Here is a 57,671-nt window from a genome sequence, read left to right on the forward strand (position 1 = left end):
GCACCGAGTGGTGCCGCGCCCCTTCTGCAAGGCCGGGGAGTCCGGGGTCCGGGACCGCGTCAGGAAGCGGCCGGCGGCGTCGGCCCGCCGGGCGCGTCCTTGTGCGCGATCTTGCCCAGAGCGTCCTTCGCCTTGTCCGCGCCGCTAGAGATCTGGCCGCTGTACTTGCCCTTGGTCTTGGAGTCGACGGCCTTGGCCACCTTCTCCAGATTCTGGGAGATCTTGCCCTCGTGCTGTGCAGCGAGGTCGCCGACCTTGTCCTTGGCGGGCGCGAGCTTGGCCTTCAGATTGTCCAGCAGGCCCATGGGTCACCTTCCAATAGCGAGGCTACGTACGGGCACCCTCTGCGGCCTCGGTGTCCGCGGTGGTCTCCGCCGACTGCTGCTTCGGGATCTCGACGGCTTCCACCGCCGCGCTCTCCTCCGCCACAGCCTGCTCGGTCCCGGCCTCGTCGGCCGTCGCGGACTCCACCGTCAGATCCGCGGAAACGGCCTCTTCGGTCGTCGCCTGGGTCTTGCGGCCGAGAAGCCGGTCCAAAATGCCCATGTCTACTCCTATAACGTTACTCGTGTGAGTGAAGTTCCGCCGTGGGCGGGCCGCCGTACGGCAGGCGCGCGCCCGCCGGAACCCCGCCAGGGCAACGACCCCGAAGCAGCCACGTCACGTAGCTCGATCGGGTACATGGCAGCGCCTTGACGAGGGGCTGCGAGACTGGTGCGGTGAGGAAAGCAGCCCCCGCCCCGCGGGTCATCGCCGTCGTAGGACCCACCGCGGCCGGAAAGTCCGATCTGGGCGTAGCCCTGGCCCGTCATTTCGACGGCGAAGTCGTCAACGCCGACTCGATGCAGCTGTACCGGGGGATGGACATCGGTACCGCCAAACTGACGACCGAGGAGCGCGGAGGGGTTCCGCACCACCTCCTCGACATCTGGGACGTCACCGAGACGGCGAGCGTCGCCGAGTACCAGCGCCTCGCCCGCGCCGAGATCGACAAGCTGCTCGCCCAGGGCCGTACGCCGGTCCTCGTCGGCGGTTCCGGGCTCTACGTGCGCGGCGCGCTCGACGCCATGGAGTTCCCCGGCACCGACCCCGAGGTCCGGGCCCGGCTGGAGGCCGAGGTCACCCTGCGCGGCCCCGGCGCCCTGCACGCCCGCCTCGCCGCCGCCGACCCGGCCGCCGCGCAGGCCATCCTGCCCAGCAACGGCCGCCGCATCGTGCGCGCGCTGGAGGTCATCGAGATCACCGGGCGCCCGTTCACCGCGAACCTGCCCGGCCACGAGTCCGTCTACGACACGGTCCAGATCGGCGTGGACGTGGCCCGGCCCGAGCTCGACGAGCGGATCGCGCTGCGCGTGGACCGGATGTGGGAGGACGGGCTGGTGGACGAGGTCCGCACGCTGGAGGCCGCGGGCCTGCGGGGCGGAATCACCGCCTCCAGAGCGCTCGGCTACCAGCAGGTGCTGGCCGCCCTCGCCGGGGAGTGCACGGAGGAGGAGGCACGCGCCGAGACGGTCCGCGCCACCAAGCGGTTCGCCCGCCGCCAGGACTCCTGGTTCCGCCGCGACCCGAGGGTGCACTGGCTCAGCGGGGCGGCCGAGGACCGCGGGGAACTCGCCGGACTCGCGCAGTCGTTGGTCGAACGAGCGGTCACAGCCTGATCACGTGATGGCATCGGGACGCCCCGCACGCCCGTCCGGGGCCTGACGGCGTGCCATCATCAAACTTCCGCCGGTGCCGTCACCGGCGGTGAACGGCGGCGTACGAAGTCCAAGTGGGGAGGGCGCGTGGCGATGGAGGCCGGCCCTCGTGACACCGGTCGGGACGACACCCGACGGGAAACGGACCCGACGCTTCACCAGGCCCTCGCGGACGGCGACGGCCTGCCCGGCGGAGCGATGCCGACCGCCGACGTACTCGCCGAGGCCCTCGCCCTGCCCGCGGACGCAGACGGCCTCGGACTGCCCGCGGATCCCGCGCGGCTGAGCCCCGACGGCCCGGACGCGCCGGACTCCGCCGAGGCGGAGGCCGCCGCCGCCCCCGCGTTCGAGGTGGAACTGCGCCCGCAGCGCCGCCTCAGGCTGTGGCAGATCGCCCCCATCGTCATGCTGGCCGCGGCCGGATCCCTGATGTTCGCCTTCCCGCTCGCCTTCGAGTTCGGCGACGGCGGAGCGGTCGTCGCCATGCTCGGATTCCTCATCAGCTGCTGCGCGGGCGGCTGGGGCATGATGGCCGCCCGCCGCGTGGGCTACGCCCTGCCGGGGCTCCCGGCCCGCGGCTCGGGGCAGCGCCCCGACTGGCGCCTCGCCCTGCTGTACGCGCTGGTCGCCCTGGGTGTCGTGGCGCTCGCGGTGTACCGGGTGGCCCGGCTCCGCTAACGGAGCGGCCCGGCTCCGTCCGTCCGCGGCTCGGTACCATGGCCGGGTGACGCAGACCAGCCTTTCCTTCCTCAAGGGCCACGGCACCGAGAACGACTTCGTGATCGTCCCGGACCCCGACAACGCCATCGAGCTGCCGGCCTCCGCCGTCGCCCGGCTGTGCGACCGGCGGGCCGGGATCGGCGCGGACGGCGTGCTGCACGTCGTGCGCTCCGCCGCGCACCCCGAGGCGGCGCACCTGGCCGGCGAGGCCGAGTGGTTCATGGACTACCGCAACAGCGACGGCTCCATCGCCGAGATGTGCGGCAACGGCGTCCGCGTCTTCGCCCGCTACCTCCAGCACGCCGGGCACGTGGAGCCGGGCGACCTGGCCGTCGCCACGCGCGGCGGAGTCAAGCGGGTGCACCTCGACAAGACCGGCGACGTGACCGTCTCCATGGGCCGCGCCGAACTGCCCGAGGGCGAGGTCACCGTCTCCGTCGGCGACCGCTCCTGGCCCGCGCGCAACGTCAACATGGGCAATCCGCACGCGGTGGCCTTCGTCGACAGCCTGGACGACGCCGGGAACCTGCTGGACGCGCCCCCCTACAGCCCGGCCTCCGCCTACCCGACGGGCGTCAACGTCGAGTTCGTCGTCGACCGCGGCCCCCGGCACGTCGCCATGCGCGTCCACGAGCGCGGCTCCGGCGAGACCCGCTCCTGCGGCACCGGCGCCTGCGCGGTCGCCGTGGCGGCCATCCGCCGCGACGGCGCGGACCCGGCCGTCACCGGCGAGAGCGTCGCGTACACCGTCGATCTGCCCGGCGGCACCCTGGTCATCGCCGAGCACCCCGACGGGCGGATCGAGATGACCGGACCCGCCGTGATCGTGGCCGAGGGCGAGTTCGATCCCGCCTGGCTCACCGAAACGGCTTTCGTCTGAAGCTTCCCTCTAATGGGTGATCCGTTTCACGCTGAGCGAGAGGTGGACTGCGCCACGTGGTGGGGTCGGTAGCATCAGGCACCGGCCCTGCGGGCGCACCCCATGCCCACCACCGCCGGTCGAAGCCGTCGGAGGTGCCCATGAGTGCAGAGGCCACGAACCCCGAAGCACGTCCCGAAGCGCTGCCCGAACTTCGCAGACGCGGCCGGACCAGGCTTGACCTGCGACGACTCGGACGCGCTGCGCTGCTCGGGCCCACGCCCCGGGACCGGCTGCCGGACGCCATCGGTCATGTCGCCGAAGCGCACCGCGCCCATCACCCCGACGCGGACCTGTCGATCCTGCGCCGTGCGTACCTGCTCGCGGAGACCTCGCACCGCGGCCAGATGCGCAAGAGCGGTGAGCCGTACATCACACATCCGCTCGCGGTGACGCTCATCCTGGCCGAACTGGGGGCCGAAACCACGACCCTGACGGCCTCCCTCCTCCACGACACGGTCGAGGACACGGACGTGACCCTCGATCAGGTCCGCGAGGAGTTCGGCGCCGAGGTCTGCTTCATCGTCGACGGGGTCACCAAGGTCGAGAAGATCGACTACGGCGCCGCCGCCGAGCCCGAGACCTTCCGCAAGATGCTCGTCGCCACCGGCAACGACGTCCGCGTCATGTCCATCAAACTCGCCGACCGGCTGCACAACATGCGCACCCTCGGGGTGATGCGCCCCGAGAAACAGGCACGCATCGCCAAGGTCACCCGCGACGTGCTCATCCCGCTCGCCGAACGGCTCGGCGTGCAGGCACTGAAGACCGAGCTGGAAGACCTCGTCTTCGCGATCCTGCACCCCGAGGAGTACGAGCACACCCGCGCCCTCATCGCGGCCCACGCGGGCGAGCGCGACCCGCTGCCCGCCATCGCCGACTCGGTACGGGCCGTCCTGCGCGAAGCGGGCATCTCCGCCGAGGTGGTGGTGCGGCCCCGGCACTTCGTCTCCGTGCACCGGATCTCCCTCAAGCGCGGGGAGCTGCGCGGCTCCGACTTCGGCCGCCTGCTGGTCCTCGTGGGGGAGAACGCGGACTGTTATGCCGTCCTGGGGGAGCTGCACACCTGCTTCACCCCGGTCATCTCCGAGTTCAAGGACTTCATCGCCTCCCCGAAGTTCAACCTCTACCAGTCCCTGCACACCGCCTTCGCCACGCCCGAGGGGTACGTCGCCGAGGTCATCGTCCGGACCCGGCAGATGCACCGGGTCGCCGAGGCGGGCGTGGTGGCGCTGGGCAATCCGTACACGGGCCCGCCGGCGGCCGACCCGATCGCGGCGGCCGACTGCGAGGAGGAGCGGGTCGACCCGACCCGGCCCGGCTGGCTCTCGCGGCTGCTCGACTGGCAGCAGTCGGCGCCCGACCCCGACACCTTCTGGGACGTCCTGCGCTCGGAGCTGGCCCAGGACCGGGAGATCACCGTGTTCCGGGCCGACGGGGGTGCCCCCGGCACGATCAGCCTGCCGGCCGGCGCCAGCTGTATCGACGCCGCCTACGCGCAGTACGGCGAGGCGGCCCACGGCTGTATCGGCGCCCGGGTCAACGGGCGCCTGACCTCCCTGTCCTCCCGGCTCGCCGACGGGGACACCGTCCAGCTCCTGCTCGCGCAGGACGCCTCCTCGGGGCCCACCGCCGACTGGCTGGACCACGCCAAGACCCCGGCCGCCCGGATCGCCGTCAGCAGCTGGCTGGAGTCCCACCCCGACGGGGCCCGGCCCGCCGACGCCGCGCCCAGGGCGCCGCTGTCGGTGATCGGCCTCCGCAGCGGCGGGGGCAACGCCGTCGCCGACCTGCCCGACGCCACCGTGCGGCTCGCGGGATGCTGCACCCCGGTGCCGCCGGACGCCGTCGAGGGGTTCGTCGTACGCGGCGGGGCCGTCACCGTGCACCGGGTGCACTGCGCGACCGTGGCCCAGATGCGGGCGGTGGGGCGGACCCCCGTCGCCGTGCACTGGCGGGCGACCGCGGACTGCCGGGTCACCCTGCTCGCCGAATCGTTCGGCCGCCCCCACCTGCTGGCCGATCTGACCGAGGCCATCGCCCGCGAGGGGGTCGAAGTGGTCTCCGCGACCGTGGAGCCGCCGGTCGAACAGCGGGTCCGGCACAGCTACACCCTGCAACTGCCCGACGCGACGGGCCTGCCGGCCCTGATGCGGGCCATGCGGGACGTACCGGGGGTCTACGACGTCAGCCGGGCGTAGGACGGTCCCTGGGGAACCGGGGCCCGCCTCCGCGCCCCCGCTTCCCCAGGGAAACCGGCCCGCCCTACCCCTTTCGGGTGGCCCCGTCGCGCGCCGTTCGCGGGCGCGTGCCGGGCGCTGATAAGCGGTGGGGGATGCAGCTCACCTCCCCGCGCCTGCGCGCCGCCCTGCTGGCCGCGGCCTCCCTCACCCTCGTCGCCGCCGTCGTGCCCCCGCCCAGGGCGCTCGGCATCGGCGACGTACTGTTCCCCGAGCTCGGCAACCCCGGGTACGACGTGCTCTCGTACGACCTGTCCTTCGCCTACAAGGACAACAACAGCCCCCTCGACGCGGTCACCGTCATCGACGCCCGCAGCCTCACCCGGCTCGACACCGTCAATCTCGACTTCACCCACGGGAAAGTGGCCTCCGCCGAGGTCAACGGAGAGCCGGCCGGCTTCGCGAGCGTCGGCGAGGACCTCGTCCTGACCCCCGCCCGGCCCGTGGAGCCGGACCTGCCCCTCCACATCACCGTCCGGCACACGAGCGACCCGCGCGGCCGCGGCGACGGCGGCTGGGTGGTCACCGACGACGGGCTGGCCATGGCGAACCAGGCCGACGCCGCCCACCGGGTCTTCCCGTGCAACGACCACCCCGCCGACAAGGCGTACTTCACCTTCCGGGTGAGCACCCCGGCCGGACTGACGGCCGTGGCCAACGGGGTGCCGGGGGCGCTGCCCGCCCGCCGGGCCGGCGCCGCCACCACGTGGACGTACCGGACGCTGCACCCGATGGCCACCGAACTCGCCCAGGTCTCGATCGGCGACTCGGCCGTGATCCACCGCACCGGCCCGCACGGGCTGCCGCTGCGCGACGTGGTCCCCGCGGCGGACCGGGAGCGGCTGGAGCCCTGGCTGAAGAAGACCGCCGCGCACGTCGAGTGGATGGAGGCACGGGTCGGCCGCTACCCCTTCGAGAACTACGGCGTGCTGATCGCGAAGGCCCGTACCGGCTTCGAGCTGGAGACGCAGACCCTCTCGCTGTTCGAGAGCGCGCTGTTCGCGGGCGGCGGCGGATACCCCGAGTGGTACGTCGAGTCCGTCATGGTCCACGAGCTGGCCCACCAGTGGTTCGGCGACAGCGTGAGCCCGCGCACCTGGTCCGACCTGTGGCTCAACGAGGGCCACGCCACCTGGTACGAAGCCCTGTACGCGGACGGCCTCGGAAAGTACTCCCTGGAGCGGCGGATGCGCGAGGCGTACCAGCGCTCCGACCAGTGGAGGGCGGCCGGCGGCCCCCCGGCCGCGCCCAAGCCGGCCGCCCCGGGCGAGAAGATCGGGCTGTTCCGGCCGGCGGTCTACGACGGGGCCGCGCTGATCCTGTACGCGCTGCGCCAGGAGATCGGGGTCAAGGCCTTCGACCGGGTGGAGCGGCGCTGGGTGGGGGAGCACCGGGACGCGATCGCGGGTACGGCGGACTTCGTACGGCTGGCCTCGCAGGAGGCGGGCCGGGACCTGGGACCGTTCCTGGAGCCGTGGCTGTACGGGAAGAAGACCCCCGCCATGCCGGGGCACCCGGAGTGGAGCGCCCCGAAAAGCGTGTGACGCCCGTGGAACGGGCATGCCACCATCGACGAGGCCGCCGCGCCGGCGCCGGGCACCACCGGGGAACCTCCGCAGTCCGGGGGAATCCCGGGGGAGTGTCACACGTTGGACGTGACAGTGTTATGTCACGCGCGGGAGTAGCTTTGGCCTTGGCTCCGCTTCGCCTGACGCGGACGCATTCGAAAACGACGTAAGGATCCAATGACCTCCTCTTCTTCCCCTTCCCAGGACGCGCGGGACGACGCACAGGGTGCGCCGGATCCGCAGAGCTTCACCGAGAGCCTTCGGGCCGACGCCCTGATGGAAGAGGACGTCGCCTGGAGCCACAAGATCGACGGAGACAGGGACGGCGCCCAGTACGAGCGCTCGGAGCGCGCGGCCCTGCGCCGCGTGGCCGGCCTCTCCACCGAGCTCGAAGACGTCACCGAGGTCGAATACCGCCAGCTCCGCCTGGAGCGGGTCGTCCTCGTCGGCGTGTGGACCTCCGGCACGGTGCAGGACGCGGACAACTCCCTCGCGGAGCTCGCCGCCCTCGCCGAGACCGCGGGCGCGCTCGTACTCGACGGAGTGATCCAGCGCCGCGACAAGCCCGACCCGGCCACCTTCATCGGTTCCGGCAAGGCGCGCGAGCTGCGCGACATCGTGATGGAGAGCGGCGCCGACACCGTCGTCTGCGACGGTGAGCTCAGCCCCGGCCAGCTCATCGCCCTCGAAGACGTCGTCAAGGTGAAGGTGGTCGACCGGACCGCGCTCATCCTCGACATCTTCGCCCAGCACGCCAAGTCCCGAGAGGGTAAGGCGCAGGTCGCACTCGCGCAGATGCAGTACATGCTGCCGCGACTGCGCGGCTGGGGCGCCTCGCTCTCCCGGCAGATGGGTGGCGGCGGCGGTGGCGGCATGGCCACGCGCGGTCCCGGTGAGACCAAGATCGAGACCGACCGGCGCCGGATCCGCGAGAAGATGGCGAAGATGCGCCGGGAGATCGCGGAGATGAAGACCGGCCGCGACATCAAGCGGCAGGAACGGCGCCGCAACAAGGTGCCCTCGGTCGCCATCGCCGGATACACCAACGCCGGCAAGTCCTCGCTGCTCAACCGCCTCACGGGCGCGGGCGTCCTGGTGGAGAACTCCCTGTTCGCCACCCTCGACCCGACCGTGCGCCGGGCCGAGACCCCGTCCGGCCGCATCTACACCCTGGCCGACACGGTCGGCTTCGTCCGGCACCTGCCGCACCACCTCGTCGAGGCGTTCCGCTCCACGATGGAGGAGGTCGGCGACTCCGACCTCATCCTGCACATCGTGGACGGCTCGCACCCGGCGCCGGAGGAGCAGCTGGCGGCGGTCCGCGAGGTCATCCGCGAGGTCGGCGCCGTCAAGGTGCCCGAGATCGTGGTGATCAACAAGGCGGACGCGGCCGACCCGCTGGTGCTCCAGCGCCTGCTGCGCATCGAGAAGCGCTCCATCGCCGTCTCGGCGCGCACGGGACAGGGCATCGAGGAACTCCTCGCGCTCATCGACGCCGAGCTGCCGCGGCCGGCGATCGAGATCGAGGCCGTCGTGCCCTACACGCGCGGCGGGCTCGTCGCCCGGGCGCACGCCGAGGGCGAGGTGATCTCCGAGGAGCACATCGAGGAGGGCACCCTGCTCAAGGCGCGGGTACACGCCGAACTGGCGTCGGAGTTCGCTCCGTACGTGCTCGCGAAGCACTGACGCACGCGTACCGGATGAACGACCGAGGGCCCCCGCAGCAGCGGGGGCCCTCGGTCGTGTGGTGGTGCGCCGATACGGCTACTTGAACTTGCCGCTCACCGCGTCGAAGACGCCCTTCGCCTCCGGACCCAGCCGGGGCCCGGCCAGCCAGCCCGCCTTGGCGGGGCCGATGGAGGTGTTCGACACCAGCGCGGGCTTGCCGTCGGCGCCCGCGGCGACCCAGCCGCCGCCCGAGGAACCGCCGGTCATCGTGCAGCCGATGCGGTACATCGTCGGGTCGGTCGCGTTCAGCGACAGCCGGCCCGGCTTGTCGGCACACTGGAAGGTCTTCTGGCCGTCGAACGGAGCCGCCGCCGGATAGCCGGTGGCCGTCATCTTCGTGATCTTGGGCGCGGCCGGGGCGTTGAACTCCACCGGGAGCGCCGTACCGACCGTCTCCTCCAGCGACTTGCCGCCACCCTTCTCCGGGGTCACGTGCAGCACCGCGAAGTCGTACGGGGCACCCGCGCCGCCGGTCGGGCCGCCGGTCGCGATCCACTGGTCGGAGGTCTGCGCCCAGTCGCTCCACCACACGCCGTACGGGGCCACTTCCTCGCGCGGCGCACCCTTGAGCGCGGCCGCGGTCTTGCCGCTGTTGTTGTACGACGGGACGAAGGCGATGTTGCGGTACCAGCCGCCGGCCTTGCCCGCGTGCACGCAGTGGCCGGCCGTCCAGACCATGTTGGACTTGCCGGGGTGCGCCGGGTCCTTGACCACGGTCGCCGAGCAGACCATCGATCCCTCGGGCCCGTCGAAGAAGACCTTGCCGGAGGCGGGGACGCTCTGGTGGTAGGGAGGAGTCGCGGCCTTGGCGGCCACCGGAGCCGGGGTCGGGTCGGTGACGCCCTGGTCCTTGCCCGCATCGGGGTCGACGGCGGGGGGCTGCGGCGTCTTGGAGGCATCGCGCATCCGGTCCGGGTCCCAGAGGTCCTCGATGATCGGGTTGATGTAGTCGCCCGCCTCGCGGAGCCAGTCCTCCTTCTTCCAGTTCTTCCACTCACCCCCCTTCCACTTCTCCAGGTCTATGCCGTGCTCCTTGAGCTTGTCCTTGAGCCCGTCCGGGATCTTCACCCCGTCGAGGCTGGTGGGCAGGCTCGCCGCCACGGTCGGCTTGGCGTCGGTCTCACCGTCGCCGGGCCCGCACGCCGCGGCGGTCAGGGCGAGCGCGGCCGAGCACAGGATCGCGGTGACCGGTCGGATCGGTCGCATGTCGTGAATCCCCCTGGATGGTTCTTGGTTCGGGACGGTGCCCGGTTCGGGACGGCCCCTGGTTCGGGACGGTGCCTGGGTAGGCGGGCGCCTGGGTTGCAGCACCCCACTATGCCGCTGTCGTGGGGGACGGCACAGCCCGGGGCACCGGTTCCCCGCGGGCCGGAAAGGGTTCGCGGGACGCCGTAACGCGGGTGCGGGACGCCGTAACCCGCACGCGGGGCGTCGTACCTCGGGCGCGGGACGCCGCAACCCGGGCCGGACAAGGATCTTGGGCCCACCCGTGATCCGCCGCCGCCACCGTCGTTGGTACGTACGGGGGATGGGGGAGCAGCGTGGGTGTTCGAAGCGCACCCCGGAAGGGCAACCGTGCGGGAGGAGCGACACTCGTGCCTTTGACGGCTTGGACGGGCGAGCAGGCCACGGCAGGGGAGCAGGTCCCGGCGCAGGCGGACCGGGCCGCGGAGACAGGGCAGTTGGCGGGGGCGGGGGCATTGCTCGGCGCGGCCGCGGGCGAGGGGATCCTGCGCAGGCAGGCGCAACGGGAGTCCGCGGCACGGACGTACGCGCGCTCCCTGCCCATCGTGCCCGTGCGCGCAAGGGGGTTGACCATCGAGGGCGCGGACGGGCGCCGCTACCTCGACTGCCTCTCCGGTGCCGGAACCCTCGCGCTGGGCCACAACCACCCGGTGGTGCTCGAAGCCATCCGCGGAGTCCTCGACTCGGGGGCCCCGCTGCACGTGCTGGACCTCGCGACCCCGGTCAAGGACGCCTTCACCACCGAGCTGTTCGCCAACCTGCCGGCGGAACTGGCCGCGGACGCCCGCATCCAGTTCTGCGGACCGGCCGGAACGGACGCGGTGGAGGCCGCGCTCACCCTGGTCCGCACCGCGACCGGCCGGTCGGGGATGCTCGCCTTCACGGGCGCCTACCACGGCATGACGGCGGGAGCGCTGGCCGTCTCCGGCGGGGCCGCGGACGTACGGGTGACCCGGCTGCCGTATCCGCAGGACCGCAACTGCCCGTTCGGCGTCGGCGGGGCCGAGGGGGCGGAGCTGTCGGCCCGATGGACGCGGAGCCTCCTGGACGACCCCAAGAGCGGGGTGCCCGCGCCCGCCGGGATGATCGTCGAACCCGTCCAGGGAGAGGGCGGGGTCCACCCCGCCCCCGACGCCTGGCTGCGCAGGATGCGGGAGATCACGGCGGCGCGGGGGATCCCGCTGATCGCCGACGAGGTCCAGACGGGGGTCGGGCGCACCGGTGCCTTCTGGGGGGTCGACCACGCGGGGGTCGTCCCCGACGTCATGGTGCTCTCCAAAGCCATCGGGGGCAGCCTGCCGCTCGCGGTCATCGTGTACCGGGCGGAGCTGGACCAGTGGGCCCCCGGCGCCCACGCCGGCACCTTCCGCGGCAACCAGCTCGCCATGGCGGCGGGCACCGCGACGCTGGCCTACGTCCGGGAGAACGGCCTCGCGGAGCGCGCGCGGACCCTGGGCGCGCACATGCTGGCCGCCCTGCGCGGCCTGATCCCGTCGCACCCGTGCGTGGCGGACGTACGGGGCCGCGGGCTGATGATCGGCGTCGAACTGGCCGACCCCGAGACCGGGGAGGCCTCGCCCGCGGTGGCCGTGGCCGTCCGCCAGGCCTGTCTGGACCGCGGCCTGATCGTCGAACTCGGCGGCCGCCACTCCAGCGTCGTGCGCCTCCTCCCCCCTCTCACCCTGACCGACGAACAGGCCGCGGCCGTCCTCGACCGCCTCGCCGACGCCCTCACCGCCGCCACCCGCCGCTAAGGACCCCCATGCCCGACCCCCTCCACCCGACCTCCCCACCACCTGGCACCCCGGCCCCGGCCCAACCCCCCACCACCCCGACTTCCCCCCTCCCACCAACCGCCCCCACGCCACCACCCCCCGCCGGCCCGCCCCCCACGCGGACCTCGCCAGGCCCCCCGTCTTCGGCCCCGCCGACGGCCGCGCCCACGGCGCTACCGCCCGGCGGCCCGACGCCGACGTCGCCAGGCACCATGGCCTCGGCCCTTCCGACGGCCGTGTCCACGGCGCTGCCGCCCGTCGGCCCGACGCCGACGCCGACCTCGTCAGGCACCCCGGCTTCCCCCTTCTCAGCGACCGCCCCCACGGTGCTGCCGCCCGGCGGCCTGACGCCGACGTCGCCAGGCACCCCGGCTTCGGCCTTTCCGACGGCCGTGTCCACGGCGCTGCCGCCCGGCGGCCTGACGCCGACGTCGCCAGGCACCATGGCCTCGGCCCTTCCGACGGCTGCGCCCACGGCGCTGCCGTCCCGCGGGCCGGTCGCGGCCCACCCGACGGACCCGCCCCGGTCCGACACCTCGGTCGCTGCCCTCTCGCCTACCGCACCCTCGTCCGGTGCCTCGGACCCGGCTCTCCCGTCGCACGTGCCGACGGCGCTGCGACCCGGCACCCCGAGCGCGGCCCTCTCGACGCCGCCGCCCCCGCCCGGCACCTCGGACTCGACCCTCCCACCAGCCGTGTCCGCAGTGCTGCGGCCCGGCGCCCCGGGCTCGGCCCTCTCGACGCCCCCGCCACCGCCCGGCACCTCGAGCCCTTTCCTCCCGTCGGACTCGCCCACGGTGCTGCCGCCCGACGCCTCGGGTGCTGCCCTTCCGTCGGCGGGCCCCACGGTGTCGCGGCCCGGCACCTCGGGCTCGGCCCTTCCGGCGGCTCCGCCCCCGTCCGGCACCTCGGACGCGGCCCTCCCGCCGGACGTGTCGACGGTGCTGCCGTCCGGCGCCTCGGGGCCGGCTCTCCCGGCGGCGGTCCCTACGGTGTTGCGGCCCGGCGCCCCGACCGCGGGCTTCCCGCCTACCTCGCCCCCGGCCGGCACCTTGGGCTCGGCCCTTCCGTCGGACGTGCCGACGGTGCCGCCGTCCGGCGCCTCGGGGCCTGCCCTCCCGGCCGTGGTCCCCACGGTGCCGCCGTCCGGCGCCTTGGGGCCTGCCCTCCCGGCCGTGGTCCCCACGGTGCCGCCGTCCGGCGCCTTGGGCTCGGTCCTGACGGTGACTCCGCCCCTGTCCGGCACCTCGGACTCGGCCCTCCCGCCGGCCATGCCCACAGGGGTGCGGCCCGGCGCCCCGGGCTCAGCCCACTCGACGTCCCTGGCCCCGTTCGGCAACTCGACCCCTTCCCTCCCGTCGGACGTGCCCGCGGTGCTGCCGTCCGGCGCCCCGACCGCGGCCCTCCCGCCTACCCCGCCCCCGTCCGGAACCTCGGACTCGGCCCACCCGCCGGACATGCCGACGGTGCTGCCGTCCGGCGCCACAGGGCCTGCCGTCCCGGCGGTGGTCCCCACGGTGTTGCGGCCCGGTGCCCCGGGCTCGGCCCTTTCGCCGCCGCCCCTGTCCGGCACCTCGGGCTCGGCCCTCCCGCCGGCCGTGACTCTGCCCGGTGCCTCGGACTCCGCGCTCTCGTCGGACGTGCCGACGGTGCTGTCGTCCGGCGACCTGGGTGCTGCTCTCCCGGGGGCGGTCCCCACGGTGTTGCGGGCCGGCGCCCCGAGCACGGCCCTCCCATCGGACCCGCCGACGTCGATGCCGTCCGGCGCGGCGGGCCCCGCTCTCCCGCCGACGTCGCCACTCCCCGGCGCCTCGGGCCCGGGCCTCCCGCCGGCCACTCCCACGGTGCCGGCACCCGGCAGCCTGGGCCAAGCCCTCCTGGCAGCACCCCCCACGCTGCTGAGGCCCGGTGCCTCGGATCCCGGCGTTCCCCCGGTCCCGCCGCATTGCGCCCCGGACTCCGCGCTTCCGGCGGCGGCAGCCGCGGTGCCGCCGTCCGGCGGCTTGGACCCCACCCTCCTGTCGCAGACCCCGACGGTGCCGTCGCCCGGGGCCTTGGGCGCCACCCCTACTGCGGTCCCGCCGCCTGGTTTGGACTCCGCCCTCTCTTCTGCGGCCCCCAAGGCGCCGCCGCCGGGCGCTTCGGGCCTTACTCACGGGTCGGCCCCGTCCACGGTGCAGTCGGTCCTGCACCCCGATGCGCTGGACCCCGACCTCCCGTCGTTGACTCCGACGGCGCCGCCCCCAGGCGCCGTGGGTCCCACCGTCCCTGCGGTCCCGTCGCCCAGCGGCTTGGACTCCCCCCTCGCGGCGGGGCTCCCGGCGGTGCCGCCGCCCGGCGGCCCGGGTCTCACTCACTCATCGGCCCCGTCCCCGTCCGCCGTGTCGACGGTGCTGCCGCCCGCTGCGGGGGACCGCACCCTCCCGCCGGCGCCCCCCACTGTGCTGCCGCAGGGCACCTCGGGTGCTGACCTCCCGTCGGCGTCGTGCACGGTGTCGCAGCCCGGAGCTCTGGACACCAGCCTTCCTCCGACCACGCTCACGCTGCCGTCGGCCTCGCCCGTCGCCCCCACGGGGTCCACCCTCCCGCCGCCCGCCTCCGTGCAGCCACGTGTCAACCCCCCACAGCCGCCACAGAATCCAACCGCTGCCACCGCATCGCCCCCGGCTCCGCTCGGCTCCCCACACGCTCGGGCCACCGCTGAGACCGGGCCCCCTCCGCTCGACACTTCGCCGGGGTCCTCCAACCCGCCGTCGGTACTCGCCAGTCCGCTACGGTCCCCGCTTGCTCCGACCGAGTCCGCGCCGCCCGTGCCGATGCCCGTCGAACCATGGGTGTTTCCCGCCCTCCGGGTTCCCCCCGCGTCGGGAGCCTCCGGTCCGCTGTGGCCCCCATGCACTCCGGCCGACCTCACACCGCCGCCTATGCCGGCTGGTCCGATCGCGTCAGCGGACTCTCCGACTGCCCCCGCCCCTCCGCACACGGAGGCTTCTGATCGGCTGGGCGCACCGCTCCCCGCGCCCGCCGCCGCGGCCAATCCGACACGGTCGCCGCTTGCTTCCGTTGAGTCCGTCCCCCCGCCGCCGGATGGGTCGCCTGCCTCCGCGCCGACGCGGTCGACAGCTGCTGGTCGGCTGGGTTCGCCGCTGCCGTCGGAAGCTTCCGTGCGGTCGGCTTCGGCGGCCAGCGATCCGCCACGGCCTGTGCGCGCTCCGGCCGAACCCGCGCCCGTGTCACCGATGCCGATGCCGATGCCGGTGCATGCTGGTCCGCTCGCGTCATCGGATTCCTCGCCCGCCGCCGCGCTGCGGCAGCCGACGCCCGCCGTTCCATCGGCGATGCCGGCAGCGGCCCCGGTCACGCCACACGGCGCGGGGGGCGGTTCCGTGCCCTCTTCGGACGCCCCGGGCTCGCCCTCCGCCCCCGGGTACGGGCACACGCCCTCCACGCCCCTCCCCGTCGACTCCTCACCATGGCCCTCTCCGGAGGCGGCCGGGCCCCGCTCAGCGGGGTCAGCCGCTTCTCCCGCAGGGCCGCCCACGGTCGGGGCGCCCCCAGGGGCTGAGAAGGGTTCGGCTGCTGCGATCGGGCACTGGCCTTCGCTGCTAGCTACCGCCCCCACAGGGCTCCTACAGCCATCCCCGGCCCCCGCCCCCGGGGCCCCGTCCGTCGCCGAGAGCGTGCCGGCGCCGGCTCCAGTAGACCCAGCCGGGCCTACACCACCATCGGCCCCGACCCTAGGATCCGCGCCCATGCCGCCGTCGACCCCGACCCTGGGATCCACCCCTACGCCGCCGTCCGGCCCGACCCCCGGAGCCGGCCCGACCCCCGGAGCCGGCCCGACCCCCGGAGCCGGACTGACGCCGCCTCCGGATGGCCGCCCCTCACCGTCCCCGACGGCCTCCGCCGGGAGCCCGCAGCAGCCCCGGCTGGCGGGCCCTTCCGGTACCGAGCCCACTGCTCCCAGTCCGAGCCCGGCCCAGACCTCCCCAGCGGCCCCAACCTCGTCGGCCCAGGCCCCGGCCCCGGCCCAGGCCCCGGCCCCAGCCGCAGCCCCGGCCCCAGCCTCGACGGCCCCGGCCCCGGACCCGGCCCCGGCCCCGGTCCCGGTCCAGGCCTCCCCGGGGGCCCCGCCTGCCGGGCAGCCCCCAGTCGGCACCGCCTCGGCTGCCTCGGGACGCCCTACCCCCTCCCTCTCCTCGGACGGCAAGCCGGCCCCGTCACCTTCGGCTGCTACGACTCGACTTGAGTCGCCCGCCGCGCCCGCGGCCCCGGTCAGCGAGCCTCTGCCCGCCGCCCTCGCATGGCAGCCGCCGCCTGCTTCAGCGGAACGTTCTTCCCCGCCCGCCACGGATCTGGCTGTACCCGCTGGATCCTCGCCCGCCCCCACCGCGTGGCCGCCTCTGCCCTCTGCGGCGGACCTTTCCCCTCAGCCTTCCGCCGATCCGGCCGTGGCCAGTGTGGCGACGCGTCCTCCTACTGCGTGGCCGCCGTTGCTCGGCGCTGTGGACAGCTCCCCTCAGCCTTCCGCCGATCCGGCCGTGGCCGATGGGCCGATGCGTCCTCCTGCTGCGTGGCCGCCGTTGCTCGGTGCTGCGGACGGCTCCCCTCAGCCTTCCGTCGATCCGGCCGTGGCCGATGGGTCGACGCGTCCTCCTGCTGCGTGGCCGCCGTTGCTCGGTGCTGCGGACGGCTCCCCCCGGCCTTGCGCCGACCCGGCCGTGGCCGATGGGTCGACGCCTCCTCCTACTGCGTGGCCGCCGTTGCCCGCTGCGGCAGACGAATCCCCCCGGCCTTCCGGCGATCCGGCCGTGGCCGGTGAACCGAAGGTTCCTCCTGGCGCGTGGCCGCCTCTGCCCTCTGTGGCGGACCTTTCCCCTCAGCCCTCCGGCGATCCGGCCGTGGCCGGTGTGGCGATGCCCCTTCCTGCTGCGTGGTCGCCGTTGCTTGCTGCGGCGGACGGTTCTCTCCGGGTTTCCGCCGACGCCGTCGTGGCCGGTGGGTCTTCGGCGCACGCGGCCGCTACCGCGTGGCCGCCGTTGGCTGGTGCTCTGGCGCGGTCCGGCGAAGCGGTGGTCACCGGGGTCTTGGGCGGTGTGCCTTCGGCTGTGGCTGCGCAGCCGGATTCCGGGGCCGCGGTCGATGGTGGTCCGGCGGGGGTGGGTGAGGGGCTGCCGGGCGGGGGCTCCGTGGGGGCCCTCGTCGGGTGGCCCGGGGTGGAGGTCAGGGGAGCCGCGGCCGGACCCGGTTCTTCGTCGGACCCGGCGCCGTCGGGCCCGGGGCGTTCGGGTGAGCTGCCCTCCGGAGGGCAGGGCGAGGCTGTGCTGAAGGGGCCTTCTGAGGGGGCGCCTTCCGGCTCGGGTTCCGTGGGTACGCCACTCGCTGCCCAGGACGCGGTGGCCCCACGGCGCGGCGCGGCCGAAGCGGGGGAGTGGGCGACGGCGCCGGCGCCGCCGGGGGACGGCTCCGCCAGTCCTGCCGGTGGACTTCCGGGCATGCCGGCGGCGGGCATGCCCTGGCCGCCGGCCGAGCCGCAGTCACCTGCCGCCGTGCCACGGCAGAAGGACGGCACCGTCCGGCCCCGGGCGGGAGCGGCCGACCCGCTGGACCATCCCGACCCCAGGGTCGCCGCCGAGGCCGCCTCGGTGGAGAACCTGCTCCGCTGCTGGGTCCGCGAGACCGGACTCGAACAGCCCGCCGGTTCCGTCCTGCGCATCCCCCTCCCCGCATCGGGCACCGCCCTGCTCGTCGCCGTCCGCTACTGGTCGCCCGCAGGCTGGCACCGCTTCGGCCCGGCCCGCATCCAAGGCGTGCCCGCCGACTCCCCCGCCGTGGACGCGGTCACCCTCGCGGCGCTCATCTCCCGCGAAGGCGAGGGTCCCCACGGAAACGCCGCCCCTGGCGACAGTGCTCCCGGTGGCGCCGACCTCGTCGGGCGGGTCGCCGACTCGGTGGGCCGGACCGCCGAGTTCATCACCGACCGCCGCCAACGCCCGGCCGCACCCGACCCCGTCGCCACGGACCTGTTCCTCACCGCCGAACAGTCCCTCCTCCTCGGTCACCCGCTGCACCCGACGCCGAAGAGCCGCGAAGGGCTGTCCGAAGCCGAAGTGCGCCGCTACTCACCCGAACTGCACGGCTCCTTCCCCCTGCACTGGGTGGCGGTCGCCCCCGCCGTCCTCGCCACCGACTCGGCCTGGACCGAACGCGGCCGCCCCGTCCCCGCCGCCCGGCTCCTGGGCCGCCTGGCCCCCGGGCTCCCGGTGCCCGACGGCGCCACCCCCCTTCCCCTTCACCCCTGGCAGGCCCGTGACCTGCTCCAGCGCCCCGCGATCGCCGCCCTCCGCGACGCGGGACTCCTGCACGACCTGGGCCCGTACGGCGCCCCCTGGTATCCGACCTCCTCCATCCGCACCGTCCACCGGCCCGGCGCCCCCGCGATGCTCAAGCTCTCCCTCGGCCTGCGCATCACCAACTCCCGGCGCGAGAACCTCCGCAAGGAACTCCACCGCGGCATCGAGGTGCACCGGCTGCTCCGCACCGGACTCGCCGAGCGGTGGCAGTCCGCCCACCCCGGCTTCGACATCGTCCGCGATCCCGCATGGGCCGCCGTCGACACCCCGGACGGCGTACCCGTCCCCGGACTCGACGTCCTGCTCCGTCACAACCCCTTCCTGCCGGGCGACGACGCCCTCTGCATCGCCGCACTCACCGCACCCCGCCCGTGGCCCGGGCGGACCACCATGAGCTCCCGGCTCGCCGAGACCGTCTCGCGGCTCGCCGCCACCACCGGGCGGACGATCTCCGCCGTCGCCGCCGAGTGGTTCCTGCGCTACCTCGAACACGTCGTCCTGCCGGTCCTCGCCTTCGACTCGCTCGCCGGCATCGCCCTCGAAGCGCACCAGCAGAACACGCTGGTCCTCCTCGACCCGGCCGGCTGGCCGGTCGGCGGCCGCTACCGCGACAACCAGGGCTACTACTTCCGCGCATCCCGCCGCGCGGAACTGGAGCGCCGGCTCCCCGGAATCGGCGCCACGAGCGACACCTTCGTCTCCGACGCCGTCACCGACGAACGCTTCGCCTACTACCTCGGCATCAACAACGTGCTCGGTCTCATCGGGGCCTTCGGATCCCAGCGGCTCGCCGACGAACGCGTCCTGCTGGCCGCCTTCCGCCGCTTCCTCGGCAAGGCCAGGGGCCTCGGCCCGCTCCCCGAGAGGCTGCTCGACTCGCCCACCCTGCGCTGCAAGGCGAATCTGCTCACCCGCCTCGGAGGCCTGGACGAGCTCGTCGGCCCCGTCGACACCCAGTCCGTCTACGTCACCATCACCAACCCCCTTCACGATTGACGCGTCAGCACCGAAACGGAGAAGAGCCCCCGATGCCCTCCACCGACTTCCACACCGGCGTGCTCCTCGCCGATGTGGCCCCCACCCATGCGGCCTGGACCGATGAGGCCCGCACCGCTGTGCTCCGCTCCGAGGTGTTGCGCACGCCCGCGCCGCGCCTCAGCGCCGATTCGCTGCCCCGGCTCGCCGAAGCCGATCTGCTCGACTCCCCGGCGGCCTGGGGCGGCGTCACGACCAGGTCCGGCGTCTTCCACCTCGAACCGGTACGGCTCGACCGCGACCTGGACCTGCTCACCGGCTGGATGAACGACCCGCAAGTGGACGCCTATTGGGAACTGGCCGGCCCGGCCGGGGCCACCGCCGCCCACGTATGGGCACAGCAGGCCGGGGACAGCCGCAGCATCCCGTGCCTCGGCCTCCTCGACGGCACGCCGATGAGTTACTGGGAGATCTACCGGGCCGACCTCGACCCGCTCTCCGCGTACTACCCGGCGCGCCCCCACGACACGGGTATCCACCTGCTCATCGGAGACGGCACGAACCGCGGCCGAGGTCTGGGCACCCTGCTCCTGCGCGCCGTCGCCGACCTGGTGCTCGACAACCGTCCCCGCTGCATGCGCGTCATCGCCGAACCGGACATCCGCAACACCCCCTCCGTATCAGCCTTCCTGAACTCCGGCTTCCGCTGCCCCGCCGAAATCGAACTGCCCGGCAAACGAGCCGCCCTGATGGTCCGCGAGCGGGCGCTGCGCAATCTCCTCTGAGCACCGCCCCGCCCTGACCCCACCGCTCCGACCCACCGCTCCGACCCAGCGCCCCGGCCCCTCCGCCCCGCAGCGCCCTCCGCCCCACCGGTTCCCCTACATCCCTTCACTTCCCGTACCTCTCACCTCGAAAACTCTGCGTCACGCAGCAAAGTTCCCGATCCTGAGGAGTCCCGTGCAGAATTTCCCCGCAACCCCCGACTCCCCAGGCCCCCACCTCCCGGACTCCGTGCCCCCGTCGCCCCAGCACCCCTGCACGCCGCCCGAACTGAACCGGCTGACCTGGGAGTTCGCTGCCCGCCGGCTGCTCGCAAAGATGCTCGGCGAGTTCGCGTACGAGGAGATCATCACCCCGGTCCCCGCCCCCGCCGCCTCGGGCGACGCCTGGACGCTGACCCTCGACGACGGCAGCAGCCTCGGCTTCCGGGCCCGCCGCCGTGCGTACGGCAGCTGGCACGTCACACCCGACACGATCACCCTCACTCCGCAGTCCGGCTCTTCCGGCCCGCCGACCGCCTTCGGGGACCCGTACGCCTTCCTCATCCGCGCGCGCACCCTCCTCGGCCTCGACGGCGCCACCCTCGGCCACCTCGTCCGCGAGCTCAGCGCGACCCTCGCGGCAGATGCCCGCATCGACCACACCGCGCTCACCGCGGACGTCCTGGCCGACCTCGACTACGCGGCCCTCGAAGGCCACCAGACCGGCCATCCCTGGCTCGTCCTCAACAAGGGGCGGATCGGACTCTCCGCGTCCGACACCGCCGCCTGGGCGCCCGAGGCCCGCACCGCGCAGCGCCTGCCCTGGCTCGCCGCCCACACCTCCCTCGCGCACTACCGGGGCACCGCCGGCCTGGAAGACCCCGCCCGCCTCTACTCCGCCGAGCTCGACCCCGTCACCCGCGCCCTCTTCGACCGGACCCTGCGCGAGCGCGGCCTCGACCCGCTCGGCTACCTCTACCTCCCCGTCCACCCCTGGCAGTGGGACGAGGTCCTCCTGCCCCTCTTCGCTCCGGCCCTCGCCGACGGCACCCTGGTCCCGCTCCCCGCCGACCCCGACCTCCGCCTTCCGCAGCAGTCGATCCGCACCTTCCTCAACCTCACCCGCCCCGACCGCCACAGCGTCAAGCTGCCGCTCTCCGTCCTCAACACCATGGTCTGGCGCGGCCTGCCCTCGGACCTGGCCCTCGCGGCGCCCGCCGTCACCGCCTGGATCCACTCCCTGCGCGACGGCGACCCCTTCCTCCGCGAGGAATGCGGAGTGATCCTGCTCGGCGAGGTCGCCTCCGTCACGGTCCGCCACCCCGTCTACGACGCGCTCCCCGAAGTCCCGTACCAGTACAAGGAGCTCCTCGGCGCGATCTGGCGCGAGCCGCTGACCCGGCACCTCGCCCCCGGCGAGCGGGCCCGCACCCTCGCCTCGCTCCTGCACACCGATCCCCGCGGCCGGTCCTTCACCGCCGAGCTCGTCGTTCGCTCCGGTCTGACCCCCGTGGTCTGGCTCCAGCGGCTCTTCGCCGCCCTGCTGCCGCCGCTGCTCCGCTTCCTCTACCGCTACGGCACCGTCTTCTCCCCGCACGGGGAGAACACCGTCGTGATCTTCGACGAGCACGACGTCCCGGTCCGGCTCGCGGTCAAGGACTTCGTGGACGACGTCAACATCAGCGCCGAACCGCTGCCCGAGCTGGCGGCAGTGCCCGACGAGGTCCGCGCGGTCCTGCTCAGCGAGCCCGCGGACTTCCTGCCCCAGTTCATCCACTCCGGGCTCTTCGTCGGCGTCTTCCGCTACCTGTCCGCCCTGTGCGAGGACCGGCTCGGGGTCCCGGAGGACACGTTCTGGTCCCTCGTCCGGGCGGAGATCCTGCGCCACCAGGCCCGTTTCCCCGAGCTCAAGGAGCGCTACGAGCTCTTCGACCTGCTCGGCGAACGCATCGTGAGGCTCTGTCTGAACAGGAACCGCCTCTACGAGGACGGCTACCGCGACCGGCCCGACCGCCCCCACGCCGTGCGGTACGGCACCGTGCCGAACCCCCTCCACCGGTCATGACCGCTCGCCGGTGCGGCCACTGTCGGCGGAGCCCCGTAGGGTTGGCACTGCTATGACGAAGCCCTCCCTCCCCGACCTGCTGCACGCCGCCGTCTCCGCCGTCGGCGGCACGGAGCGGCCCGGCCAGGTGGCCATGGCCGAAGCCGTCGCCGAAGCGATCGACGACAACTCCCACCGCCTCATCCAGGCCGGTACCGGCACGGGCAAGTCCCTCGGCTACCTGGTGCCGGCCCTCGCGCACGGCGAGCGCGTGGTCGTGGCCACGGCGACGCTGGCCCTCCAGCGCCAGCTCGTCGAGCGCGACCTGCCCCGGACGGTGGAAGCGCTGCATCCGCAGCTCCGCCGCCGCCCGCAGTTCGCCATGCTCAAGGGCCGCTCCAACTACCTCTGCCTGCACCGTCTGCACGAGGGCGCCCCGCAGGACGAGGAAGAGGGCCTCTTCGACCAGTTCGAGGCGGCCACCCCGACCAGCAAGCTCGGCCAGGACCTGCTGCGGATGCGCGACTGGGCGGACGAGACCGAGACGGGTGACCGCGACGACCTCACCCCGGGCGTCTCCGACAAGGCCTGGGCGCAGATCTCCGTCTCCTCCCGCGAATGCCTGGGTGCAACGAAGTGCGCGTACGGCGCGGAGTGCTTCGCGGAGGCCGCCCGCGAGCGGGCCAAGCTCGCGGACGTGGTCGTCACCAACCACGCGCTCCTCGCCATCGACGCCATCGAGGGCGCCCCGGTCCTCCCGCAGCACGAGGTGCTGATCGTCGACGAGGCCCACGAGCTGGTTTCCCGGGTGACGGGGGTCGCCACGGGAGAGCTCACCCCGGGCCAGGTCAACCGTGCCGTGAAGCGCGCGGCGAAGCTGGTCGACGAGAAGACCGCCGACTCGCTGCAGACCGCGTCCGAAACCTTCGAGCGGGTCATGGAGCTGGCCCTCCCGGGCCGCCTGGAGGAGATCCCCGAGGACCTCGGCTACGCGCTGATGGCCCTGCGGGACGCTTCGCGCAGCGTGATCTCGGCGATCGGCACCACGCGGGACAAGTCCGTCCACGACGAGGACGCCGTCCGCAAGCAGGCGCTCGCCGCGGTGGAGAGCGTGCACGGGGTGGCGGAGCGGATCACGCAGGGCTCCGAGTACGACGTGGTCTGGTACGAACGCCACGACCGCTTCGGCGCCACCCTCCGGGTGGCTCCGCTGTCGGTGTCGGGCCTGCTGCGGGAGAAGCTGTTCGCGGAGCGCTCGGTGGTCCTGACCTCGGCGACCCTCAAGCTCGGCGGCGACTTCAACGGGGTGGCCGCGTCGATGGGCCTGTCCCCGGAGGGCGTCGAGGGAGAGGACGTGCCGCAGTGGAAGGGCCTCGACGTCGGCTCGCCCTTCGACTACCCCAAGCAGGGCATCCTCTACGTCGCCAAGCACCTGGCCACCCCCGGCCGCGAGGGCACCCGCGGCGACATGATGGACGAGCTCGCGGAGCTGATCGAGGCGGCGGGCGGCCGCACCCTCGGGCTGTTCTCCTCCATGCGCGGGGCGAAGGCCGCTGCCGAGGAACTGCGCGGCCGGCTCGAGAACCCGATCCTGCTCCAGGGCGAGGAGACCCTCGGCGAGCTGATCAAGGCCTTCGCCGCCGATCCGAAGACCTGCCTGTTCGGGACCCTGTCGCTATGGCAGGGCGTGGACGTTCCGGGGCCCAGCTGCCAGTTGGTGATCATGGACCGGATCCCGTTCCCGCGCCCCGACGACCCGCTGATGAGCGCCCGGCAGAAGGCGGTCGAGGAGCGCGGCGGGAACGGCTTCATGTCCGTCGCGGCGACGCACGCGGCGCTGCTCATGGCCCAGGGTGCGGGCCGGCTCGTACGGGCCACCGGGGACAAGGGCGTCGTGGCGGTCCTGGACCCCCGGCTGGCCACGGCCCGGTACGGGAGCTTCCTGCGGGCCACCCTGCCGGACTTCTGGTACACCACGGACCGCAATCAGGTCCGCCGCTCGCTCGCCGCGATCGACGCCGCGGCGCAGGCCGAGGACAAGTAGGCCGAGGGCGAGCAGGGCGAGGACACGTAGGCCGCGGACAAGCAGGGCGAAGGCCCCGTACACACAAAGCAGCTCCGGGACCGGCGCAGTAGGTCCCGGAGCTGGATGAGGGCGCGGGCAGTCAGAGCCGGCGCAGTACCGCCACGACCTTGCCGAGGATGGTGGCGTCGTCGCCGGGGATCGGCTGGTAGGCGGCGTTGTGCGGGAGCAGCCAGACGTGGCCGTCCTCGCGCTTGAAGCGCTTGACCGTGGCCTCGCCGTCCAGCATGGCGGCGACGATGTCGCCGTTCTCCGCGACGGGCTGGCGGCGGACGGTCACCCAGTCGCCGTCACAGATCGCGGCCTCGACCATCGAATCGCCGACGACCTTGAGGCAGAACAGCTCTCCGTCGCCCACGAGCTGGCGGGGGAGGGGGAACACGTCCTCCACCGACTCCTCGGCGAGGATCGGGCCACCGGCCGCGATCCGGCCGACCAGGGGCACGTACGAGGCTGCGGGCTTGCCCGTGGTGTCCGTGGGCTGCGAGCTGGGCTGGTCGGAGCCGCGCACCTCGTACGCCCGGGGGCGGTGGGGGTCGCGGCGCAGGAAGCCCTTGCGCTCCAGGGCCATCAGCTGGTGCGCGACCGAAGAGGTGCTGGACAGGCCGACCGCCTGGCCGATCTCCCGCATCGACGGCGGGTAGCCGCGCCGCTGCACCGAGTCGCGAATGACCTCGATGACCCTCCGCTGCCGGTCCGTGAGCCCGGAGCTGTCGGCGCGGATGCCTGGAGGTCGCCCTGGCAGCGAGCGTGCGGGGCGTACGGGCTCCGCCTCCGGGTTCAGGCTTGCGTCATTCATGGCATGCACCGGCTCAAGTCGGCTCTGGGAGCGGTTCTGGGCAGTGATGGTGGCACTGTCTGCGGTGGTGGTCACGTCGTCGGCCCCTCTCGAAATGTTCTCCCTAGCTGGACAACGGTAGTTGCTTTCGAAAGGTTGCGCCAAACACACGTTCGAGTGAAAAATCGTAGATGACCCACCGTGTTCACTTCGTGAGGTGTATAGAACGAGCGCCGGCGGGCCCTCCGGACCGAACGGGGGTTCGGCTGCGGAGCCACTGCTTACGGTACCCTTCCGGGTCGGGTCGCCACCGTCCGGGTCTGCGCCCAGTCTGGCACCGCAGGGCCTGTTATCCGGCCATCGGACGCCGCGACACGCGGAGCGGTGTAAATCCACCACAACCCAAGATCTAGTGGTTGGATGAGCGCTGCCACCCAGAAGTTGTGGTCCTCGGTCTGCCGGGGCCCCCGACATCGCATATGCTTGTGGCTGCTTCGAGAGCCTCCGACAGAGCTTCGACTCTGCCGTTCAGGGGTCTCACGAGGTGATTCAGTCGTGCCAAGAGGAGGGTGAGGGAACCATGCACTGCCCCTTCTGCAGGCACCCCGACAGCCGTGTCGTCGACAGTCGCACCACCGACGACGGCACGTCGATCCGCAGGCGCCGCCAGTGCCCCGACTGCTCCCGTCGCTTCACGACGGTGGAGACGGCCTCACTGATGGTGATCAAGCGCAGCGGGGTGACCGAACCCTTCAGCCGCACCAAGGTCATCTCGGGCGTGCGCAAGGCGTGCCAGGGGCGGCCGGTCACCGAGGACGCCCTCGCCAAGCTCGGCCAGCGGGTCGAGGAGGCGCTGCGCGCCACCGGGAGCGCCGAGCTGACCACCCACGACGTGGGTCTGGCCATACTCGGCCCGTTGCAGGACCTCGATCTGGTCGCGTACCTCCGGTTCGCGTCCGTTTACAAGGCGTTCGACACACTCGAAGACTTCGAGACCGCCATCGCGGAACTCCGCGTGCCGCGGCCTCATGAAGAGTGCGAGCCCGGTGGGACCGCTCCGGTCCCCGTGCCCGCCTCCGCCGCCGACTGACCGGAGGGACCGTTCCGCGCCGTGCGTGCGTCGTGGAACGGCCGGTGGGTCTGGCGAAGAAGACGTAGATACAAGACACACAGCACCGTGCCGCGGAATAGCGCTGGCACTTTAGGGCGTTTTGCCCGCATTGGGAGGAACGGCATGACAGAGACGGCGAGCAGCTCGGCACGAGGTTCCCGCGCCAAGGGCACCAAGACTGCCAAGAGCGGCCTGCGTATCGAGCGCATCCACACCACCCCGGGCGTGCACCCGTACGACGAGGTGACCTGGGCGCGCCGCGACGTCGTCATGACCAACTGGCGCGACGGCTCGGTGAACTTCGAGCAGTACGGCGTCGAGTTCCCGGACTTCTGGTCGGTGAACGCGGTCAACATCGTCACGAGCAAGTACTTCCGCGGTGCGGTCGGCACCCCGCAGCGCGAGACCGGTCTGAAGCAGCTCATCGACCGGATCGTGAAGACGTACACGAAGGCCGGCGAGGACTTCGACTACTTCACGTCCCCCGCCGACGCGGAGATCTTCGAGCACGAGCTGACCTACGCGCTCCTGCACCAGATCTTCAGCTTCAACTCGCCGGTGTGGTTCAACGTGGGCACGGCCCAGCCGCAGCAGGTCTCCGCCTGCTTCATCCTGGCCGTCGACGACTCCATGGAGTCGATCCTCGACTGGTACAAGGAAGAGGGCATGATCTTCAAGGGCGGCTCCGGCGCCGGCCTGAACCTCTCCCGCATCCGCTCCTCCAAGGAGCTCCTCTCCTCCGGCGGCAACGCCTCCGGCCCGGTCTCCTTCATGCGCGGCGCCGACGCGTCCGCCGGAACGATCAAGTCGGGCGGCGCCACCCGCCGCGCGGCCAAGATGGTCGTCCTGGACGTGGACCACCCGGACGTCGAGGACTTCATCGCCACCAAGGTGAAGGAAGAGGAGAAGATCCGCGCCCTGCGCGACGCGGGCTTCGACATGGACCTGGGCGGCGACGACATCACGTCCGTCCAGTACCAGAACGCCAACAACTCCGTTCGCGTGAACGACGAGTTCATGACGGCCGTCGAGAACGGCACCGACTTCGGCCTGCGCGCCCGCATGACCGGCGAGGTCATCGAGACGGTCGACGCCAAGTCGCTCTTCCGCAAGCTCGCCGAGGCCGCGTGGGCCTGTGCCGACCCGGGCATCCAGTACGACGGTGTGATCAACAACTGGCACACCTGCCCCGAGTCCGGCCGTATCACCGCGTCCAACCCGTGCAGCGAGTACATGCACCTGGACAACACGTCCTGCAACCTCGCCTCGCTGAACCTGATGAAGTTCCTCGACGACGACGGCAAGGGCAACCAGTCCTTCGACGCCGAGCGCTTCTCCAAGGTCGTCGAGCTGGTCATCACCGCGATGGACATCTCCATCTGCTTCGCGGACTTCCCGACGCAGAAGATCGGCGAGAACACCCGCGCCTTCCGCCAGCTGGGCATCGGCTACGCCAACCTCGGCGCCCTGCTGATGGCCACCGGCCACGCGTACGACTCCGACGGCGGCCGCACCCTCGCCGCGTCGATCACCTCGCTGATGACCGGTACCGCGTACAAGCGCTCCGCCGAGCTGGCCGCGATCGTCGGCCCGTACGACGGCTACGCCCGCAACGCCGAGTCGCACAAGCGCGTCATGAAGCAGCACTCCGACGCCAACGCCGTCGCGCCGCGCACCGAGGACCTGGACAACGTCATCTGGGCCGCGGCCACCGAGGCCTGGCAGGACGTGATCCGCCTCGGCGAGAAGAACGGCTTCCGCAACTCGCAGGCCTCCGTCCTCGCGCCGACCGGCACCATCGGTCTCGCGATGTCCTGCGACACCACCGGTGTCGAGCCGGACCTGGCCCTGGTCAAGTTCAAGAAGCTCGTCGGCGGCGGCTCGATGCAGATCGTCAACGGCACCGTTCCGCAGGCCCTGCGCCGCATGGGCTACCAGGAAGAGCAGATCGAGGCGATCGTCGCCCACATCGCCGAGCACGGCGTGGTCGTCGACGCCCCGGGCCTGAAGCAGGAGCACTACTCGGTCTTCGACTGCGCGATGGGCGAGCGTTCCATCTCCGCGATGGGCCACGTGCGCATGATGGCCGCGATCCAGCCCTGGATCTCCGGCGCGATCTCGAAGACGGTCAACATGCCGGAGACGGCGACCGTCGAGGAGATCGAGGAGATCTACTTCGAGGCGTGGAAGCTGGGCGTCAAGGCGCTCGCGATCTACCGCGACAACTGCAAGGTCGGCCAGCCCCTCTCCGCGAAGAAGAAGGAAGCGGAGAAGGTCGAGGTCACCGAGAAGGCCGAGGAGACCATCCGCACGGCGGTCGAGAAGGTCATCGAGTACCGCCCGGTCCGCAAGCGCCTCCCGAAGGGCCGTCCGGGGATCACCACCTCCTTCACGGTCGGTGGCGCCGAGGGCTACATGACCGCGAACTCCTACCCGGACGACGGTCTCGGCGAGGTCTTCCTGAAGATGTCCAAGCAGGGTTCGACCCTCGCGGGCATGATGGACGCCTTCTCGATCGCCGTCTCGGTCGGCCTGCAGTACGGCGTCCCGCTGGAGACGTACGTCGCGAAGTTCACGAACATGCGCTTCGAGCCGGCCGGCATGACGGACGACCCGGACGTGCGGATGGCGCAGTCGATCGTCGACTACATCTTCCGCCGCGTGGCGCTCGACTTCCTGCCCTTCGAGACCCGCTCGGCCCTCGGCATCCACTCCGCCGAGGAGCGTCAGCGCCACCTGGACACCGGTTCCTACGAGCCCCTCGACGAGGAGCTCGACACGGAGACCCTGACCCAGGCGGCCCCGCTCGCCGCGGTCCAGACCGTCCCGGCCGTCAAGCCGGTCGTGATCGTCCCGGCCCCGGCCGTCAAGACGGCGCACTCCAACGCCGAACTGGTCGAGATGCAGCTCGGCGTCTCCGCCGACGCCCCGCTGTGCTTCTCCTGCGGTACGAAGATGCAGCGCGCCGGCTCCTGCTACATCTGCGAGGGCTGCGGCTCCACCAGCGGCTGCAGCTGACCAGCACGCCGCTGCCACTGAGCAGCTGAAGGAACGGGGACCGGCCACTGGCCGGTCCCCGTTCCCGCGTGCGAGGTCAGTGGGGGAAGGTCCGGGCCGGGCGGGTGATCACCTCGTCTCGGAAGGCCGCGATCTCCGAGCTCACCTGGCGCAGCAGGTGGGTGTTCTCGATCCGGTCCAGATAGAGGCAGCGGGCGGCCAGGCCCGCCAGGTCGAAGGCGAAGCACAGGGACATCAGCGGGTTCACGAACAGTTCGCCGTCGCGGGTGCGGCTGGTGAAACGGACGTCCCCGAAGGAGCCCCGGACCGCCGCGGCGATCGAACCGTTCACGATGCTCGGGTGCTCCGGGGTGCGGTCCTGCGCGTGGGCGACGGCATCGAGGTACAGCGCGCCCTCCCGGGTGGCACGGGGGACCGAGAACGCGCCGAGGTACGCCCCGTCCCGTTCCAGCGCCGCGATGTTCTCCAGGACCAGTGCGTGGTTCACCCCGTGGTACGCGTCCACGCCGAAACCCACCGAGACCACGAGGCGCTCCGGTACGTCGTCCAGCGCGGCCAGGGCCGCCACGCTGGTCAGGTCCTCCTCGGGCGTGCCGAGCCCGGCCTCGTCCCCCCGCATCAGGATGTCGGTACCCCCGTCGACGAGGACCACCGCGTCGATCCGGTGCAGGTCGATCAGCGCGCGGTAGGCGGCCCGCAGCGGTTGCACGCCGGTCTGGGGGAAGGCGTACACCGTCGACGGGTACCGGTGCAGCTCCAGCCACTGGGCCAGGGTCCGCTCCGGGAAGTACGACTGGTGCGGCGCGGAGCGCGGGGTGACGGCCGCGAGGTCCGGGGCCGCCCAGTCGTCGAGCGGGAGGCCGGCCAGTGAGCTGAAGGAGAGGTTGGCCAGGTACACCTCCTTGCCCTGGTGCAGGAGGGAGAGGGCGATCGGGAGTCCGGCGTAGATGTCGAAGCCGCCACCGGCGCCGGAGACGAGGACCCGCTCGGCCGGAGCCAGGCGGGCGAAGAGCGGGTTGGTGTGCAGGGCCGTCATGATGACCATGGTGGGGGGCGGCCGGTCGGGGCGCCCCGCAATATCGTCGGGCGATGAGCGGGGAAGCCATGTGGAGCGGTGACGAGCTGGATCTGGACGCCTATCTGGCGCGGATCGGCTGGAGCGGCGGGGAACTCCGGGCGGATCTGGAGACGTTGAAGGCAGTGCACCGGGCGCACACCGGTGTGATCACCTTCGAGAGCCTGGACGTGCTGTTCGGCCGCCCCGTCGGGCTGGACGTCAAGGCGGTCGAGGGCAAGCTCGTGCACGACCGCCGCGGCGGCTACTGCTACGAGCAGAACACCCTGCTGGCCGCCGCCCTGGAGCGGATCGGCTTCGTAGTCTCCGGGCGCGGTGCCCGCAACCGCTCCCGGGGGGATGCCCTGACCCCGGTGACGCACGCCGTGCTCGTCGTCACCGTCGAGGGGGAACCGTGGCTCTGCGACGCCGGGTTCGGCTGGCAGGGGCCGCGCGAGCCCGTGCCGCTGGCGCGCCCCGGCGCCGAAGTGCGGCAGGGGGAGTGGCTGTTCCGCGTCCGGGAGGAAGCGGACGGGGTCCTCGTGCTGTGCGTGCCGCGCGAGGGCGCCTGGCGGGACCTGTACGCCTTCTCCCCGCAGCCCTACCACCCCGTCGACTACGTGGTGCTGAACCACTACAGCTCCTCCCACCCCCGCTCCGCCTTCGTCGGCCGGGTCGTCGTCCAGCGGCAGGGCGACTCCGATCGGCTGGCCCTCGTGGGGCGGGAGCTCTCCCGGCTGCTCCCCGACGGGCGGACCGAGCGGCGGGAGGTGCCGGCCGGAGAGCTGCTCGCCCTGCTCGGGCGGGAGTTCGGCCTTCGGCTGTCCGAGCGGGATGCGGCGGAACTCCTTCGGATGTACCGCGCCGAGGACTGACCCGGGCCCCGCCGGGACCGTACGATGGCGCAGTGCTGGTCAAGTGGATTCGCTGCACGGTGACGGACCGACGCGGGTTCGAGCGCGGGCAGCGCAAATGGGCGGGGCTGCCCGGCGAACCCGGATTCCGGGGGCAGGGCGGCGGCTGGAGCCGGGGCCGGCAGGGGGTGGCGCACGTCTTCACCTTCTGGGAGAGCCGTTCCTTCTACGACTCCTTCATGGCCCGCTCCCACGACCGGCTGGCCGCGTCGCAGAACGGCACCTACACCGACGCGCGGGTCACGCTCTTCGACCACCGCTTCGACGTGAAGACCGGCTTCGAACCGCGCTTCACCGACGCCGACGTCGTCCGGGTCGCGCACACCCGGGTGCGGGAAGGCCGCGTCGACCATTTCGCGCTCATGCAGGAGAAGGTCTGGAACCCGGCCATGGCGGGCTCGCCCGGCATGGTCCGGGGCCTCTTCGGCGAGGCGCCCGGCCGCGAGTTCCTGGTGCTGTCGATGTGGCACGCGGCGGCCGAACACGGCAAGTACCGGCAGGAACGGGTCGAGCGGCTCTCGCTGCGGGCCCAGATCCAGGCCGACGTGGAGGCCCTCACCGGGGACGTGGTCGACCTCGAACCGTCCTGGACGGTGTGAGGAAGAGCTGACTGTATGTTCGCGCCGTGTCCGACCGGCGAGCCCGGTCGGCGGGCCCGATCGTGGCCGAATAAGGTCGTGGGATGGTTCGACCACGGCGCATCGTCCTTGTCCGGCACGGGGAATCGGAGGGCAATGCCGATGACACGGTGTACGAGCGGGAGCCCGACCACGCCCTGCGGCTGACCCGCACCGGGCGCGAGCAGGCGGCGGAGTCCGGCGTGCGCCTGCGCGAGCTCTTCGGGGACGAGCACGTCAGCGCGTACGTCTCCCCGTACCGCCGGACCCTGCAGACCTTCCGCGAGCTGCGCCTGGACCCGACGCGGGTACGGATGCGCGAGGAGCCGCGGCTGCGCGAGCAGGACTGGGGGAACTGGCAGGAGCGGGAGGACGTACGGCTCCAGAAGGCCTACCGGGACGCGTACGGGCACTTCTTCTACCGCTTCGCCCAGGGGGAGTCGGGCGCCGACGTGTACGACCGGGTCGGGGCCTTCCTGGAGAGCCTCTACCGCAGCTTCGAGGCCCCGGACCATCCGGAGAACGTGCTGCTCGTGACGCACGGCCTGACGATGCGGCTCTTCTGCATGCGCTGGTTCCACTGGTCCGTGGCCGAGTTCGAGGCCCTCTCCAACCCGGGGAACGGCGAGTACCGGGTGCTCATGCTGGGATCCGACGGCCGGTACCGGATGGACCGCCCGTTTGAGCGGTGGACCACACCGGAGCCTTATGACCTGGACGGCTAGAGTGACGCGCGATGACCTCTGACTCCTCTCCCGAAGGGCGCTACGCACGCGCCATGGCCAGCCTCCGGGGGCTGGCCCTGGGTGACGCCCTGGGTTCCCAGTACTTCGTCCCCGTGAACTACCCGCTGCTCAAGCGGCGCGAGCTGCCCGCCGGCAGCGATCCGTGGCAGTGGACCGACGACACAGAGATGGCCTGCTCGGTGGTGGCCGTGCTCGCCGGGCACGGCCGGGTGGACCAGGACGCGCTGGCCGCCTCCTTCGCCCGCCACCACGACTTCGACCGCGGCTACGGGCCCGCCGTGAACCGGATGCTGCGCCTGGTCCGCGAGGGCGCGGACTGGCGCACGCTCGCCGCGGAACTGTTCAACGGACAGGGTTCCTGGGGCAACGGCGCGGCCATGCGGGTCGCCCCGCTGGGCGCCTGGTACGCCGACGACCCGGAACAGGCCACCCACCAGGCGGAGATCTCCGCCTACACCACCCACCAGCACCGCGAAGCGGTGTGCGGGGCGATGGCCGTGGCCGCCGCGGCCGCACTGGCGGCCGATCCGGCCGGGCCGCCGAAGGCCGCCGACCTGCTGGACGGGGTGATCGCGCTCGTCCCGCGCAGCGCGGTGGCCGCCGGGGTGCGGCGGGCGCGCGACATGCTCGACTACGGCGACGCCACGACCGTCGCCGCCGTACTGGGCTGCGGGCGGCGCACCAGCGCCCACGACACGGTGCCGTTCGCCCTGTGGTCGGCGGCGCGGGGCCTGGACGACTACGAGCGGGCCTTCTGGACCACCGCCCAGGTGGGCGGGGACGTGGACACCACCTGCGCGATCGTAGGCGGGGTGCTGGGCGCCCGCGGGGACGCCGCGCTGCCGCAGGCCTGGCTGGCCCGGACCGAGGCGCTGCCGGCCTGGCTGCCGGAGTCGGCGCGGTAGTCACCCGCTCTCCGTTTGTCACGGTCCTGCCACAGGCGTCTTTTGAGCCTGTTCAAAACTGCATCTGACCGGCCTACTCTGTCGGCTTCGCCTCCCTGCCCCACGGCGGGGAGGTCGACAGGGGAGGGGACTCGATGTCAGCAGGAAACACCGGCGCGGAGAGCGCCGGGACGGCGGACGCAACGCCTGCGGCGGACGCCACGCAGACGGGGGCCGGTGCGGCGGGGGCCGCTCGGTCCGTGCCCGTGCCGTCCGCGGCCGTGGCGACCGCTCACGTGCCACCCGCGCCCGTGCCACCCGCGCCGCCCGGCTGGGATCCCAAGGCCTGGCAGGCCCACCAGGTGCGCAAGGAGCGCGCCGCCTCCGGCGCCTGGTCCCTGGCCCCGCTCGCGTGGGCCGAGGCCGCGCGCCCGGCGGCCGTCGGACCGGTACCGGCCGTCGTGCTGGGCGCCGTGCTCGCCTCCGGCGTCGCCGTCGCGCTGCTCCTGGGCGACGGGCTGGGCCCGGGCCTGCTCCTCGCGGTGGTGCCCGCGCTGGTCGGCGCCTACGCGGCCGCCCGCACGGCCGGCCGCACCCTGCGCCCGTGGACCGCGCTCTGGGCGCTCGGCTGTCTCGCCCTGCTCGCCGTGCCCGCCCTGCGGGCCTCCGCCTGGCCTGCCGTGACGGCCCTGCTCGCGGCCCTCCTGACGGGCGCCCTGGCCCTGCACGGCAGCCGCAGCTGGCCCGGCATCCTGCTCGGCCCGGTCGGCCTCCTGGACTCCGCCGTCCTCGGCGTGCGCTGGGTCTGGAGTGGCCTGCGCTCGCGCGGCGAAGGGCGCCGGGAGCGCTGGCTGCCGGTGGCGAAGGCCGTGGTGGTGGCGGTGGTCCTGCTGGCCCTCTTCGGCACCCTGTTCGCCTCCGCCGACGCGGCGTTCGCCGACCTGCTGAGCGGGCTGACCCCCGACATCAGCGGCATGGGCGGCCCGGTCCGCTTCCTGCTCTTCGCGGTGGGCCTGCTCGTCGCGGTGGCCGTCGCCCGCGCGGCCGCCGCGCCCTCCCGCTGGGACCGCATCCAGGTGCGTCCGGGGAAGGCGCGCTCACGGGTGGAGTGGGCCCTTCCGCTCATCGTGCTGAACCTGCTCTTCGCCGCCTTCAACGCCGTCCAGCTCGCCGTCCTCTTCGGCGGCTACCGCAAGGTCCTGGAGGCCACCGGCCTCACCTACGCCGCCTATGCGCGCCAGGGCTTCTGGCAGCTGCTCTGGGCCACCCTGCTCACCCTCGCCGTGATCGCGCTGGCCCTGCGCTGGGCCCCGCGCGACGGAGCCGGCGACCGGAGGCTGGTGCGCATCGTGCTCGGCACGCTCTGCGCGCTCACCCTCGTGGTCGTCGCCTCGGCGCTGCGCCGCATGGACCTGTACGTGGACGCGTACGGGCTGACCAGGCTGCGGCTGTCGATCGCCGGCGTGGAGCTGTGGCTCGGGCTGGTCATCGCACTGATCATGGCCGGCGGGCTGTTCGGCGCGCGATGGCTGCCCCGCGCGGTCGCGGGGAGCGCCGTGGCGGCCGTGCTGGCCTTCGGGCTGATGTCCCCGGACGGGGTGATCGCGGAGGGCAACGTCACGCGGTACGAGCAGGACGGCAAGATCGACCTGGCCTACTTCCAGTCGCTGTCGGCGGACGCGGTACCGGCCCTGGACCGGCTGCCCGAGCCCCAGCGCTCCTGTGCCCTGCGCGGGATCGCCAGGGAGCTCGCGGCGGCGGGCCGGGCGCCCTGGTACGCGACGAGCCTGGGGGAGCGCCGGGCCCGGGAGATCCTGGGCGAGCGCGGGGTCAGCGCCTCGTACGAGCAGTGCAGGAGCCTGGGGACCTTCGGGAGCCGCATCGAGTACTAGGCCTGCGAGGGCGAGGCCCCCGAGTACGAGGCCCTGAGCGGCCCGGCGCCGGAAAGGACTTCCCGCGCCGGGCCGCTCGTACAGAGCTGCGTGCTCAGGCGGCCGGACCGGCCTTCGCGGCGGCTCCGTTCAGGGCCTCCAGGTCGCTCGTGCGCACGCGGATCACCAGCAGCGCGGTGAGGAGGGCGATCGCCGACATGGCCACGGCGGCGATGAAGGCGGTGGCGATGCCCCGGGTGAGGACGAGGTCGCCCCAGGGGTCGGGCAGCCGGCCCGTCCGCAGGAAGGCCTCCAGCTGTCCCTGGTCGGCGTGTGCCCGGAAGTCCGGTACCTGGCGGGCGGCTTCGTCGCGGCCGGCCGTGCCGAAGACGGTGACCAGGATGGACAGTCCGAGCGAGCCGCCGACCTGCTGGCTGGCGTTGAGCAGTCCGGAGGCCGCGCCCGCCTCCTGCGGGGCCACTCCGGAGACGGCGGTGAGGGTGAGGGTGACGAAGTTGAGGCCCATGCCGAAGCCGAACAGCAGCATCGGGCCCAGTACCCCGGACAGGTAGGAGCTGTCGGTCTCGATGAAGGACAGCCAGGTCAGGCCGGCGCCGGTGAGGGCGGATCCGGTGACCATGAACGGCTTGGGGCCGAAGCGCGGCAGGAGGCGCTGCGAGAGTCCGGCGGCGGTGATGATGGCGACCGTGATGGGCAGGAAGCCGATGCCGGACCGGATCGGGGAGAAGTCCAGCACGTTCTGCACGAACTGGACGATGAAGAAGAACATGCCGAACATCGCGGCGGCGAGGCTGAGCATGATCACGTAGGTGCCGGTGCGGTTGCGCGAGGCGAACATGCGCAGCGGGATGATCGGATCGGCGGCCCGGGACTCGACGAATGCGAAGGCCGCGAGCAGCAGGACGGCCAGGCCGAAGGAGCCGATGGTCAGGCCGTCGCGCCAGCCGTCCTGGGAGGCGCGGATGAATCCGTAGACGAGCGCGGTCATGCCGCCGGTGGAGGTGAGTGCTCCGGCGATGTCGAAGCGGCCCGGGTGGCGTTCGGACTCGTTGATGTAGAGCGGGGTCAGGAAGGCGATCAGCAGGCCGATCGGCACGTTGACGAAGAAGACCCAGCGCCAGTCGAGCCACTCGGTGAGCATGCCGCCGGCCAGCAGGCCGACCGCGCCGCCGCCCGCGGAGACGGCGGCGAACACGCCGAACGCGCGGTTGCGTGCTGGTCCTTCGGCGAAGGTCGTGGTGACCAGGGCGAGGGAGGTCGGCGAGGCGATGGCGCCACCGACGCCCTGGAGGGCGCGGGCGGCGAGCAACTGCCAGGACTCCTCGGCGAATCCGCCGAGGAGGGAGGCCAGGGTGAAGAGCAGGATGCCGGTCATGAAGACGCGGCGCCGGCCCAGGATGTCGCCGGCGCGGCCGCCGAGCAGCAGCAGACCGCCGAAGGCGAGCGTGTAGGCGCTGATCACCCAGGACAGGTCGGTGGTGGAGATGGCGAGGTCGGTCTGGATGTGCGGGAGCGCGATGTTCACGATCGTCGCGTCGAGGACGACCATGAGCTGACAGGCGGCGATGACGGTGAGCGCCACTCCCGGGCGCCCCCCTCGGCGGGCCGCGGCCGGTATCCGGGTTTTGGAGAGCTGAGGAGTTGTCACCGTGGGTCCCCCCAAGTGAAATAGTGAACGCAATCGCGTTCACGGCGGTTCCACGGTAGGGAAGGAGTCTTAGTGAACGCAAGCGTTCACTAAGATTGAAAATGCGTGCGACGGACGTATGAGCCGGTCGGAGGTAACGGGAGTGGTGGGTTCACGCCGGCCGGCGGCGGCCCCGGGGCGCAGGCGCGGACTCGAACTCGAACGGGCGATTCTCGACGCCGTGTTGGAGCAGCTGAGCACCGCGGGCTGGAACGCCCTCACGATGGAGGGCGTCGCCTCGGGGGCGCAGACGGGCAAGGCCGCGCTGTACCGCCGCTGGCCCTCGAAGGCGGACCTGGTGGCCGAGGCGCTGCGGACGCGGCTGCCGCCACTCGGGCGGATTCCGGACCTGGGATCGGCGCGCGAGGACCTGTACGCGGTGTGCGTGCGGATGCGGGACGTCATGCGGTCGCGGGCCGGGCAGGCGCTGAGGGCGGTGCTTCACGAGTGCGATCACACCCATGCGGAGCGGTTCCGCGACCTCGTCCGGGCCGCGCTCTACGAACCGGCGCACGGTCTGATCGGCGAGCTGGTGCGCCGCGGAATCGACCGGGGTGACGTCCGGCCGGACGCGACCGGTCCGCTTCTCGTCGAGGTCATCCCGGCGCTGATGATGTACCGCGCGAAGGTGTGCGGGAGCGAATGGGCGGACGCGGAGATCGCCGAGATGATCGACGGGGTGATGGTCCCGCTGCTCAGGGTGTGAGACGGGGCGGGGTGGGCGGCACGGCGCGGAGGTGGCCGGGGCGCGGCGGGCGGGGGGCGGCGGCGCGCCGGGGAAGGCGCGGCGGCGCGGCGAGGAGGGGGCGGCGGCGCGGCGAGGAGGGGGCGGCGGCGCGGCGAGGAGGGGGCGGGGTGTGCAGGCGGCCCGGGGCGGCGTAACCTTGCTGGCGCCATGCCGTACGAAGCACCCACTCACACCGTCGAACGCTCCCTCCGGGCGACCACCGGCGCCAAGGTCATCGCCGGGGTCGACGAAGTCGGACGAGGGGCCTGGGCCGGTCCCGTCACCGTCTGCGCGGCGATCACCGGTCTGCGCCGGCCGCCCGCGGGACTCACCGACTCCAAACTGCTCACCGCCAAGCGCCGTGACGCGCTCGTCGGCGTCCTGGAGGACTGGGTCACGGCCTACGCCCTGGGCCACTCGTCCCCCGAGGAGATCGACGAGCTCGGGATGACCGCCGCCCTGCGCCTCGCCGCGGTGCGCGCCCTGGAGGCGCTGCCCGTGCGGCCCGACGCGGTGATACTCGACGGCAAGCACGACTACCTCGGTGCGCCCTGGCAGGTCCGGACGGTGATCAAGGGCGACCAGTCCTGCGTCGCCGTCGCCGCGGCCTCGGTGATCGCCAAGGTCCGGCGCGACCGGATGATGGCCGAGATCGGCGAACAGGGCGGCGGAATAGAGGACTTCGCTTTCGCCGCCAACGCCGGATACCCCTCGCCCGTGCACCGGGCGGCACTGGAGGAGCAGGGTCCGACCGCGTACCACCGGCTCTCCTGGTCCTACCTCGACGCGCTGCCCCGCTGGAGCCACCTCAAGAAGGTGCGCCGCAGCGAGGAAGCGATGGAGCTGGAAAACGGAGGCCAACTCGGCTTCGATTTCTGATCGCACGCACGTGCCACCAACCGGTACGTTTCGCACCGGTGTTTGATGAATATCAGCTCATGCCTCTCACCCCCGCCCCCGAGGAGCCTCAGATTCACGAGAGTGCCCAGGGTCCCCGCGTCACGCCGGCCGCGAGCCGCACCGCGCAGACCCCCCGCCCCGTACCCGGTCCCCGTCCCGCCCCCAGGCCCGCGCCGCCCGCACCCCGCAAGCCGCAGGCCGCCCGCGTTCCCGCGGCTTCCACCACCCCCTCGGTCTCGGCATCGGTGCCGCAGGTCCAGCTGATCCCGGCATCCGCCGAGGGCGCGCTGGACGCGGCCGAAGAGGCCGTGGACCTGCTGCTCGACACCGGGCGGGCGCCCGGTGACATCCTGCTGCTCACCACCGGCGACCCGCACCCGTGGGCCGCGCACGAGCTGTCCTTCGGCGAGGCCGCGTACTGGGCCCTGCACGATGCCGGGGACGACGTCTTCTACGCCGACGCGGCGCAGGTGAAGCGCGCCGCCGGCCGTCCCGTCGTGGTCTTCGCGGTCAACGGCGGACCCGCCGACGCGGCTGCCGGAGCCCTGCCGGTCGCCCTCGCGCGAGCCGGCGCGCTCCTGATCGTGTGCGGCGAGCCGCAGCAGATCAACTCCGTGCTGGGTGCGGGCGTCTGACGCCCCGTACCCCGCCACGGTCGAGGGGCGGGGCGGGCCGGTGGCCGGCCCTGCCGAAGTCCGAGGCCTGACCAGCCGTACGCCCGCTCCGGGTGTACGGCCCTTGGTCGTTCCCTGGTACGAAGCCCTGCGCGCTCCGTGCCCGGGCGCCCGGGGTGCGGTGGCGGCGGCTCAGCGCGCCGCGGTGCGGCGCAAGGCCTCCGTGGCCCCACCGCCGCTGCGCAGCGAGAGCGGGGCGAACTCGGACGGCGCATCGCCGAGGCGCTCGGGCCGGGACTCCGAGCTGGGGCTCCGGCCGCCGCGGCCCTCGCCCAGCACCTGCCAGCCGCCCCGGGTCAGCGTGATGTAGGCGCCGCAGCGCAGCCCGTGCAGGGTGCAGGCGTCACGCAGCCCCCACATCCAGGCCCCGTCCTCCTCGGTCCAGCGCTCGTCGCCGTCGCGGCAGAACAGCAGCACGGCGGTGCGTACCGGGGTCCGCCGCCGCAGGTCGTGCGGAATGACCCGGCGCAGCCGGGAGAGCAGGGCGTTGCGGTACTCCCAGCCGTCGGCCGTGGTGGAGCGCTGCACGAAGGAGGCGCTGGCCACGAGCCGCTCCTCGGGCCCGAGCACGGCGATCACCGCCGTGGACGGGACGGGGCCGTGCCGCGAGTGCAGTCCGCTGACGACCTCGCGCGGGTTGCGCAGCAGGGGGACGCCCGACGCCGTCCACTCGGAGGGTTCCAGCAGTCTGCCGTGCCGGCTGGCGCCGCCGGTGGCCGTTCTCAGGGACGTGGTCGAGGGCGGGGCGAATCCGAAGGTCACGGTCCTCCCTTCGGGTACACGCCCGCGTACGGGCACAGCTGGAGTGCGGGCGCGCCGCGGCACGGCCCAGGGATGCGCCGTCGAGCCGAGCGGGAGCAAGACAATTCTCGCGTGGCCCGTGAGCATGCGGCAACGAGCAATTGGAGCCGCCGACCGGAATTCGCCGGTATGCCGTTCATATCCTTGCCCCGCCACGCCGAAGATGACGCATTCGGGCGGGGCCGGAACGCGGGCACCAGGGGAAACACCCCTTCGGCGCCCTTCGGTGCACTTCTACGCCAGGTCCGGTGCGGCGGCCGCGCGGCGGGGCGGACGGCGGGGCGGACGGCTCGTGGGCCCGATGTCACGCTGGGTGAATTGGCCGATTGTCCTAGGCATCGGGTTGCATGGGGGCATGGACAACCTGGAGCTCCGCGCTGAAGCCGATGCCATCCTCGCTGAGCTGGTCGGTGCCCCGGGGGGTTCGGCCCGGCTGCGGGAGGACCAGTGGCAGGCGGTGTCCGCCCTGGTGGAGGAGCGCCGACGGGCCCTGGTGGTGCAGCGCACGGGGTGGGGCAAATCGGCGGTGTACTTCGTGGCCACGGCCCTGCTGCGCCGCCGCGGGGCGGGCCCGACGGTGATCATCTCGCCGCTCCTCGCGCTGATGCGCAACCAGGTCGACGCGGCGGCGCGGGCCGGGATCCAGGCCCGGACGATCAACTCGGCCAACCCGGAGGAGTGGGAGACGATCTACGGGGAGGTCGAGCGGGGCGAGACCGACGTGCTCCTCGTGAGCCCCGAGCGCCTGAACTCGGTGGACTTCCGCGAGCAGGTGCTCCCCAAGCTCGCGGCCACGACCGGCCTCCTGGTGGTCGACGAGGCCCACTGCATCTCCGACTGGGGCCACGACTTCCGCCCCGACTACCGCCGGCTGCGCACCATGCTCGCCGAGCTCGCCCCCGGCGTGCCCGTGCTCGCCACCACCGCGACGGCCAACGCACGGGTCACGGCGGACGTGGCCGAGCAGCTGGGCACGGGAGGCGGGGGCGCCCTGGTCCTGCGCGGCCCGCTGGACCGGGAGAGCCTGCGGCTGGGCGTGCTGGAGCTGCCGAACGCCGCGCACCGGCTGGCGTGGCTGGGGGAGCGGCTGGGCGACCTGCCCGGCTCGGGGATCATCTACACGCTGACGGTGGCGGCCGCGGAGGAGGTCGCCGCTTTCCTGCGCCAGCGCGGCTATCCGGTGGCCTCGTACACGGGCAAGACGGAGAACGCCGACCGGCTCCAGGCCGAGGAGGACCTGCTCGCGAACCGGGTGAAGGCGCTGGTGGCGACCTCCGCCCTGGGCATGGGCTTCGACAAGCCGGACCTGGGGTTCGTGGTGCACCTGGGCTCCCCCTCGTCCCCGATCGCCTACTACCAGCAGGTGGGGCGTGCGGGGCGCGGCGTCGACCACGCCGACGTGCTGCTGCTGCCGGGCCGGGAGGACGAGGCCATCTGGGCGTACTTCGCCTCGGTCGGTTTCCCTCCCGAGGAGCAGGTCCGGCGGACCCTGGACGTGCTGGAGCAGGCGGGACGCCCGTTGTCGCTGCCGGCGCTGGAGCCGCTGGTGGACCTGCGCCGGTCGCGGCTGGAGACGATGCTCAAGGTCCTGGACGTGGACGGCGCGGTCAAGCGCGTGAAGGGCGGCTGGACCTCCACCGGACAGCCCTGGGCGTACGACGCGCAGCGGTACGAGTGGGTGGCCCGGCAGCGGCAGGCCGAGCAGCAGGCCATGCGGGACTACGTGGCCACCACGGGGTGCCGCATGGAGTTCCTGCAGCGGCAGCTCGACGACGAGAAGGCGACCCCCTGCGGCCGCTGCGACTCCTGCGCCGGGCCCTGGCTCGACCCGGCGGTGTCCCACGGCGCCCTCGACACGGCGACCGGCGAGCTGGACCGCCCGGGCGTCGAGGTCGAACCCCGCCGCATGTGGCCCTCCGGCATGCCCGCGGTCGGCGTCGACCTCAAGGGCCGCATCCCCGCCGGCCAGCAGGCGGCCACGGGACGCGCGCTGGGACGGCTGTCGGACATCGGCTGGGGCAACCGGCTGCGCCCGATCCTGGCGGAGCAGGCCGCGGACGGCCCGATTCCGGACGACGTGCTGGCGGCCGTGGTGACGGTGGTCGCCGACTGGGCCCGCTCGCCGGGCGGCTGGGCCGGCGGCGCGACGGCCCGGCCCGTGGGGATCGTGGCCATGCCCTCCCGCTCCCGCCCGCAGCTGGTGGGCTCGCTCGCCGAGGGCCTGGCCCGGGTCGGCCGGCTCCCGCTCCTGGGCAGCCTCGCCTACACCCCGCAGGCCGGCGAGTACGGCGCACACCGCAGCAACTCCGCCCAGCGGCTGCGCGCCCTGGCCGCCTCCTTCGCGGTCCCCGCCGAACTCGCCGCCGCACTGGCCGCCAACCCCGGACCGGTCCTGCTCGTCGACGACTACGCCGACTCCGGCTGGACCCTGGCCGTGGGCGCACGCCTCCTGCGCCAGAGCGGCGCCGACCAGGTGCTCCCCCTGACGCTCGCCCTGGCGGGCTGAAAGCGCGGCGCCTTCGGTGATTCATAGGGGAGTCCGTGGCAATAGTTCTCCAAGTCAAGACCCGGCCGGGGTTCGTAAGATCCTCGGAGGAGGGTCGAGCCTTCTTTGCCGAAGTGGTAGCGCGGCGGACTATATACGGGGGTAAGCCGGGGTCATGGCAACGAAATTGCTCGTGGAGAACCGCAGTCCGAAGGCCGTGGTCGGCGGTGCGATCGTCGCGCAACGCCAGGCCCCGGACCGGGTGGGTGAAGACACCGCCGGAGAACAGATCCTGCGGGACATCCTCGGCGGCGAACCGGATCAAGGGCTGCTCGACTTCGCGGCGGACGCCGGCGGGAATTCCCGGCTGCTCGCCGAATGCGCTACCGGACTCGTGGAGGAAGGGCTCGTAAAGGAGCACGGCGGAACGGTCGGGCTGACGGAATACAGGGTACCGGGCCGTGTGGTGGCGTTCGTGAAACGGCTGCTCGGCGATCTCAGCACGGACTGTCAGCGGTTCCTCAAAGTGGCGGCAGTCCTGGGCAGGTCCTTCATGCTGGAGGACGTTTCCCGCATGCTCGACAAATCCGCGGCCAGCCTGCTCTCGTCCCTGGAAGAAGCCATTTCCTCTGGTTTCGTCATCGCGGCGGAACACCAACTCGTATTTCAGAGCGACTTCCTCCTGACCGGGGTCATCGAGTCGATCCCCGCTCCCGCTCGCGGCGCGTTGCAGCGCGAGGCGATGGGGCACTCCAGGAGGCACGCGGAACCGTACGACCGGCAGCTGTGGGCGGCCGGGCACCCGCTGTGGACGGCCGACCGTCCGGCCGATCCGGGGGCGGGGGCGGCGGGTGACTCCGGCGAGGTCTACTCGACGTCCCACGGCCTGATCATGGACGGAAGGGCGACGGCCGGAATCCGCGCGGCGGAGCGCGTCCTGTCCAGCTCCACGAGTTCGGCCACCGCCCGGCTCGACGCGGAAGCCTCCGTGATCCTGGGGTATTCCCTGCTGGGCATGGAGGAGGCGGAGAAGCGCTCCGCGAGGATCCTGCGGGAGCAGGCGGCCGGACCGGGCGACGTGGCCGGCCTGATGGCGCTGACGGCGCTCTCCAATGCCCGCTGGCGTGCGGGAGAGCTGGGCGAGGGGCTCAGCCTGGGCCGCGCCGCGGTGCGGTACGGCGAGGGCGCGGATCCCGTGTGGAGCCTGCACTTCCGGCTGGCACTGGCCGGGAAGCTCGCGAACCTGCGCGAGTTCGGCAAGGCCGAATCGCTGATCGACGACGCGGAAGCCGGCCTGCACGCACTGGGCACACGCGTCTGGGACGCCGCGCCCGCGGCGATGCGCGCCCGGCTGTTCCTCCAGGCGGGACGGGTCGCGGACGCCCGCCGGCAGGCGGAACTGGCGACCACCGCGGTCGACCGGGACGCGGCCTTGATGCTGCGGCCCCTTGCCTACTCGGTGCTCAGCACCATCTCCCTCTACAAGGGGGACCTGCCCGCGGCGACCGACTACCTGAAGCGGGTGCAGGGCGAGTTCGAGACGGATCAGGCGGTCCTCTACTCCCCGCAGTACGCCTGGACGGACGTGCGCATCGCGGTGAAGAGGGAGGGGCCGAGGGCGGCCGTCGAGCTGTTCTCCGACAAGTACGGCCATCTGCCGACACAGCGCAGCCTGTACATCGAGGACCCGGCGGCCGCCGCGTTCCTGGTGCGCCTCGCGCTGGACGTGGGGGACACCCAGCTCAAGGACAGCGTTCTCGACACGGTGGACGGCCTCGCGGGCGACAACCCCGGCATCTCCGTGCTCGGCCTCAGCGCCCTGCACGCGAACGCCCTGGTCAGCGGCGATCCGGCCGTGCTGTCGCGGATCATCGCGCAGTCGCCGGACCCGCTCTCGGTCGCGCTCGCGACGGAGGAGCTCGCCAAGATCTACGGTGCGAAGGCCGGTCCCTCGCAGGCGAAGCCCGAAGCGGGGGCGTCACCGCTCAACTCCACCTGCTGGTCCGGTCTCTCCGACACGGAGCGGCGCATCGCGTACCTGGTCAGCGCGGGGATGACGAACCAGCAGATCGCCAACCGGGTCCACCTGTCGGCGCACACGGTGAACTACCACCTCAGGAAGATCTACCGGAAGCTCAACATCAACACCCGCGTCGAGCTGGCGCGCGGAGCCGCGAGCTTCTCGAGCAAAGCCGCCATCTATTCGATCGAAGGCGCGTAGGACCCCGGATCAGGACCCGGATCAGGACCCGGATCAGGACCCGGATCAGGACCAAGACCAGAACCCGACCCCGGACCCTCATCCCGCCTGTACGGGGGCCGCGGCGCAGGCCGCCTCCCGGGCCGGACCCGCGTGCCGGGTGGGCAGCCAGCGGGTCAGCGCCGAGCCCACCGACATGCCGCCGCCGAAGCCCGTGAGCAGGACCACGTCTCCGTCGGCGAGGGATCCCTCGCGGTGGGCGAGGTCGAGGGTGATGGGTACGGAGGCCGCGCCGGTGTTGCCGTAGGACTCCAGGGCCAGGTGGAAGCCGGCCCCGGGCAGTCCGAGCGAGGGCCAGACCTCCCGGAGCATCACCGCGTTCGCCTGGTGGGCGACGACGTGGCGCACCTCGCGCGGGTCCAGCCCCGCCCCGGCCAGCAGGTCCGCGACGGCCCCGGGCAGGTTGTCCTGTACGAACTCGCGGACCCGACGGCCGTCCATCCGGAAGTACTGGAGTCCCTCCTCCAGCGTCCGGACGCTGGCCGGGGTCCGGCTGCCGCCGGCCGGCACGCTGATCAGCTCGTGCTGGTCGCCCCGGGTGAGCAGCGAACTGGCGAATATGCCGCGGTCGTTCGGGGCGGGGCCGAGGACCACGGCCCCGGCGCCGTCACCGAAGAGAATGGCGGTCCGGCGGTCGGAGTAGTCGAGGATTCGCGAGTAGATGTCCGCGCCGATCACCAGTCCGTAGCGTTCGCCGGGCTCGGTGCACAGCATCCGCTCGGCGACCGTCAGCGCGTACACGAAACCGCTGCACACCGCGTTCAGGTCGAAGGCCGCCGCGTTCACCGCCCCGATCCGGTGCTGGACGATGCTCGCCGTGGACGGCTGCGGGTGATCGGGCGTGGACGTGGCGACCACGATGTAGGCGAGCTCCTCGGCGCCGACGCCCGCCTGTTCGAGAGCCCGGACGGCAGCCGCCGCGGCGAGGTCGGAAGTGGCCTGGCCGGGATCGGCCCGGCGGCGGCTCCGAATGCCGGTCTTGCGGACGATCCATTCGTCCGTGACCCCGGCCCGTTCGGCGATCTCGTCGTTGGAGACCTCGGTCGGCGGGAGGTACGCGCCGGTACCGAGGATTCCGATGGATCGAATGGATCGAATGGATCGGATGGTGACTCCCGTGGTGAGGGGGGCGGTCCGCATGGCTGCCCGGCGTGGAGAGCACGTGTTCACGGCCCGTAATGCGAGCAGTCGGCTCATCGTGACACGAGTTGCTCCCGTATTTCCCTGACGCGGAATGTCTCACTCGGTCAGGTGGGATCCCATCCGTATGCGCACCGCTGCTGCTCGTCGGCACTACTCGGTTGAGTAGTGGGAAAGTTGACGCCCCGTGGCTACGATCGAAGCATGCCGATCACGTGGGTATTCGGAAAGGGTCGGCACCGCGAACCGGATTCGGGTGACGTGACCTCTTGAATTCATACACGTACGGGAATGGCTGCGGGGTTGGTCGCGAAATGGGTCGCGAAATAGGTCGCGAAATTGATGACGAGATTGATTATGAGAGCGACCGTCGCCTCGACCGGGAGATGAGAGCATGACCGTCAGTTATCTCGGGGCAGCCGTGGATACGACTGCCGTCGACGCCGTGATCAGTGAGTTCTTCGGCCAGCGCCGGGCCGAAGCCGACGCGCTCGGCCAGGACTTCGCGGCCGTGATCGCCGAGCTGGAGAACTACGTCCTGCACGGCGGCAAGCGCGTCCGGCCGGTCTTCGCCTGGCTGGGCTGGATCGGCGCCGGCGGCGACCAGGACGGTCCGGACGCCACGGCGGTGCTGACCGCCTGCGCGGGGCTCGAACTGCTCCACGCGTCGGCCCTGATACACGACGACATCATCGATGCGTCCGACACCCGCCGCGGCCGCCCCGCCGCGCACGTGGCCCTGGCCGCACGGCACCGGACCCGGCGCTTCTCCGGCGACCCCGAGGCCTTCGGTACCGGAACCGCCATCCTGATCGGGGACTTGGCCCAGACGTGGTCCGACGTCATGGTCCGCGCATCGGGGCTGTCGCCACAAGCACAGGCCCGCATCGGGCCGGTGTGGTCCGCGGTGCGCTCGGAGGTCCTGTACGGGCAGCTGCTCGACGTGATCAACCAGGCGGGCGACGACGAGAGCGTCGATGCGGCCCTGCGCGTCAACCAGTACAAGACGGCCTCCTACACGGTGGAGCGCCCGCTGCAGTTCGGTGCCGCGATCGCCGGTGCGGGCGCGGACCTCGTCGCCGCCTACGGGGCCTTCGGGGCGGACATCGGGATCGCGTTCCAGCTCCGGGACGACCTCCTGGGCGTGTTCGGCGACCCGGCGGTGACGGGAAAGCCCTCGGGCGACGACCTTCGGGAGGGCAAGCGGACGGTGCTGCTCGCGACGGCGCTCAAGCAGGCCGACGAAAGCGATCCGGAGGCGGCGAGGTTCCTCAGGGCGAAGACGGGCACCGAGCTCTCCGAGAACGAGATCGACGCCCTGCGGGACATTTTCGTAGACGTCGGCGCCGTGGAGCGGATCGAGCGCGAGATCGCCCACCGCACCGACCGGGCCATGGGCGTACTGGAATCCAGCAGCGCCACCACCGCGGCGAAGGACCAGCTCGCCACGATGGCGGTCAACGCCACGCAGCGGGCCCGCTGATGACGCTGACGAACGAGACGCTGGCGAACGAGGCGCTGGCGAACGAGCAGACCTTCGCGGGCCGTGCGGTCTCCGCGGAGGGTCCCGAGCTCGAAGAAGGGCGGATCGGACGGGGGCGCGCCCACGGGAAGGCCATCCTGCTCGGCGAGCACGCCGTCGTCTACGGCGCGCCGGCCCTGGCCATTCCGGTTCCGCAGCTGACGGTGACCGCGACGGCCAGGCGGTTGCGGTGTTCCGGCGAGGACGCGCGGTATTCCTCCGAGGACGCGCGTTGCTCCGGCGAGGGCGCGGACCGGATCTCCTTCGCGTTGGCGGGTCCGGGGCCCGGGGAGGTCACACCGCTCGCCGCGGACGGCCTGCGGTGCCTGCTCCCGGACTTCAAGGCGATCACGGGTGCCGGCGGCCACGTGTGCGTCGAGGTGATCATTGACTGCGCCATCCCGCAGGGCCGTGGTCTCGGCTCCAGCGCGGCCTGCGCCCGGGCGGCCGTACTGGCCCTGGCGGACCTCATCGGCCGCCGGCTCGACGCCCGCGAGGTGTTCGATCTCGTACAGGCTTCGGAGAACGTGGCGCACGGCAGGTCGAGCGGTATCGACGCCCTCGCCACCGGCGCGACGGCTCCCCTCCTCTTCCGCTCCGGCGCCGCACGGGAACTGCCCGTCCCCATGCCGGGGTACGCCCCCGCGCATTCCGCTTCGCATGAGAGCGAGGGGATCGGCCGCGACCCCGGTGAAGGCCTGCCCTACGTGTTCGACGGGCTGTTCGTCCTCGCGGACAGCGGGGTCAGCGGCAGCACCAAGGAAGCGGTCGAGCTCCTGTGGCGGAAGTTCGAGCGGAGCGCGCAGACGCAGGCGGACTTCGTCCTCGGCGCCTCGCGCCTGACCCGCGCCGCCGCACGCGACCTCGCGTACGGCCGCACCCGTGACTTCGGTGCGCGCATGACAGAAAACCACAAGCTGCTGCACGAGTTGGGGCTCAGCACGGACCGGATCGACGGGCTGGTCGACGCCGCTCTCGCGGCCGGCAGCCTCGGCGCCAAGATCAGCGGCGGCGGTCTGGGCGGCTGCGTGATCGCGCTCGCAGCAGAGCCGCGCCAGGCAGAGGCGACCGTGCGGAGCCTCCACGAAGCCGGCGCCGTCCGTACCTGGGTAGTCCCGATGGGAAGGTTCGCAACATCATGACGATCGACCACAATGTGGGACGGGCGCAGGAGAGGCTTTCCGGCCGCGGGACGACCGCCGTCGCCCATCCCAACATCGCGCTGATCAAGTACTGGGGCAAGCGCGACGAGGAACTCGTCATCCCGTACGTCGACAGCCTCTCGATGACCCTGGACGTCTTCCCGACGCACACCACCGTCCGGCTCGACCCCGGGGCGCGGACCGACAGCGTCCTCCTCGACGGAAGGCCCGCGGAGGGGGAGCCGCACCGCCGCGTCGTGGTCTTCCTGGATCTCGTACGGGAGTTGGCCGGGCGCACCGAACGGGCCGCCGTCGACACCCGCAACGCCGTCCCCACCGGGGCGGGACTGGCCTCGTCGGCGAGCGGGTTCGCCGCCCTGGCCGTCGCCGCCACCGCCGCCTACGGGCTGGACCTCGACCCCACCGCCCTCTCCCGCCTCGCCCGGCGCGGCTCCGCGTCGGCCTCCCGGTCGATATTCGGCGGCTTCGCCCTGTGCCACGCCGGTCAGGGCGTGGGCGAGGCGGCGGACCTCAGCTCCTACGCCGAGCCGGTGCCCCTCCCGGACTTCGACCCGGCCCTGGTCGTCGCCCTGGTCAACGCCGGCCCCAAGGCCGTGTCCAGCCGGGCGGCGATGCGGCGGACCGTCGAGACCTCGCCGCTCTACCAGGCCTGGGCGAGGTCGAGCAAGGGAGACCTGACCGACATGCGTGCGGCACTGCTCCGCGGAGACCTCGAAGCGGTCGGGGAGATCGCGGAGCGCAACGCCCTCGGCATGCACGCGACCATGCTGGCCGCACGGCCGGCGGTGCGCTACCTGTCCCCGGCCACGGTGGCCGTCCTCGACGGCGTCCTGCAACTCCGCAAGGACGGCGTGGCGGCCTACGCGACCATGGACGCGGGCCCGAACGTCAAGGTGCTCTGCCACCCCGAGGCCGCGCCCCGGGTCGCCGAAACACTGCTGGCCGCCGCCCCCGGATGCTCGGTGCTCACCGCCCGCCGCGGGCCCGGAGCCCGGCTGCGGACGGCGGACGAGCAGTGACCGGTACGAGAAGCGTGAGCGGCGTGACCGCTACGAGAACCGTGACCCGGCACGCGCCGGGCAAGCTGTTCATCGTCGGCGAGTACGCGGTGGTGCAGCCGGGCCACCCGGCGATCCTCGCAGCGGTCGACCGGCAGGTCGGCGTCACCGTATCGGCTGCTGACGGTGCATCGGCGGCCGACGGCGTATCGGCGGCCCGCGGCGCTGACATCGTGATCGATTCCGACCTCTGCCCCGGCGGGGCGCGCCTGCGCCGGGGCGACGGCGGGCTCACCGCACTCGGCGCCGACGACGCCCAACGGGTACGGGACGGCCTCACCCACGTGGTGTCGGCGATCGACGTGGTCGACGGGCTGCTGGCCGAGCGGGGGCTGTCCGCGACCCCCGTCCGCGTCTCGATCAGCAGCCGCCTGCACCACGAGGGAACCAAGCTCGGCCTGGGATCGAGCGGCGCGGTGACGGTCGCCTCGGTCTCCGCCGTAGCCGCGTACTACGGCCTGGAGCTGTCGGACGAGGAGCGGTTCCGGCTCGCGATGCTCGCGACGGCGCGGCTCGACGCCCGTTCCTCCGGCGGCGATCTCGCCGCGAGCGTCTGGGGCGGCTGGATCGAGTACCGCGCGCCCGACCGGGCCGCCGTGCTCGACCTCGCCCGGCGCAGGGGCATCGAGGAGTCGCTCCGCGCCCCGTGGCCGGGATTCGGGCTGCGCAAGCTGCCGCCGCCCCGCGGCTTGGCGGTCGAAGTGGGCTGGACCGGCCGGCCGGCCAGCACGGCCTCCCTGGTCGGGAGCCTCGGACGGCACGCATGGCAGGGCAGTGCCTCCCAACGGAGCTTCGTGGAACGCAGCGACACGTGCGTGCGCGCCTCGGCCGACGCGCTCGAACGCGGCGACGGCCCCGAGCTGCTCCGGCAGGTCCGGGGCGCCCGCCGGATGCTCGCCGAACTGGACGGGGAGGTCCGGCTCGGAATCTTCACCACCACGCTGACCGCGCTGTGCGATGCGGCCGAGGCCGCCGGCGGCGCGGGCAAGCCGTCGGGCGCCGGGGGCGGCGACTGCGGCATCGCGCTGCTGGACGCCACGGCGGAAGAGCAGATCTCGCACCTGCGCGAGGGATGGGCCGCCGCAGGGGTGCTCCCCGTGCCGATCCGTCTCCAGTCGACGCAGACGAAAGGGAGCGCAGCATGATCGCCGAGCGCAAGGACGACCACGTGCGGTTCGCCGCCGAGCAACAACGCCACCTGGGCGGATCCAACCAGTTCGACGAGGTGTCCTTCGTCCACCACGCCCTGGCCGGCATCGACCGGTCCGACGCGTCACTGGTCACACGGTTCGGCGGCATGGAATGGAAGGTGCCGCTGTACATCAACGCGATGACCGGCGGCAGCGTGCGGACGGGCGCCATCAACCGCGATCTGGCGATCGCCGCCCGTGAGACCGGAGTGCCCATCGCCACCGGCTCCATGAGCGCGTACTTCGCCGACGAGACCGTGGCCGACACCTTCGGCGTGCTGCGCAGCGAGAACCCGGACGGGTTCGTCATGGCGAACGTCAACGCCAACGCCTCCGTGGACAAGGCGCGACGGGCCGTGGACCTGTTGCGGGCGGACGCCCTGCAGATCCACCTCAACGTCATCCAGGAAACGGTCATGCCGGAGGGCGACCGCTCCTTCGCCTCCTGGGGACCGCAGATCGAGAAGATCGCGGACGCAGTCGGCCCCGACGTACCGGTGATCGTGAAGGAAGTCGGCTTCGGCCTGAGCCGCGAGACCATAGCGGCGCTGAGCGACATGGGCGTGCGCGTGGCCGATGTAGCCGGCCGCGGCGGCACGGACTTCGCGCGCATCGAGAACGACCGGCGCAAGCACGCGGACTACGCCTACCTCAACGGCTGGGGCCAGTCCGCCCCCGCCTGCCTGCTCGACTCCCAGCACGCCGCCCTCCCGCTGCTGGCGTCCGGCGGGGTCCGCAACCCGCTCGACGTGGTGCGCGGACTCGCGCTCGGCGCCGCCGCCGTGGGCGTGTCCGGAGGGTTCCTGCGGACCGTTCTCGACGGCGGCCCGTCCGCCCTGATCACGCAGATCACCACGTGGCTCGACCAGGTGGAAGCCCTGATGACCGCGCTCGGCGCGCGCACCCCCGCCGATCTGAGCCGGTGCGACGTACTCGTCCACGGCGACCTGCGGGCCTTCTGCGCCGACCGGGGGATCGACACCCACCGGCTGGCCACCCGCTCCCGGGCCTACTCCCGCTCCCGCTCCCACGACACCGCTCACGAAACGGTTGGAGACATCCGATGAACGACACGCACGCGGTCGCCGGCGTACCCATGAAATGGGTAGGACCCCTGAGGATTTCGGGGAACGTGGCGAACGTCGAGACAGAGGTCCCGCTCGCCACGTACGAGTCGCCCCTGTGGCCCTCCGTCAACCGTGGGGCGAAGATCTCCAGGCTGGTCGAGCAGGGCATCGTCGCCACCCTCATCGACGAGCGGATGACGCGCTCGGTGCTCGTCACGGCCAAGGACGCGCAGACCGCGTACCTGGCGGCGCTCGAAGTCGACGCCCGGTTCGACGAGCTGCGCGCCGTCGTCCGCACCTGCGGCCGCTTCGTCGAACTGCTCGGGTTCCGCCACGAGATCGTGGCCAACCTGCTCTTCCTGCGGTTCGAGTTCAGCACCGGCGACGCCTCCGGGCACAACATGGCGACGCTGGCCGCGGACGCGCTCCTGAAGCACATCCTTGGTGCCATTCCGGGGATCGAGTACGGCTCGATCTCCGCGAACTACTGCACCGACAAGAAGGCCACCGCCATCAACGGCATCCTCGGCCGCGGCAAGAACGTGGTCACCGAGCTGCTCGTACCGCGCGAGATCGTCCGCGACGTCCTGCACACCTCGGCCTCCGCGATAGCCGAGCTCAACGTGCGCAAGAACCTGATCGGCACCCTGCTCGCCGGCGGAATCCGCTCGGCCAACGCCCACTACGCGAACATGCTGCTCGGGTTCTACCTGGCGACGGGCCAGGACGCGGCCAACATCGTCGAAGGCTCCCAGGGCGTGACCGTGGCCGAGGACCGGGACGGCGACCTGTACTTCTCCTGCACCCTGCCGAACCTGATCGTCGGAACGGTCGGCAACGGAAAGGGACTCGACTTCGTCGAGGAGAACCTGGCGCGCCTGGGCTGCCGCGAGGAGCGCGAGCCCGGCGAGAACGCACGGCGGCTCGCGGTCATGATCGCGGCGACGGTGCTGTGCGGCGAGCTCTCCCTCATGGCCGCGCAGACCAACCCGGGCGAACTCATGCGGGCGCACGTCGCCCTGGAGCGCAACACCTCGGCCACGAAGATCGGACGGTAGACATGCCCAAGGACCTCGCGGTCGGAATCCACGACCTTTCCTTCGCCACCGGGCAGCTCGTCCTCACGCACGAGACGCTGGCCGCCCACAACGGCACCGAGCTGGGCAAATACCACGTGGGCATCGGCCAGCGGTCGATGAGCGTGCCCGCCGCCGACGAGGACATCGTGACGATGGGGGCCGCCGCTGCCGCCCCCATCCTCGCCCGGCACGGCGCCGACCGGATCCGCACGGTCATCTTCGCCACCGAGTCCTCCGTCGACCAGGCGAAGGCGGCCGGCATCCACGTGCACTCGCTGCTGTCGATGCCCTCCGCCACCCGCGTCGTCGAGCTCAAGCAGGCCTGTTACGGAGGAACCGCGGCCCTGCAGTTCGCCATCGGGCTCGTCCACCGCGACCCCTCGCAGCAGGTCCTCGTGATCGCGAGCGACGTCTCGAAGTACGAGCTGGACCAGCCGGGCGAGGCCACCCAGGGGGCCGCGGCGGTGGCCATGCTGATCAGCGCGGATCCCGCGCTGGTGCGCATCGAGGAACCCTCGGGGGTGTTCACCGCCGACATCATGGACTTCTGGCGGCCGAACTACCTCACCACCGCCCTGGTCGACGGCAAGGAGTCCGTCTCCGCGTACCTGCAGGCGATGGACGGTGCGTGGAAGGACTACACCGAGCAAGGGGGCCGTGCGTTCGAGGAGTTCGCGGCGTTCTGCTACCACCAGCCGTTCACGAAGATGGCCTACAAGGCGCACCGGGCCCTCCTAGAGAGCTGCGGGCGGGAAGTCGACGAGGCCGAGGTCGTCCGGGCCATCGGACGGACGACGGCCTACAACGAGGACATCGGCAACAGCTACACCGCGTCCGTGTACCTCGGGCTGGCCGCGCTGCTCGACGGCTCCGACGACTCCGACGGCTCCGACGGCTCCGACGGCTCCGACGGCTCCGACGGCTCCGACGGCTCCGACGACTCCGACGATCTGACCGGCCGGGCCATCGGCCTGCTCAGCTACGGGTCCGGCAGCGTCGCCGAGTTCTTCGCCGCGGTCCCCGTCCCGGGCTACCGGTCGCAGCTGCGGTCCGAGCAACACCGCGAGGCGATCTCCGGACGCCGCGAGATCGGCTACGCCGACTACCGGGAACGCCACGAGCAGGCCTTCCCGGTCGACGGCGGCGACCATCCCGCGCCACGGGAAACCACCGGGCCGTACCGGCTGGCCGGGCTGTTCGGACACAAGCGGGTCTACGAGCCGCGCTAGGGCGCATCGTGGGTCATGTGCCGTCGGCGCCACGCCCTGTGGCGCCGACGGCGTGTTGTTGCTGTCGCCGACCGGCTGTTGGCGTCGGCATGCTGTCGCGGGTTATCCACAGGGGTTTCCGGATCCGGTCGGACACGGGACCTTCGGGACATGACGAACAACACGAACAACAACCACGAAGCGGCGCACAGCCCGTCCGACCCCTCGTCCGCCTCGTCCGCCTCGGCCGTCTCGTCCACCGGTCTGTCCGGCGGCGTCGACGCGTCCCGGATCACCCTGCGCAGTCCGGCCGAACTGGCCGACGCACTGCCCTACATGCTCGGCTTCCACCCGAGCGACTCCCTCGTCATGGTCGCCGTCCACGGGGAGGCCGGCCGCTTCGGCGGACGGCTCCGGGTGGGCATTCCCGCGGCTCCCGAGGAATGGGAGGACACCGCCCGGCAGGTCGCCGACTGCCTGATCCGCGGCAGCACGCGGCGCGGAGCCAGGCCCGACGGCATCATCGTCTTCCTCTGCCGGGACCCGCAGCGCGGCGAGAGCGCGCAGCGGGTGATGACCGGGCTGCGCCCGCTCGCCCAGCGGATTCGGCTGGCCTGCGGGGCCCTGGACGTGCCCGTACTGGAGGCCCTGTGCCTCTCCGCCGGGCGGTACTGGTCCTACTGCTGCCCGGACGAGCGGTGCTGCCCCGCCGAGGGCACGGCGCTGGCCGCGCCGGGCACTTCGGTGATGGCCGCCGCGGCCACCTTCGCGGGGCTCCAGGTCCGCGGCTCCCTACGCGAGATCGAGCGCAGGCTGACCCCGCTGCGCGGGAGGGCGGCCGGGGAGATGGAGGGGGCTCTGGACCGGGCGGCCGTCGCGCTGGTCCCCAAGATCCTCGACGGGGCCACCCGGGAGGAGGTGGGCGCCGAGACCGTCCTGCTCGCCCGCGCGCTGATCCAGCGCATGACCCTGGCAACGCCCACCGAAGGCGGCTCCGGAGCCGACGCCTGGGACGACGGGCTGCTGGGTGACGACGAGGCCGCCTCGTTGATCCTCGGGCTCCAGGACCGCGAGATCCGCGACATCGCCGCCGAGTGGATGGAGGGCGAGGAAGCGGCCCCCGCCCTGCGGCTCTGGCGGGCCCTCGCCCGGCGCTGCGTCGGGGCCTACGGGGAACACGCGGCGGCCCCCCTCACCCTGGCGGGCTGGGTCTCCTGGTCCACCGGGGACGAGCCGACGGCCAGGATCGCCCTGGGGCTGGCCCTGCGGGCCGATGACGGGTACCGCTTCGCGCAGCTGCTCCACCACGCGTGCAACGAGGGGATCGACCCCGAGGGGCTGCGGGAGTGCCTGCGGGAGGAGCGCCGGCGCCGGGAGCCGCGCCGGGGACGTCTGCCCGCAGGAGCCCGCCGGGCGACGTCCGTCACCAGGCCGCCGGGCAGGCCGGGCCGCCCGGGCAGGACGAGCGGCCGCCGCGAGTCCGGCAGCACCACGGGGAGCGAGCAGTGACGCGCGGATGGGGCGGGGACGGCACGGCCAGGGGGCACGGCGGGGGTGCGGGCCGGGTGGCGAGCCGGGTCGCGGGCCGGGCTGTGGATCTCGGGCGGGTTCGGGTTCGGGTTCAGGTTCGGGTCCGCGGCCTCGGCGGAGGGGGCGGTGTGGGCCGGGGTCGGGCTGGGGGCTTCCGCGCCGCGGTCCGGGCCTGCGGATTGGGTGGAGGGGGCCGGGCCGGAGGGCTCCGCGGCCGGTTCCGCGGCCGCTTTCGCGGCCGGTTTCGCGGTGGGGGTGGAGGCGGCCGTGCGGGCCGGTTCCGGGGGCGGGGCGCGGTCTGCGGATCCGTGCTCCGGGGGTGGTTGTGGGCCGGGGCGCGTGCGGTCCTGCGGCGGCTGCCGCCGCAAAGGCCGGTGCTCCACGGGGCGCAGCCCCCGCCGGGGCCCGTGACCCGGGTGGGGGCGGGGGCGTTGCGCTGGGGGGTGGTGGGGATCCGGCCGCGCCGCCGCCCAGCCGATCCACCCGGAGCGCAGACAAGGCGACCCATGTCTCACCCCGTACCCCCTGCCCGCGTAGCCCCCGCCCTCGGCGGCCCCACCCGCGGGGCCGACCTGCCGCCCGTGCACGGCGCCGTCATCTGTGTCTCCGCGCCGTGCCTGGTCATCTCGCCGGAGCACGGCCAGCTCACGGGTCAGGGGGTCGACGGGATCTACCGGGCCGGGCTCCGGCTGCTGTCCCGCTGCGTGCTGCGCGTCGCCGGCCGGGACCCGGTCGCCGTCCAGGGGCGCAGCCTCGGCGCCGACCGGGCCTCCTTCACCGCGACCGTCCGGACCGGAGCGGAGCCCGGGCCCGACCCCGACGTCGGAGTCGAGCGCATCCGGCACGCCGACGGGACCGAGCGGATCACCCTGCGCAGCTTCACCGGCCGGCTCCTGCGGATCCCGGTGGAGGTCTCGCTCGGCACCGACCTGGCGGAGCTGGCCGACGTGGCCGCAGGCCGGGCCGGATTGGAGCTGCCCGCGGGGGTGCACGCCGCCGGGCTGCGCTGGACCAACGGCGACGCCCAGGCCGTCACCGCGGCCGAGCCGCCGCCGGACGACGCACTGGCCTCGGCGGGGCTGCTGCGCTGGCAGCTCGAACTGCGCCCCGGCGAGTCACGCACCATCGAGCTGCGGACCACCCGGGACCGGGGGGCGCGTGCCCCCGCCGGACAGGTGGCCAATCCGCTGTCCGACGACGCCCGCGCGGAGGGCGACGACCCGCGGGCCGAGGCATGGCTGCGCACGAGCGTGCAGGACCTGGGCGCCCTGCTGCTCAGGGATCCGAAGCAGCCGGCCGACGGCTACGCGGCGGCCGGAGTGCCCTGGAGGCTCGGCCTGGCCCCGGCGGAGTCCCTGTGGGCCGCCCGCATGGCGCTCCCGCTCGGCACCGGACTGGCGGCCGCGACCCTGCGCATCCTGGCCCGGACCCAGACCGGGGGCCGGGGCGCCGACGCGGGGAAGATCCCCGGGCCGCTCCGGGGGGCCGGGCCGCAGCTGCCCCCGGGGTGCACCGGGACCGAGGCGACGCTGGCCTTCCCCGCGGTGCTCGCCGAAGCCCGGCTCTGGGGGATGCCCGAGGCGGAGGTGGCCCGGCTGCTCCCCGCCGCCGAGGGGTGCCTGGAGTGGCTCCGGGGCGCCTTCGGGGAGGACGGCTTCCTGGCCGATCCCGATCCGGGACCCCGGCGCTGTGAAACCCAGGCCCACGCCCACCGCGCCCTGCTCCTCGGGGCCGACCTGCTCGCCGGGTGCGGCCGGCCCGGAGCCGAGGAGTGGCGGGACCGGGCGGCCGGGCTGCGGGAGCGGTTCGCAGCCCGCTTCTGGGTCGACGGCCCGGACGGCGGGCGGCCCGCGGCGGCCCTGCATCCCGACGGGCGGCCCCTGCCCCGGCTGACGGGGGCCGCCGCCCACCTGCTCGACACCGGGCTGCTCGGCGGCGGCCGGCTCGCGCCCGGGCTGCTCGACCGGGTCCGTACCGAGCAGCTGGCCCGGCTGCTGGGAGCCCCCGCCATGGACTCCGGGTGGGGGCTGCGCAGCATGGCGCTCCGGGAGCCGG

General features: G+C 72.9%; 40 protein-coding genes (1 of these 40 running past the window's edge). 32 read left to right on the top strand and 8 right to left on the bottom strand.

The annotated features are described in order from the left end of the window. Positions 1-59 precede the first annotated feature (59 nt). Positions 60-305, bottom strand: a complete 246-nt coding sequence (locus tag ACFWNV_RS00005) for an antitoxin (RefSeq protein WP_267760959.1) — start codon at positions 303-305, stop codon at positions 60-62. A 22-nt stretch (positions 306-327) separates the two neighbouring features. Continuing rightward, positions 328-546, bottom strand: a complete 219-nt coding sequence (locus ACFWNV_RS00010) for a gliding motility protein (RefSeq protein WP_383937903.1) — start codon at positions 544-546, stop codon at positions 328-330. A gap of 173 nt (positions 547-719) precedes the next feature. Here ACFWNV_RS00010 and miaA point away from each other — a divergent pair, with 173 nt between their 5' ends. From miaA to hflX, 6 genes are all read left to right on the top strand, one after another. Further along, positions 720-1,658, top strand: a complete 939-nt coding sequence (gene miaA / locus ACFWNV_RS00015) for a tRNA (adenosine(37)-N6)-dimethylallyltransferase MiaA (RefSeq protein WP_383937906.1) — start codon at positions 720-722, stop codon at positions 1,656-1,658. 132 nt (positions 1,659-1,790) lie between these two features. Further along, complete coding sequence (locus ACFWNV_RS00020) at positions 1,791-2,375, top strand: hypothetical protein (RefSeq protein WP_383938382.1); 585 nt, start codon at positions 1,791-1,793, stop codon at positions 2,373-2,375. Positions 2,376-2,421: 46 nt separating this feature from the next. Then, the gene (dapF, locus tag ACFWNV_RS00025) at positions 2,422-3,297 is read left to right on the top strand and encodes a diaminopimelate epimerase (protein ID WP_383937910.1); all 876 of its coding nucleotides are present in this window, start codon (positions 2,422-2,424) and stop codon (positions 3,295-3,297) included. A gap of 140 nt (positions 3,298-3,437) precedes the next feature. After that, complete coding sequence (locus ACFWNV_RS00030; protein ID WP_383937913.1) at positions 3,438-5,537, top strand: RelA/SpoT family protein; 2,100 nt, start codon at positions 3,438-3,440, stop codon at positions 5,535-5,537. A gap of 134 nt (positions 5,538-5,671) precedes the next feature. After that, entirely contained in the window at positions 5,672-7,120 is a 1,449-nt protein-coding gene (locus ACFWNV_RS00035) for a M1 family metallopeptidase (RefSeq protein WP_383937916.1), read from the top strand. 201 nt (positions 7,121-7,321) lie between these two features. Further along, entirely contained in the window at positions 7,322-8,830 is a 1,509-nt protein-coding gene (gene hflX, locus ACFWNV_RS00040) for a GTPase HflX (RefSeq protein WP_383937919.1), read from the top strand. Positions 8,831-8,908: 78 nt separating this feature from the next. Here hflX and ACFWNV_RS00045 read toward each other — a convergent pair whose 3' ends face one another. Continuing rightward, positions 8,909-10,078 carry a hypothetical protein gene (locus tag ACFWNV_RS00045; protein ID WP_383937922.1) on the bottom strand — a complete coding sequence of 390 codons (1,170 nt, stop codon included), beginning with the start codon at positions 10,076-10,078 and terminating at the stop codon, positions 8,909-8,911. Between the two features lie 476 nt (positions 10,079-10,554). Here ACFWNV_RS00045 and ACFWNV_RS00050 point away from each other — a divergent pair, with 476 nt between their 5' ends. The 5 genes from ACFWNV_RS00050 to ACFWNV_RS00070 all read left to right on the top strand — a co-directional run bounded on the left by ACFWNV_RS00050 (position 10,555) and on the right by ACFWNV_RS00070 (position 24,072). After that, positions 10,555-11,871: a diaminobutyrate--2-oxoglutarate transaminase family protein gene (locus tag ACFWNV_RS00050; protein WP_383938385.1), complete on the top strand. Its 1,317-nt coding sequence runs from the start codon at positions 10,555-10,557 to the stop codon at positions 11,869-11,871. A gap of 5,516 nt (positions 11,872-17,387) precedes the next feature. Then, on the top strand, positions 17,388-19,241 hold the full coding sequence (locus tag ACFWNV_RS00055; RefSeq protein ID WP_383937925.1) for an IucA/IucC family protein: 1,854 nt from the start codon (positions 17,388-17,390) through the stop codon (positions 19,239-19,241). Positions 19,242-19,273: 32 nt separating this feature from the next. Beyond that, complete coding sequence (locus ACFWNV_RS00060) at positions 19,274-20,005, top strand: GNAT family N-acetyltransferase (protein WP_383937928.1); 732 nt, start codon at positions 19,274-19,276, stop codon at positions 20,003-20,005. Positions 20,006-20,180: 175 nt separating this feature from the next. Further along, positions 20,181-22,049, top strand: coding sequence for an IucA/IucC family protein (locus ACFWNV_RS00065; RefSeq protein WP_383937931.1), 1,869 nt, complete (start codon positions 20,181-20,183; stop codon positions 22,047-22,049). A 52-nt stretch (positions 22,050-22,101) separates the two neighbouring features. After that, positions 22,102-24,072 carry an ATP-dependent DNA helicase gene (locus ACFWNV_RS00070; RefSeq protein WP_383937932.1) on the top strand — a complete coding sequence of 657 codons (1,971 nt, stop codon included), beginning with the start codon at positions 22,102-22,104 and terminating at the stop codon, positions 24,070-24,072. Positions 24,073-24,193: 121 nt separating this feature from the next. On the opposite strand, the gene lexA is transcribed toward ACFWNV_RS00070, so the two are convergent. Next, positions 24,194-24,985 carry a transcriptional repressor LexA gene (lexA, locus tag ACFWNV_RS00075; protein WP_383937935.1) on the bottom strand — a complete coding sequence of 264 codons (792 nt, stop codon included), beginning with the start codon at positions 24,983-24,985 and terminating at the stop codon, positions 24,194-24,196. Between the two features lie 484 nt (positions 24,986-25,469). Between lexA and nrdR the strand changes: the two genes are divergently transcribed. Continuing rightward, the gene (nrdR, locus tag ACFWNV_RS00080) at positions 25,470-25,979 is read left to right on the top strand and encodes a transcriptional regulator NrdR (protein ID WP_250748823.1); all 510 of its coding nucleotides are present in this window, start codon (positions 25,470-25,472) and stop codon (positions 25,977-25,979) included. Positions 25,980-26,123: 144 nt separating this feature from the next. Continuing rightward, positions 26,124-29,018, top strand: coding sequence for a vitamin B12-dependent ribonucleotide reductase (locus ACFWNV_RS00085; RefSeq protein WP_383937938.1), 2,895 nt, complete (start codon positions 26,124-26,126; stop codon positions 29,016-29,018). 76 nt (positions 29,019-29,094) lie between these two features. Here the strand turns inward: ACFWNV_RS00085 and ACFWNV_RS00090 are convergent, their stop codons facing one another. Beyond that, positions 29,095-30,054 (bottom strand): DUF1152 domain-containing protein, encoded by a 960-nt coding sequence (locus tag ACFWNV_RS00090; RefSeq protein ID WP_383937940.1) that lies wholly within the window; start codon positions 30,052-30,054, stop codon positions 29,095-29,097. A gap of 53 nt (positions 30,055-30,107) precedes the next feature. On the opposite strand from ACFWNV_RS00090, the gene ACFWNV_RS00095 reads away from it, so the two are divergent. The 5 genes from ACFWNV_RS00095 to ACFWNV_RS00115 all read left to right on the top strand — a co-directional run bounded on the left by ACFWNV_RS00095 (position 30,108) and on the right by ACFWNV_RS00115 (position 35,125). Then, a complete protein-coding gene (locus ACFWNV_RS00095) occupies positions 30,108-30,947 on the top strand; it encodes an arylamine N-acetyltransferase (protein ID WP_383937944.1) in 840 nt (279 codons plus the stop codon). Between the two features lie 32 nt (positions 30,948-30,979). After that, positions 30,980-31,585 carry a YdbC family protein gene (locus ACFWNV_RS00100; RefSeq protein ID WP_250748831.1) on the top strand — a complete coding sequence of 202 codons (606 nt, stop codon included), beginning with the start codon at positions 30,980-30,982 and terminating at the stop codon, positions 31,583-31,585. Between the two features lie 83 nt (positions 31,586-31,668). Next, positions 31,669-32,328 (top strand): histidine phosphatase family protein, encoded by a 660-nt coding sequence (locus ACFWNV_RS00105; protein ID WP_383937947.1) that lies wholly within the window; start codon positions 31,669-31,671, stop codon positions 32,326-32,328. 11 nt (positions 32,329-32,339) lie between these two features. Then, a complete protein-coding gene (locus ACFWNV_RS00110; RefSeq protein WP_383937950.1) occupies positions 32,340-33,254 on the top strand; it encodes an ADP-ribosylglycohydrolase family protein in 915 nt (304 codons plus the stop codon). Positions 33,255-33,388: 134 nt separating this feature from the next. Beyond that, a complete protein-coding gene (locus tag ACFWNV_RS00115) occupies positions 33,389-35,125 on the top strand; it encodes a DUF4173 domain-containing protein (RefSeq protein ID WP_383937953.1) in 1,737 nt (578 codons plus the stop codon). Between the two features lie 94 nt (positions 35,126-35,219). Here ACFWNV_RS00115 and ACFWNV_RS00120 read toward each other — a convergent pair whose 3' ends face one another. Beyond that, entirely contained in the window at positions 35,220-36,773 is a 1,554-nt protein-coding gene (locus ACFWNV_RS00120) for an MFS transporter (protein WP_383937955.1), read from the bottom strand. 118 nt (positions 36,774-36,891) lie between these two features. Here ACFWNV_RS00120 and ACFWNV_RS00125 point away from each other — a divergent pair, with 118 nt between their 5' ends. The 3 genes from ACFWNV_RS00125 (at position 36,892) to ACFWNV_RS00135 (ending at position 39,074) form a co-directional block, all read left to right on the top strand. Continuing rightward, positions 36,892-37,518 carry a TetR/AcrR family transcriptional regulator gene (locus ACFWNV_RS00125; RefSeq protein WP_383937959.1) on the top strand — a complete coding sequence of 209 codons (627 nt, stop codon included), beginning with the start codon at positions 36,892-36,894 and terminating at the stop codon, positions 37,516-37,518. 189 nt (positions 37,519-37,707) lie between these two features. Beyond that, positions 37,708-38,418: a ribonuclease HII gene (locus tag ACFWNV_RS00130; protein ID WP_383937962.1), complete on the top strand. Its 711-nt coding sequence runs from the start codon at positions 37,708-37,710 to the stop codon at positions 38,416-38,418. 59 nt (positions 38,419-38,477) lie between these two features. Further along, positions 38,478-39,074 (top strand): hypothetical protein, encoded by a 597-nt coding sequence (locus ACFWNV_RS00135; RefSeq protein WP_383937965.1) that lies wholly within the window; start codon positions 38,478-38,480, stop codon positions 39,072-39,074. A gap of 171 nt (positions 39,075-39,245) precedes the next feature. Here the strand turns inward: ACFWNV_RS00135 and ACFWNV_RS00140 are convergent, their stop codons facing one another. Next, the gene (locus ACFWNV_RS00140; RefSeq protein WP_383937967.1) at positions 39,246-39,875 is read right to left on the bottom strand and encodes a hypothetical protein; all 630 of its coding nucleotides are present in this window, start codon (positions 39,873-39,875) and stop codon (positions 39,246-39,248) included. A gap of 394 nt (positions 39,876-40,269) precedes the next feature. Between ACFWNV_RS00140 and ACFWNV_RS00145 the strand changes: the two genes are divergently transcribed. Continuing rightward, complete coding sequence (locus ACFWNV_RS00145; protein WP_383937970.1) at positions 40,270-42,420, top strand: RecQ family ATP-dependent DNA helicase; 2,151 nt, start codon at positions 40,270-40,272, stop codon at positions 42,418-42,420. Between the two features lie 154 nt (positions 42,421-42,574). Further along, positions 42,575-44,620 (top strand): LuxR C-terminal-related transcriptional regulator, encoded by a 2,046-nt coding sequence (locus tag ACFWNV_RS00150; RefSeq protein WP_383937973.1) that lies wholly within the window; start codon positions 42,575-42,577, stop codon positions 44,618-44,620. Between the two features lie 78 nt (positions 44,621-44,698). On the opposite strand, the gene ACFWNV_RS00155 is transcribed toward ACFWNV_RS00150, so the two are convergent. After that, complete coding sequence (locus tag ACFWNV_RS00155) at positions 44,699-45,799, bottom strand: 3-oxoacyl-ACP synthase III family protein (protein WP_383937975.1); 1,101 nt, start codon at positions 45,797-45,799, stop codon at positions 44,699-44,701. A 394-nt stretch (positions 45,800-46,193) separates the two neighbouring features. On the opposite strand from ACFWNV_RS00155, the gene ACFWNV_RS00160 reads away from it, so the two are divergent. From ACFWNV_RS00160 to ACFWNV_RS00200, 9 genes are all read left to right on the top strand, one after another. Next, positions 46,194-47,282, top strand: coding sequence for a polyprenyl synthetase family protein (locus ACFWNV_RS00160; protein ID WP_383937978.1), 1,089 nt, complete (start codon positions 46,194-46,196; stop codon positions 47,280-47,282). Continuing rightward, positions 47,282-48,463, top strand: a complete 1,182-nt coding sequence (mvk, locus tag ACFWNV_RS00165) for a mevalonate kinase (RefSeq protein ID WP_383937981.1) — start codon at positions 47,282-47,284, stop codon at positions 48,461-48,463. The genes ACFWNV_RS00160 and mvk overlap by 1 nt, the downstream gene beginning before the upstream one ends. Then, positions 48,460-49,503, top strand: a complete 1,044-nt coding sequence (gene mvaD / locus ACFWNV_RS00170) for a diphosphomevalonate decarboxylase (RefSeq protein ID WP_383937984.1) — start codon at positions 48,460-48,462, stop codon at positions 49,501-49,503. The genes mvk and mvaD overlap by 4 nt, the downstream gene beginning before the upstream one ends. Positions 49,504-49,526: 23 nt before the next feature. Next, positions 49,527-50,687 (top strand): phosphomevalonate kinase, encoded by a 1,161-nt coding sequence (locus tag ACFWNV_RS00175; RefSeq protein ID WP_383937987.1) that lies wholly within the window; start codon positions 49,527-49,529, stop codon positions 50,685-50,687. Continuing rightward, positions 50,684-51,799 carry a type 2 isopentenyl-diphosphate Delta-isomerase gene (gene fni, locus ACFWNV_RS00180; protein WP_383937990.1) on the top strand — a complete coding sequence of 372 codons (1,116 nt, stop codon included), beginning with the start codon at positions 50,684-50,686 and terminating at the stop codon, positions 51,797-51,799. The genes ACFWNV_RS00175 and fni overlap by 4 nt, the downstream gene beginning before the upstream one ends. Then, positions 51,796-52,857, top strand: a complete 1,062-nt coding sequence (locus tag ACFWNV_RS00185) for a hydroxymethylglutaryl-CoA reductase (protein WP_383937992.1) — start codon at positions 51,796-51,798, stop codon at positions 52,855-52,857. Before fni ends, ACFWNV_RS00185 begins: the two co-directional genes overlap by 4 nt. A 2-nt stretch (positions 52,858-52,859) precedes the next feature. After that, on the top strand, positions 52,860-54,107 hold the full coding sequence (locus ACFWNV_RS00190; RefSeq protein WP_383937995.1) for a hydroxymethylglutaryl-CoA synthase: 1,248 nt from the start codon (positions 52,860-52,862) through the stop codon (positions 54,105-54,107). Positions 54,108-54,257: 150 nt separating this feature from the next. Next, on the top strand, positions 54,258-55,595 hold the full coding sequence (locus ACFWNV_RS00195; RefSeq protein WP_383937998.1) for a DUF4192 domain-containing protein: 1,338 nt from the start codon (positions 54,258-54,260) through the stop codon (positions 55,593-55,595). A gap of 527 nt (positions 55,596-56,122) precedes the next feature. After that, positions 56,123-57,671: the 5' portion of a glycogen debranching N-terminal domain-containing protein gene (locus tag ACFWNV_RS00200; protein WP_383938001.1), read on the top strand. Its footprint extends 452 nt past the window's final position; 1,549 of the gene's 2,001 nt are visible here — the first part of the coding sequence; its start codon is at positions 56,123-56,125; its stop codon lies off the right edge, out of view.

Origin of the sequence: Streptomyces sp. NPDC058401 (genome assembly GCF_042722885.1) — a bacterium.
In the GTDB taxonomy this organism is placed as follows: Bacteria; Actinomycetota; Actinomycetes; order Streptomycetales; family Streptomycetaceae; genus Streptomyces.

What these genes read in the sequence shown, in the direction of transcription:
- ACFWNV_RS00005 (WP_267760959.1), bottom strand. Translation starts at nt 305, where the DNA reads ATGGGCCTGCTGGACAATCTGAAGGCCAAGCTCGCGCCCGCCAAGGAC.
- ACFWNV_RS00010 (WP_383937903.1), bottom strand. Translation starts at nt 546, where the DNA reads ATGGGCATTTTGGACCGGCTTCTCGGCCGCAAGACCCAGGCGACGACC.
- ACFWNV_RS00020 (WP_383938382.1), top strand. Translation starts at nt 1,791, where the DNA reads ATGGAGGCCGGCCCTCGTGACACCGGTCGGGACGACACCCGACGGGAA.
- ACFWNV_RS00030 (WP_383937913.1), top strand. Translation starts at nt 3,438, where the DNA reads ATGAGTGCAGAGGCCACGAACCCCGAAGCACGTCCCGAAGCGCTGCCC.
- ACFWNV_RS00035 (WP_383937916.1), top strand. Translation starts at nt 5,672, where the DNA reads ATGCAGCTCACCTCCCCGCGCCTGCGCGCCGCCCTGCTGGCCGCGGCC.
- hflX (WP_383937919.1), top strand. Translation starts at nt 7,322, where the DNA reads ATGACCTCCTCTTCTTCCCCTTCCCAGGACGCGCGGGACGACGCACAG.
- ACFWNV_RS00045 (WP_383937922.1), bottom strand. Translation starts at nt 10,078, where the DNA reads ATGCGACCGATCCGACCGGTCACCGCGATCCTGTGCTCGGCCGCGCTC.
- ACFWNV_RS00055 (WP_383937925.1), top strand. Translation starts at nt 17,388, where the DNA reads ATGCCGGCGGCGGGCATGCCCTGGCCGCCGGCCGAGCCGCAGTCACCT.
- ACFWNV_RS00060 (WP_383937928.1), top strand. Translation starts at nt 19,274, where the DNA reads ATGCCCTCCACCGACTTCCACACCGGCGTGCTCCTCGCCGATGTGGCC.
- ACFWNV_RS00070 (WP_383937932.1), top strand. Translation starts at nt 22,102, where the DNA reads ATGACGAAGCCCTCCCTCCCCGACCTGCTGCACGCCGCCGTCTCCGCC.
- nrdR (WP_250748823.1), top strand. Translation starts at nt 25,470, where the DNA reads ATGCACTGCCCCTTCTGCAGGCACCCCGACAGCCGTGTCGTCGACAGT.
- ACFWNV_RS00085 (WP_383937938.1), top strand. Translation starts at nt 26,124, where the DNA reads ATGACAGAGACGGCGAGCAGCTCGGCACGAGGTTCCCGCGCCAAGGGC.
- ACFWNV_RS00090 (WP_383937940.1), bottom strand. Translation starts at nt 30,054, where the DNA reads ATGACGGCCCTGCACACCAACCCGCTCTTCGCCCGCCTGGCTCCGGCC.
- ACFWNV_RS00095 (WP_383937944.1), top strand. Translation starts at nt 30,108, where the DNA reads ATGAGCGGGGAAGCCATGTGGAGCGGTGACGAGCTGGATCTGGACGCC.
- ACFWNV_RS00105 (WP_383937947.1), top strand. Translation starts at nt 31,669, where the DNA reads ATGGTTCGACCACGGCGCATCGTCCTTGTCCGGCACGGGGAATCGGAG.
- ACFWNV_RS00110 (WP_383937950.1), top strand. Translation starts at nt 32,340, where the DNA reads ATGACCTCTGACTCCTCTCCCGAAGGGCGCTACGCACGCGCCATGGCC.
- ACFWNV_RS00115 (WP_383937953.1), top strand. Translation starts at nt 33,389, where the DNA reads ATGTCAGCAGGAAACACCGGCGCGGAGAGCGCCGGGACGGCGGACGCA.
- ACFWNV_RS00125 (WP_383937959.1), top strand. Translation starts at nt 36,892, where the DNA reads ATGAGCCGGTCGGAGGTAACGGGAGTGGTGGGTTCACGCCGGCCGGCG.
- ACFWNV_RS00130 (WP_383937962.1), top strand. Translation starts at nt 37,708, where the DNA reads ATGCCGTACGAAGCACCCACTCACACCGTCGAACGCTCCCTCCGGGCG.
- ACFWNV_RS00135 (WP_383937965.1), top strand. Translation starts at nt 38,478, where the DNA reads ATGCCTCTCACCCCCGCCCCCGAGGAGCCTCAGATTCACGAGAGTGCC.
- ACFWNV_RS00145 (WP_383937970.1), top strand. Translation starts at nt 40,270, where the DNA reads ATGGACAACCTGGAGCTCCGCGCTGAAGCCGATGCCATCCTCGCTGAG.
- ACFWNV_RS00150 (WP_383937973.1), top strand. Translation starts at nt 42,575, where the DNA reads ATGGCAACGAAATTGCTCGTGGAGAACCGCAGTCCGAAGGCCGTGGTC.
- ACFWNV_RS00155 (WP_383937975.1), bottom strand. Translation starts at nt 45,799, where the DNA reads ATGCGGACCGCCCCCCTCACCACGGGAGTCACCATCCGATCCATTCGA.
- ACFWNV_RS00160 (WP_383937978.1), top strand. Translation starts at nt 46,194, where the DNA reads ATGACCGTCAGTTATCTCGGGGCAGCCGTGGATACGACTGCCGTCGAC.
- mvk (WP_383937981.1), top strand. Translation starts at nt 47,282, where the DNA reads ATGACGCTGACGAACGAGACGCTGGCGAACGAGGCGCTGGCGAACGAG.
- mvaD (WP_383937984.1), top strand. Translation starts at nt 48,460, where the DNA reads ATGACGATCGACCACAATGTGGGACGGGCGCAGGAGAGGCTTTCCGGC.
- fni (WP_383937990.1), top strand. Translation starts at nt 50,684, where the DNA reads ATGATCGCCGAGCGCAAGGACGACCACGTGCGGTTCGCCGCCGAGCAA.
- ACFWNV_RS00185 (WP_383937992.1), top strand. Translation starts at nt 51,796, where the DNA reads ATGAACGACACGCACGCGGTCGCCGGCGTACCCATGAAATGGGTAGGA.
- ACFWNV_RS00190 (WP_383937995.1), top strand. Translation starts at nt 52,860, where the DNA reads ATGCCCAAGGACCTCGCGGTCGGAATCCACGACCTTTCCTTCGCCACC.
- ACFWNV_RS00195 (WP_383937998.1), top strand. Translation starts at nt 54,258, where the DNA reads ATGACGAACAACACGAACAACAACCACGAAGCGGCGCACAGCCCGTCC.